The following is a 48,780-nucleotide window of genomic DNA, read 5'->3' on the forward strand; positions in this document are numbered from 1 at the left end:
ATGTCCATCGCTTCAAAATAGGCTTTGGCCTTTTGATGATCAATAGAAATAGGTGGAAACGTATCAAAGTGGCAGCCTACGACATGAGCACAATCCAATAGATTTTTTGCCGCATATGCTGCCTTCTTATAGTCCATGGTATAATGCCCACCCACTGGCAGAATGGAAATACTTATCGGTCCATAAAACTCCTTTAGAAGCTTCATTTCCATTGTTAGACCGGTGTCTCCAGCCAAATACAGGTTCCCTCCCTCGGACTGCAGCAAATATCCACAACTCAAACCACCATAACTTCCATCCGGAAACGAGCTGGTGTGCAGCGCAGGCACCATATCAATCGAAACCTTTCCTATGTCCAGTGTACCACCGAAGTTTAGATCGACCATCGAGGAGTGTGAAAAATAGCCACATACTTCGGGCTGAGCAATCAGCGTTGCTTGAGGATAGTGCTCCAAGACTTGCTTGACATCAGCCATATGATCTTGGTGCACGTGCGTAAGTAGTATATAGTCCACCTTGGTGCTTTCCAATAGAAATCCGGATTTATCTTTTTGGTAGGAGTAAAAGGGATCTGTAAGAATGTTGGTAGTTCCAGTGGTTATAAGGAAACAGTTCTGTCCTAAAAATCGTAATTTCATAGTCGTAGATTGTGTTCTGGTTGTTACGTTGTATACTATGTGCTTCAGTACATATTAAGTCCTGCTGCAAGCAGAATGCTTGTGGCAAAGGTGATAATTCCAATCTGCTTTAAGAATCCATCGAGCTCCTCACGGGATTTACTCTGGAGAATTCTTCTGCGCAGGGCCGCGGTTGGGAAAAGCATTACCATTACAATAAAGGCGTAGTACTGCCCTTTTTCATGCAGACCATTAAGCATCAGGAAGACCAATAGTAGAATGTGAGGCAACTGCAGTAGTACCATCTGGTAAATCATTGCATTTCTATACCCCAAACGCAGGGCTAGAGTCTTCTTACCCGTAATACGATCCGATTCCATATCCCGCATGTTATTTAGATTCAATACTGCCGCGCTGAAGAGCCCTATCGCCGAGGCAGGCAAAAGCATATCCCAATGAAATTCTCTGGTAAAGAGGTAATAACTGCCACACACAGAAAGAATCCCAAAGAACAGAAATACCATAATGTCCCCAAGCCCCATATATCCATAAGGTTTTCTACCGAGTGTATACCCTACAGCCGCCAATATACTCAGTATACCCAGTACCAGCAGCACCGTAAATCCTTTGTGAAATCCGTCCTGTAAGAATGCAACATAGAGTAAGGCCAGCGTCGCTATAAGAGAAAGCACTGCCACCAGAACGATAGCCATTCGCATGCTTTTCGAAGAAATCTTCCCCGAGGCTACGCTACGAGCCTCTGCAGAGGAGCTACGTAGCGAGTCGGTACCTTTCAAGGCATCTCCATAATCGTTAGCATAGTTAGAAAGCACCTGGTAAAGAAGAGTAACCAAAAGGGCCAGAACAAAGACCTCTATATTCCATTTGCCCTCTGCCTCACTCATCCGCCAACGTGCTATAAAGGAGCCTACAATAATTCCACTTAAGGACAAAGGAAGCGTCCTAAGGCGTGCCGCCTTAATCCATTCAGACATAGTTGTTATTTAAAATGATGTATGTAGTTTCGTAAGTTTTTCTTACGATATCCACTGGTTCTCACCAAAATCAGGTTTGCGTTTTTCAAGAAAAGCATTTCTACCCTCTTTAGCTTCTTCCGTCATATAGGCAAGACGGGTAGCCTCCCCTGCAAATACTTGCTGTCCAACCATACCGTCGTCGGTAAGGTTCATCGCAAATTTTAGCATCCGTATTGAAGTAGGTGATTTGGCCAGGATTTCCTGCGCCCATTGGTAGGCCGTCTGCTCCAGGTCCTGATGATCCACCACTTCATTGACCATTCCCATCTCAAAGGCTTCCTGGGCACTGTAATTTCGTCCTAAAAAGAATATTTCGCGCGCTTTTTTCTGTCCTACCATTTTTGCCAGATAGGCGGATCCGTATCCCCCGTCAAAGCTGGTAACGTCGGCATCCGTTTGCTTGAAGATTGCGTGTTCTTTACTGGCAAGGGTCAGATCGCACACCACATGGAGGGAGTGCCCTCCACCAACTGCCCAACCGTTTACCACTGCAATGACTGCCTTAGGCATAAATCGAATTAGGCGTTGTACCTCCAGTATGTTAAGCCTATGCCTGCCGTCGGTCCCTACATAGCCTTTCTCGCCCCGCGCTTTTTGATCACCACCACTGCAGAATGCATGGACCCCGTCCTTGGGACTAGGACCCTCTCCAGTTAATAGAACCACTCCAATGGAGGGATCTTCCGAAGCGTCATAAAAAGCATCATAAAGCTCTGAGGTAGTTTGTGGACGAAATGCATTACGTACCTCCGGACGGTTAAACGCAATTCGTGCTACACCTCCAGACTTTTTATAGGTAATATCTTGGTATTCTTTAACGGTTTTCCATTCGTTCATTGTGGTAATATTTTCGGTAAAAATAAGTAAAATAAACCCACAAAAAAAGCACGGAATAAGAGACAAATTGCTACAGATCTTGTTGGTCTTCCTCCAGTAGAGCCGATTGCTGCAAAATTTCCAAAGCACGTGCAAAATCCCTCTCTCCTACTTTCAGAAGGTAGTTTTCCGCCACAGGCATCACTGCCACATTATTGACATATTCATTATGTACGTAGGAAATAATTCCATGGGCTTCCAATAGGCCTTGTGCGATCTGTACTTGGTGCAGCATAAAAGTGCGGTATACGGTTTTCATACGGATAGAATCATTTACGTTCTTTGGCGGGAGACTTCTTTCTGTTTATAAAATAGTAAATGGGAAGCCCCAGCAAAATTAGAAGAAAGCCTGGCCAGGTGTAGCCCGGCTTATATACAATTAGCAGTACACAAAATAACGTACCAAGTACCAAATATAAGATAGGAGTAAATGGGTACATCCAAGCCCGGTAAGGGCGCTCTCTTTGTGGCTGGGAGATACGCATATAAAGAACACCTGCCACGGTGAGCATGTAAAATAGTACAATCACAAAAGAAATCATATCCAAGAGATCCCCATACTGCCCCGAAAGGGCCAGAGCACTTGCCCACCCCCCTTGCATCCAAAGAGATTTTTCAGGCACATCAAATCGGTTGTTCTCTAGCGCGCTCTTAAAGAAAAGACCGTCGTGGGCCATACTTTGGTATACCCTGGCCCCGGAAAGTACTAACCCGTTAATGCAGCCAAAGGTGGATACCATCACCAGAACGGCCATGATATACGTTCCCACCGTACCAAAGAGAACTTGTGATACAGCTACTGCAGGTCGGTTCTTATCTGCGAAGGCAAGGGCATCACGCCCTAATGCGTTTAAATACACTAGGTTAACCAGAAGGTACAGTAGCATTACCACCGTGGTACCTATCACCATGCTTCTAACTACCGTTTTCTCCGGCGATTTAATTTCTCCGCTCATAAAGGTAACATTCTCCCATGCAACAGAACTAAACACCGATCCTACCATCGCTGCAGCAATACCACCCATTAGGGCCATACCACTGATAGGAAGCCACGAGTCGGAAGTAAGGTCATTGCCGAGCTCTGTCCCCAGATTCTGGAATCCGTTCCATCCCAATCGCGCGTAGTCACTCCAGTGACTGTCTTTCACTAGAAGGAAACCAAACACAATAATTCCCAAAAGGGCTACAACTTTGGAGGCTGTAAATACGTTCTGTAATAACTTACCATTTTTTACCCCACGTGTATTGATGTACGTGAGAAAAAGCACAACGACAATAGCCAAAATCTGTACCCAGGTAATACGGAAGGAGCCCCTTACAAAAAGAGGCTCGGAATCATTAAGTACAGGAAATAGATACGCTGTGAATTTGCCGAAGGCCATGGCGACAGCAGCAATTGTTCCTGTTTGAATAACACTGAAAAGTCCCCATCCATAAAGAAACCCTGTTTTACGTCCAAAAATTTCCGAAAGATAAGTATACTGCCCTCCTGCCTTAGGAAACATAGAGGATAGTTCCCCATAGGAAATGGCACCTGCTACGGTAAGAACTCCAGTAATAATCCACACCGCAATAACCCAGTATCCGGACCCTAGATTCCGCATCATATCGGAACTAACAATAAAGATTCCGCTTCCTATCATCGATCCCATCACAAGCATGGTAGCGTCCCACAAATTCAGTTTTTTCTTCATAATGTAGAATAAGAAGTAAATATAAGAGAAATTAGAACTGCCAATACACAGAAAAATGTAAATTTGGATCTGAAATAGATTTACAATGAAAAAAATAGCATTTCTAGTCTTGCTTTTGACCTTTTCGATTTTCTCCGCACAGCAGACCGCTAAACCTTCTCCCCCTGAAGGAAAAGCTTTAGTAGGAGAACTCTACGGTGCGGGCGTGACTTCATCCAATGAGGTTCTTACGGTAGAAGCTCTGCAGACAACCTTGAAGTCCAAAGACAAAGTGGAGAATGTCACTGTTAGAGGTAAAGTAACTGAAGTGTGTCCGAAAAAAGGATGTTGGGTGAGCATTGAAACGGAAAATAACGAAAGATTTTGCGTAAAAATGAAGGACTATGCCTTCTTTGTACCCACTGCATTAGAGGGAAAAACAGTATTACTGGAAGGAGTAGCTGAAAACAAAATGCTTTCTGTAGAAGAAGCGCGCCATTATGCAGAAGATGCCAAACGCTCGGAAGCAGAGATTGATGCGATAACCTCTCCTCAGCGCGAAATTCGCTTTATGGCTGCAGGAATCAAAGTAGTAGAATAAGTGCCGCACCTAAGAAATGACAAGCTGGGATTCTTTGTTCCCAGCTTTTCTTTTTTATAGAATCTGAAAATTAACCGGGGCGTCAAGTTTGGGATACAGACTTTGGGACACAAACCGTTTGTCCGTGCAGTCTAGCTCTTCCCAGCCTTTTTTCTTCCCACAATCTCCTACTTCCACCACTATAGGAATAAATTCTATGTCCAGGGAGTCAGGTTTCTTTTCCTCTCGATACTGCACGGCAATATCCAAAACGCATGGAAAATCGGTATTGAGTTTCACATTCCTGTATATGATATCGTAATGACTCTCCCTGTTTTCGGGTAGTGCAAAATATTGTTCATAACCTAATGTATCACCCTGGTACTTCCCAATTGCCACCAGACAATAATATAAAGCTATAGTGTAGTATTTTCGAGTTTGCTGTCGTTGGTAATCCTTTTCATAGTGGCCACCTTCAAACAAAATGGTAGGCAGTCCTAAGCGCATAAAATTATCGCCCGTTGAGGTGGGATAATACTCGTCGCTATAACGGGCAATATTCTCAGGAATTAACTCTCGGAGATGATGCGCCGTATCAGAAATAATTTTCATCGCTCTTTTTCGTACGGGAGTAATGCTTCGTGAGCTATCTTGGGATGGCGCCAAGAAAGATAGCGTTGCAGGATGCATCCCGTCTGTGGAGAATATGGTTCGCTGCTCGTGCAGGTTCAATCCGAAATCATATGTCCCACCTAAGGCTAATTCTACCAAAAGAGGAAGTTCCTTACTGGAACGTTTTATAAAATCTCTATTCAAATCAATCTCCACGGCATTTCTGCGGGTCCAAAGCGCAGATCCGTCGGGATTAAGCATTACTATAAAATCCAAAGTGATTTCAGCAAACAAATTATCGTAAAGAGGCGAGTCCTTTAGACTGTAGAGCATATCAAGTAAAGCGTGTGTGGCATTACTCTCATTCCCGTGCATCTGGGACCACGCTAAGACCTTTTTGTTACCTCTTCCAACACGCAACATATATATCGGAACACCTAGAGTAGAAGTACCAATCTGCTTCACATAATCGCTGAGATTTTCGCAGAGGAATTTTTCAAGGGAACTGGGCGCTATATAACGGTATGGAAAATTAGGCTCTTGTTGGTAAATATTTTCAAATCGCATGGGATAAACACGTGTTACAAAAGCCAAAAATAAGCTTAATTGATCATGTACCGAAATTTACAAATGAAAACAGCCTTAAACAATAGTAAATGACAGAGTGTCTGTGGAAAATTTTGTGGATTGCCAATAATTTAACGTGATAAAAATAAATATCACTAAATGAGTTATTTATAACTTTCAATTAAAGCATTTTAATAATACTACTTTAAGTTGAATTAAAGAGTTAAAAAATGAATTACCAGTTACTAAATTAAACATTAGCTTCTTAATTTGCATACAATTGTAAAACATGTATACATTTGTAAAAAATATCAAAAATGCCCATTTTTGTTATATTTGCGCATAATTTATACTATGAGTAATGAACTTCTGTTTCTTGGAGGATTTTTAGTGTTCATCACTATAATTCTCGCCATTGACTTGAATATGGGTAAAAAGTCAGGTGGCATTGTAACTATGAAAAAAGCGGGAATAATGAGCTTTTTTGTGGTGGCACTATCCATGTGCTTCTATTTTGTCCTTATAACCTACGGCCACCTACTCCACGGCATTGACTCGATGGAAAAACTACAGGAGGTTATTACCAAGCACAAGCACCCTGTGCGCATTGTCCCGGATAACCTTGACTTATCCCTTCAGCTCTATAATCAGAATCTAGGACTGGAATACTTAACCGGGTATATTGTGGAATATGCACTTTCGGTAGATAATATCTTTGTAATGATACTTATTTTCGGTGCTTTTGGAGTGGCAGAGAAGAACTACCACCGTGTACTGTTCTGGGGAATTCTGGGCGCAATAGTCATGCGCTTCATTTTTATTTTTGTAGGTGCTGCCCTAATCGCCAAATTTGGGTGGATTATGTACGTTTTTGGGGCCTTTCTAGTGATTACAGGTATTAAGATGTTTCTCGATAAAGACAAGGAAGAGAAAATCGACACGCAAAACCATCCGGTAGTGCGCTTTGCCAACAAGTATTTTAAAGTGCACAACCACTTTGTAGGAGACAAATTCTGGGTGACTATCGACGGTGTTAAGAAAATGACCCCACTGTTTTTGGTTTTGTTAATCATAGAAGCTACGGATTTGATATTCGCGGTAGACAGTATCCCCGCGATCTTTTCAGTCACGCACGATCCCTATGTGGTGTTTTTTTCCAACATATTTGCTATCATTGGACTTAGAAGTATGTTCTTTTTGCTGGCGGGAATCATTGATAAATTTCGTTTTCTTAAGGTTGGACTCGCGCTGCTCCTGACCTTCATCGGAGTTAAAATGCTTTTACACGGACAGCTTAAAGAAATAGGTTTTGAAACCTCCCATTCCCTTCTTATCATAGTATCTATCTTAGGAGTAAGTATTCTGGCATCTCTGATATTTCCTGAAAAGAAAAAGGATAGGACGTTAAAATATGATCCTAAACACGATGATCAGTTTAGACACTAAAGTAAACAATTTAACTTTTAAATTATTGTAAGCCAGCGTATTTCGCTGGCTTTTACTTTTGTAAATAACAGTTGTTTAGTTTAGTTTACAGTTGTATTTTGTGAATTGGAAGGGGAATGTTACATTTGTAAATACAATTTACATGTTTATGAGTCTCAACACGCGCATTTCCCAGCTTATAGAATACACGCAACTTTCACTTTCCGAATTTGCCGATAAAGTTGACGTACAGCGTTCCTCCATTTCTCATATTACTTCGGGACGCAATAAACCCTCCTTAGATTTTTTAATCAAAGTAAAGGACACCTACCCCTTGCTTCGATGGGAATGGCTTATAGAAGGCGAAGGTCCCATGCTCGAGCAGGAAAGTTCTACTCCTACAAATCAAATTCCTACACCAACCTCCCCTGCCGACTTATTTGCTTTAATCAACGATGAGAACTTTGGCCGGACGGAAAGTGAGGATACTTTACAGGCAGTTACCTCCAGAATGAATTTTGAAACGCCACCAGAATCCACTGAGCTGCCACAGGATAGGGCTCAAGAAGCTACAGAGCATTCTCAGCGATTAGAGACCAATGCATCTGCAAACACATTAGTTTCCCCAAATTCTAAACCGCTGAAGAGAATCATCCTATTTTTTCAGGACGGCTCATTTGAAAGTTACGAGCAACAAAATATCCCCCACATAAGTGGAGGATAGTCTATAGTAATGTAGCAGCTAGACGCTCTATGATTCAAACTGCATTTCAGGAATGGTTCCTTCGATTAGAAGCGGCGCCTCAGTCAGCTCCACTATTTTTTCCACACTGACCCCTGGGGCGCGTTCCAGTAGCTTAAGCCCGTTCGGTGTAACTTCCATCACTGCCAGATTAGAGACTATCTTTCTCACGCACTGTACACCTGTTAAAGGTAGAGTACATTCACGTAGAACCTTGCTTTCCCCCTCCTTATTGGTATGCATCATGGCAACAATGATATTTTCGGCCGAGGCCACCAAATCCATCGCTCCCCCCATTCCCTTTACCATCTTTCCCGGAATTTTCCAGTTAGCTATATCTCCCTTCTCCGATACTTCCATAGCACCCAGTATGGTCAAATCCACTTTTTGACTACGGATCATTCCAAAGCTAAAAGCAGAATCAAAAAACGAAGCACCCGGTAGCGTAGTTATAGTCTGTTTACCTGCATTGATTATATCTGCATCTTCCTCACCTTCAAAGGGGAAAGGCCCCATACCAAGCACCCCATTCTCGCTTTGAAACTCTACATTTAGGTTTTCCGGAACGTAGTTGGCAACGAGCGTAGGTATACCAATACCTAGATTAACATAATACCCGTCTTTGACCTCCTTGGCAATGCGCTGGGCTATTTGTTCTTTATTTAACATCCGTATTTATTTTTTTCTCGTTGTGCGTTGTTCTATTCTTTTTTCGTACACCTCTCCTTGGAAAATGCGCTGTACCATAATTCCAGGAATGTGGATGGCATTGGGATCCAGTTCACCCACTGGCACCAAGTGTTCTACCTCTGCGATAGTGATCTTTGCAGCACCTGCCATAGGATGATTGAAATTTCTTGCAGATCCTCTAAAAATAAGATTTCCGGCATAATCACCTTTCCAGGCTTTTACAATTGCAAAATCTGCTTGGAAAGCATGTTCTAATATATGCATCTTACCATTGAACTCACGTTGTTCTTTACCCTGGGCAACTTCCGTTCCGTATCCAGCCGGAGTATAGAAGGCTGGAATCCCTGCCTGGGCTGCCCTGCATTTTTCTGCAAGAGTTCCTTGTGGGGTAAGTTCCACCTCGAGCTCACCGGAGAGCATTTGCCTCTCAAATTCTGCATTCTCACCCACATAAGAGGATATCATTTTCTTGATTTGCCTACCCTTAAGTAGTAACCCCAAGCCAAAATCATCTACACCTGCATTGTTGGAAATGCAAGTCAAATCAGTGACCTGGCTCTGGGACAGCGCTTTTATACAATTTTCAGGAATTCCACACAACCCAAAACCTCCCAGCATCAAGGTCATACCACTTTCAATTCCCGCAATTGCGGCCTGGGAATCCGCTACTCTTTTATCAATCATTTTAAGCTTAGTTTGAATTTACTGCATTAAAAGCAGGTTTCTAAAATACATACAAATTACCATTCCGTGCAAACTGGCTTTTCCTAGACTGTACTTTAACGCAAAGGCAGGGAACGAGCTGGCAGGGGCACATATTCATCCCCCTCACCTACTACTTTGGGAAATACCTCGTGGTTCTGATAGTACCAGTCTTCTCTTGCTTTAGCAATACGTGCCTTATCCGCACTTACAAAGTTCCAGTCGATATAGTGTTGTTCCTGTAAAGGTTCTCCACCAAATAAATACAACGTCGTGCCACTTTGCATTTGAAAACTGCAAAGCTTCGCATCCTTAGCTATAATTAGCTGCTTACCACCCATAAGCTGCCCTTCAAGCGTGACCTGTCCTTCGAGGATATACATAGCCACCTCACCATAAAGCTCTTCTCCAATATCAATAAAAGCATCTTGGGGGGTAAAAATTTCGAGAAAGTAAAATTTCGAATACGCTTTCACTGGGGAGATTTTATCCATAAGCGTACCGGCGATGAGCCTGTAGCGCACTGAATTTATATACCATAAGGGAATTTCCGTACTCTCCACATGTTGGAAAGTGGGACTCATTTGTTCTTTATCCAGAGGCAGGGCCACCCAGATCTGCAAGCCATGGAGAACTTTAGCCTTATCCCGTAAACGGTCTGGAGTCCGCTCGGAGTGCACTACCCCTTTTCCAGCACTCATCCAGTTCACCGCTCCAGGAGTGATTTCCATCTGATTACCAAGACTATCTCGGTGCATTAGAGCGCCTTCAAACAAAAAGGTGAGCGTGGAAAGACCAATATGTGGATGCGGTGCAATATCTAGATTTTCATCCGCCGAGAGATTTTTTGGTCCCATGTGGTCAATAAAAACAAACGGACCCACATTTTTCTTTTGCACAAATGGCAGCAATCTTCCAACCAGAAAATTGCCAATGTCGGCCGCTTTCTCCTCGATAATTAGACTGATATTGGACATAGTATTCTCTATAGTAGTACCATTCTAAGGTACACATTTTCTTTTACTGTACTAATTGATCTATAAAACCAGTACTCTATTTGTAAAACAAAATAATTATTGTATTTTTGCAAACCGTTAACCAACCTCTGACGAAGGACGTGCACGTTGCTTAGCGTAAAAATCTATTTTTAAAAATACAATGGATCTATTACAGTACGTACAAGACAAGTACATTTCAAAGAAAGAATTCCCAGAATTCAAGGCCGGTGACACCATCACTGTGTATTACGAAATTAAAGAAGGTAACAAGACTAGAACCCAGTTCTTCAAAGGAACTGTGATTCAACTTAGAGGTACCGGAGGCACTAAGACGTTTACAATCCGTAAAATGAGCGGAGATGTAGGTGTTGAAAGAGTATTCCCTATCAATATGCCGGCTTTACAGAAGATTGAAGTAGACAGAAGAGGAAAAGTAAGAAGAGCAAGAATCTATTACTTCAGAGATCTTAGAGGTAAGAAAGCTCGTATAAAGGACGCAGCTTACAAGAAAAACTAAGTCTTTGCTTCTACGCATTATAGTGAAACTGCCTCCGTTTGGAGGCAGTTTTTTTGTTTTTAGCGCAAGAAGAAGGACGGTTTAAGCCGTCCTTTTGTTAGTACTATATGCTATAGCATGTTCTCTGCATGTGTTTTCACCTTTTAGGGGCTAGAGATCTTAAATAGGTTCGGTCATTTTTAATAACCACTCTTTTTCCTCTCCTTGCAAACGATCCCCAAGCTTTTCTCTAACCCATTGGTGGTAGTTGTTAAGCCAATCAATTTCTTTAGGGGAAAGCAAGTCCTTCTCAATCACAGAGCTAAAAAACGGACAGATCGTTAAAGTCTCGAATTCCATAAAATCTCCGAACGCTGTACTTTCTGCTTTTCGTACTGCTATAAGATTCTCATGGCGAATACCGTATTGATTTTCTATGTAGAGCCCTGGTTCGTTGGACACTACCATGCCTTCCAACAGATCTTGGGGATTCATATCCTTTCGTATATTTTGCGGCCCTTCATGCACATTCATAAAGCTCCCCACCCCATGTCCCGTTCCATGGTTGTAGTCCTTACCTTCCGCCCATAGGGCTTCCCGTGCAAATGCATCTAAATGTACTCCCTTCGTTCCCTTAGGAAATTTAACCATAGAGAGTCTGATCATACCCTTTAAGACAAGTGTCGTATCGCGTTTATATTGTGTACTTACTTCTCCCAAAGGAAAAGTACGGGTAATATCTGTGGTGCCCTCAAGGTACTGACCTCCCGAGTCCACAAGGATACTTCCCTCCGCTCGAACCTCTTTACTACCTTCTTTTGGTGCAGAATAATGAGGTATGGCATCATTACCTTCATAGCCTACTATGCTTCCGAAACTTGGACCCACAAACCCTTCCTGTTCTGCGCGGAAACTCTCAAGCTGCTGCCCAATAGAAAATTCCGTCATGGGAACCTTTCCTACATTGGTCGTGATCCAGTAGAGAAACTTTACCATTGCCACACCATCCTTAACCATCACGGTGCGGAAACCTTCCAGCTCTGCAGGGTTTTTCATTGCTTTCATTAAGTTCCCAGGAACTGGAGATACGATAATAGAATTGCCACTTAGCGCTTCAAAAACGGCCTGGTTCGTCGAAGAAGATACCAAAACCTTCTCGCCCTCCAACTTTTCTAGCATAGGGTAAAAGGCGGAATACGACTCAATCTGCACACCGGCGGCCTCCATTTGCACTATAGCATCGGTAGACAATTGTTCTTTTTCTAAAAACACCCATGCATTGGAAAGACCTAGTACGACAAATCCCAAAAATACCGGATTGGCCTCAACATCGCTTCCTCTTAAATTTAAAGTCCAGGCTACATCGTCCAGGCTTGCAATAATATGCATGCTTGCTTCTTTACGTCGCATCTCCTTTCTAATGTCTTCCAACTTCTCCTGCACACTTTTCCCAGCACGTTCCACGGGATGGACGAAGATAGGCTTCGATTCATTTTGCTCCCGTGAGGTCCAGACATCTTTCAACAGATCGGAGGCAACCAACGTAATACCCGCTGGCGCAAGTCCACTGCGCATTTCTTCCCAGTTATGGTGTGACGTTGCAAGAGGATTGGCTCCCACCACAGCTCCTTCTTTAAGCCTGTTCTTTAAGTAGGAAATATAATCTTCAACTCCTTCCACGCCCATTTTCATCAACTCAAAATCCGAACCCGCAAGCTCTTTTGGAGCCTGTATAAAATACCTTCCGTCCGTCCACAGACCTGCGTTCTCTTGGGTAACCACAGCAAAACCAGCAGATCCGGTAAAACCTGTTAGCCATTGCCTTTCTTTCCACTGATTAGGAAGGTATTCACTCATATGAGGATCGGCCGAAAAGACTACAAATGCGTCTATACTCTCTTTTTCCATCTGCTCACGTAGCAGTTGTACTTTTTCTTTTGAGGTCATAAATCTATCTTTTAAACCCATAAAGTTACAATTTTAAGCGCTTTTGCGCACTTTGCGCATAATTATTTTTTGTAGATCAAGCCACGCGACACTAATAAAGGCAAGTGCGGTACACTGCAGAAGTTCCAGTACAGTTAGTTTGCCAAGTTCAAAGAAACTGCGGGCAGGTTCAAAATACAAGAGACTAAATAAAAGACCTAAGACCATTATTGAGATACCATACAGCAAGGGATTCTTGTAGGAAAAAGTCTCTACAATAGTATGGTAGGAGCTGCGATTAACAAAGCTTAGGAATACATTACTAAGCACCAAAGTGGAAAAGATCAGACTACGAAGTTTATCCTCCTCCATCTCTGCATTGATAGAATACTGGTAAAGCACTAGTAAGACACCCGCGATTACCGCTCCTTGTACGACACTTCTAAAAAGTTCCTTTCGAGAGAAAAAAGTCTCGCTAATGGGTCGGGGCGGCTCCTTCATTGCCCTTTTCTCCAGTGGTTCGTTTTCAAAAACTATAGAGCAAGTAGGCCCCATAACCAGCTCCAGAAAAATAACATGAAGGGGGGAAAATATATGGGGATACATCCAACCTAAAATTAGTGGGATGGAAACTACAACAACTATGGGGATATGGATTGAAATGATATATTGAATGGCCTTCTTTAGATTGGAATAGATTCGTCTTCCCGCTTTCACCCCTTCTGTAATTCCCTCAAGACTGTCGTTAGAGAGTACCATGGAGGCTGCCTGCTTGGCAATCTCCGTACCTTTATGACCCATAGCCACACCAATGTGCGCACTTCTAAGTGCTGGTGCATCGTTTACGCCATCCCCTATCATTGCTACAATTTCGCCCTGTTCTTTCAAGCTTTGAATAATCCGTAATTTAGCTTCGGGAAACATACGTGTAAAGAGCGTATGCTGCTTCGCCGCACGGGCAAGTTCCTGGGGATTAAGTTCCATTAATTCCGTTCCAGTTATGCACGAGTTTACCTCAGATATGCCCGCTTTTTGAGCAATTGCTTTGGTAGTAAGCTCATTATCCCCAGTAATTACTTTAACTACAATTCCTGCCTGCTTCAGCTCCTTAAATACATCGCTAATAAAAGCTTTTGGAGGATCTTCAAATGCAAGGAAACCAAGGAATTCGAAAGTAATATCCTGTTGTGTTACAGGAAGCGCGCCCTCCAGCACCCTGGTGGTGCCCACTCCCAGAACACGCAAACCTTGACTCGCCAGCTCCTCATACACCTGTTGGTACCTACTGCGCTCGCCTAATGCAAGATAGCTATGTTCTAAAAGTGCTTCGGGTGCTCCTTTGACTGCAGCTATAAGTTCTCCCGATGGAGTTTTCCAAACGTGCGTCATCATTGGAGGTTTTCCTTCCAAGGGATATTCATGAAAAAGGGCCCATGCACTTCTTTTCTCATAGAGGCCTTGTTGCTTTGAAATCGAATGAATATCCATCTCCATGGTATCGAAAGCCACAGGCTCACTGGCAAGCAGGGAATTCCAAATTATCTCATTTAATTCGGGGTCATCAAAGTCGCTTCGCTTGAAATGACGGCTACTTTTTGCCCGGAAAATTTTCTTTAACTCCATGCGATTCTGAGTGATGGTTCCGGTTTTATCCGTACACAAAATAGTGGTGCTCCCAAGCGTTTCCACAAGCGAGGCACGTTTAATTACTATACCCTGCCTTAGCAACTTCCATGCACCCAGAGCCATAAAAGTCGTAAATGCTACAGGAATCTCTTCAGGTAGTATTGACATAGCAAGTGTAAGACCAGCCAGCAGACTCTCCACTAAATCGTTGGTATTATAGTAACTCACTCCCCAGACCACAGCAAACACCGCAACACCTATCACCGCCATGGAGCGGACAAATTTTGAGATTTGAATTTGTAGAGGTGACTTTTCTTTCTCAATCGAGGTGATACTGGCTCCGATTTGTCCTAATTTGGTACCATCTCCCACGGAAGTAACCTCATACACTGCATAACCACTGAGCACTACAGTGCCACTCAGTACTCTATTATCTTCTGAGAAGGCATCCTTGCTAACCGAGAAGGACTCTCCTGTCAGCAAAGACTCATCTACGGTAAAATCGGTAGAGAAACGGAGCGTGCCATCGGCCGCAATACTTTCGCCTTCTCGTACAGTGCAAAAGTCACCTACCACTACCTCCTTTGCCGCAATTCCAAGCAGCTTTCCTTCTCTAATCACCTGTACCCTGGGTGCGGTTAACTGCTGTAATGCCTTGAGTGCAGACTTACTGCGATTGTCTTGATAGATCGAAATGGAAAGCACTATGAGTAATGCAAAACCCATAAAAAGGGCTTCGTTGTAATTACCCGTGCTGATATATATTACAACCACAGCTATCAGAAGCAGAATCATGGGCTCCTGTAAAATATCGAAGAGTTGATGAAAAAACCCTCCAGATTTTTCCAATTTGAGGACATTCTCGCCATTGGAGGTGCGGGAACGCTGCACCTGCTCTGGAGTCAAACCTTCAAATTCTTTTGGAAAATTTTCTTCCATGGCTCCTATTTTAATCTATTTAAAGGTAAAGAATAATTTCCCTTTAATCCCTAACAGCGGTTCCAATGGGAGTAAATGAGATAAAAATCAGTATCTTCATCGGCAAAAATTTTTAATCATGAGAAATTACAGAAAAATCATGCTGGTGACAGCATCACTATTTGTAGGTTTCACACAGGCCCAGACTCAGAAGCAGACCGTGGATGCCATTATGAAAGAGACCTATGAAAACTCTCAACTTGAAAAACTTGCCTTTCAGTTAGTGGACGGAATCGGACCGCGACTTGTAGGAAGTCCAAAAATGCAGCAAGCCCATGACTGGGCTGTAAACACGTTTAAATCGTGGGGCATTGATGCACGCAATGAAAAGTGGGGTGAATGGAAAAGTTGGGAGCGAGGTACTTCCAGTATTGAAATGGTTTATCCCTATGTAAAGTCTCTGGAAGGAATGCAGCTGGCATTCAGCCCCTCTACAGGTGCTAAGGGAGTAACCGGCGAAGTAATTATGATGCCAGTTTTTAAGACCAAAGAAGAATTCGAAAAATTCTTACCAAAAACGAAAGGAAAGTTGGTTATGGTGTCGCAGTACCAGCCTAGCGGCAGACCCGACTATAACTGGAAAGAATTTGCTACTGAGGAATCCTACGAGCGTTATAAAAAAGAAAGTGAAAAGCGGAATGCGGAGTGGAATAAATCACTTGAAACCATCGGGTATAGCTGGCGTACTATTGGAAAACCTTTTGAGAATGCGGGAGCTAAAGGTTTGATCTGGAGTAACTGGAGCAGAGGATTTGGTGTCAATAAAATTTTCTTTGCAGGAACAAGCAAAATACCTGTAGTGGATGTTTCCCTAGAAGACTACGGACAGCTCTACAGGATGCTTGAAAACGGCATTACTCCACGCTTAAAGCTGACCACCAATTCAAAGGATCACGGAATGGCTCCTACATTCAATACTGTAGCAGAAATTCGTGGAACGGAAAAACCGGACGAATATATAATCTTGTCGGCCCATATAGACAGCTGGGACGGAGGCACAGGGGCCACAGACAATGCTACTGGAACCATTACCATGATGGAAGTGGCACGTATACTGAAGAAGCTCTACCCTAACCCAAAGCGCACCATTCTTGTAGGGCTATGGGGAAGTGAAGAACAGGGGCTTAATGGAAGCCGTGCATTTGTTTCAGCACATCCAGAAAAAATGAAAGGTATACAGGCCGTCTTCAATCAGGACAATGGAACAGGACGCATCCAGAATGTTTCTGGACAAGGATTCCTGCATGCATACGATTATCTTGGAAGATGGTTTGCCGCCGCTCCTTCACAACTTACACGCGAGATTAAGTTTACGTTCCCTGGTTACCCAGGAGGAGGAGGAAGTGATCATGCTTCCTTTGTTGCCGCAGGAGCGCCAGCATTCATGCTAGGATCACTTAACTGGGCTTACGGCAATTACACCTGGCACACACAAAGAGACACTTACGATAAAATCGTTTTTGATGAAGTAAAGAATAATGTCGCACTAATCGCGATCCTTACGTATATGGCCAGTGAAGATCCCCAGAAATCATCTTCCGAACGAATCAACTTACCTATGAATCCAAGGACTGGTGAACAAATGCAATGGCCTACCGTCCAGGAACCTACCCGTAAAGGAGGATTGGATTAGACCACAGCAAACTTACAAGTAAATTCCACCGGTTGCAGTACACTACTGCAACCGGTATTTTTTTTTCGTTTCGCAAGATCCTCGGTTCACAGGGTTTTTCCATCGATGAGAATAGAATTTACATAGTTTTCATCTGTGTATATCTTGGCTGTAAATTTGTTGAAAAACTGTTACTATGAAAAAACAAAACTATACCAACCACCGCCGCTATTATCCGCCCCACCACTTTATTCTGCTTCCACTGCTATTTCTCTCCCTTATATACGGAATATACCGCAGTTTTGTAGAGCCAGAAAGTACTCCGTGGATTCTCTTTTCGGTTATCGTTTTCTTTCAACTCTACACTGTAATCATGCTTCGACAGCATTACGCTCTAGGTAATCAAAACCGAATTCTCCGCGCAGAATTTTCTCTGCGTTACTTCGAACTGTATGGAGAGCGCTCCGAACCCGTGCTGGAGAAACTTTCTTTCAATCAAGTGGCAGCATTGCGTTTTGCGCCGGACAATGAATTTAAAGAACTGTTGCATCATACACTACAAGATAATCTCTCGGGGGACCAAATCAAACGGAAGATTACCAACTGGAGAGCAGACCACCACCGCGTATAACCAACCCACAAATAAAATACTTATGAGACAATTTATTATTTTATTTATTGCAGTTTTCTCCCTGTTCATGCTTCAATCGTGCGAGGCCATAGGAACTATATTTGAAGCAGGAATGTATTGGGGAATTTTCTTAGTGGTAGCACTGGTCGCACTAGTGCTGTACTTTTTCACTAAAGGACGGAAATGACCGCCGCACAGAAACATTTAGTACACAAAATCAAACCAAGCAGACTAGTTAGGATTATGAACGATCCTGAAAAGTCTGCTTCTGCGGTATCACTGATATATACTAGCGATCAGCAAACCCCTGGCATCCGCAGAAAGCCTTATGGAAAGAAATTCCATTACTACGAAGAGGGTGTGCGTATAAAAGATTCGCAAAAGATAAAACGATTTGAGTCCCTTGCGATTCCTCCTGCCTGGGAAGACGTTTGGATCTGTGCATTGGAGAATGGACATTTACAAGCTACCGGTGTGGACGGTAAAAAACGCAAACAATACCGATATCATCCACTCTGGACTGCACTACGGAATCATACAAAATTTTACAGAATGATCTCTTTTGGTCATGCCCTTCCTAAATTAAGACTAGCGATGGAAAAGGATCTTTCACGACCCAAACATGATCAAAGGAAAGTACTTGCCCTGGTAGTAAGTCTTATGGAACGCACTGGTATTCGCATCGGGAATCAGGCGTACGAAAAACTCTACGGTTCTTTTGGGCTCACTACTTTAAAAGATAAACATGTGCAAATCGAAGGAGGAGAAATCCGCTTCAGTTTTAAAGGGAAGAAGGGAATATACCATGACATTGGAATTAGGCACCGCAAACTGGCCAATGCTGTCAAAAAATGCCGTGATATCCCAGGCAAAGAACTGTTCCAATACTATGATGCGGAGGGAAAGCGTCAATCCATAGACAGTGGCTTGGTAAACAGTTACATTAAAGAACACACTGGGGATGATTTTACCGCAAAGGATTTCCGCACGTGGTCGGGCACCGTCAGTGCCCTGATCGCAATTAAAGAAATCGAGCAGACGCAAAGTAACGAGACATACAAGAAAAAGGTCAACTTAGCTTTGGAGAAAGTTTCCCAGCACTTAGGCAATACCCCTACCGTTTGCCGCAAGTACTACGTGCACCCGTTAGTTATCAATCTTTATGAAAATGATTCCATTAAGAAGTATACCGATCGGCTTGATGCAATTGAAATAGACGATGGAAAATCAGGCCTTACCGTAGAGGAAAAGCTGGTCCTTGAAATATTGGAAAACGAATCGCCTGCTCTTTAATCCCAAGATTACTAATTGGTCTCTAAAACGGGTTCCACCGGCTGCGCTTCACCCGTTGGTAGCGTCTGAAAAAGCTCAGGGAATACGGCTTGCAGTACAAAATAAAATACAATCAGTAGTACAAGAATGGTTATCGCTATTACTACTCCACGCGGTGGGGTGTTTTTTTCTGAAGCCATATTTTTATTTGTTTATTTGGTTGGTAGGAACATAACAAAATACGTTCCAATTTTCTGTGGGATTTAAAGTAAAAAAACTCCTTCATACCTCAGAGCTCTACCGAATTGCTTAACTTTGCTTTACTATAATTATTATCTTAAAAAAATACTTATGTCCAAAGCTATTTCTCAAGTTCCAATGGCGGTCAATGAGCCTGTCAACTCGTACGCACCTGGATCGCACGAAGTGAAATCTTTAATTTCCACCTATAAGACCATGTGGAAAGAATCTATTGAAATACCAATGATTATCGGAGGCAAAGCTATTAAAACAGCCGAAGAAGTGAAGCTCTATTCACCACAAGATCATCAGCATTCAGTAGGTTTTTATCATAAAGGGGACATGTCCCATGTAGAGCAAGCTATAGAATCGGCTCTAAAAGCCAAAGAACAGTGGAATAAGCTAGGATGGGAACATCGTGCTGCTATTTTTCTTAAAGCAGCGGACCTTGTTGCCGGTCCTTATAGGGACCGTCTCAATGCAGCCACAATGATTGGGCAAAGTAAAAATGTACATCAAGCAGAAATTGATGCTGCATGCGAGTTTATAGATTTTTTACGATTCAACGTGGAGTTTATGACAGAGATGTACTCCGAACAACCAATATCAGACAATGGCATATGGAACCGTAGCGAATACAGACCGCTGGAAGGATTCTGTTTCGCCGTTACTCCATTCAATTTCACTGCTATCTCTGGTAATCTACCGTCCTGTATGGCTATGCTAGGTAATGTGGTAGTATGGAAACCTTCCGACAAACAAATTTATTCTGCGCACGTGATTATGGAAATATTCCGGGAAGCAGGACTACCCGACGGAGTAATAAATATGATATTTACTGACGGTAAGGAAACTGCTGAAAAAGTACTGGCTCATCCTGATTTTGCGGGACTTCATTTCACTGGTTCGACTGCTGTTTTCCAAGGAATGTGGAAAATGATCGGAAATAATATCCATACGTATAAAACGTATCCAAGAATCGTGGGAGAAACGGGTGGAAAAGACTTCATCATGGTTCATCCTTCTGCCAATGCGCAGGCAGTAGCCACCGCCATGGTACGTGGAGCATTTGAGTACCAGGGCCAAAAGTGTTCTGCTGCCTCTCGTGCCTATATTCCTCAATCTCTTTGGAATGAAGTAAAGGACATAGTGGGTCAGCAATTAAAAAGCATTAAAATTGGTTCTCCGGAAGACCCTTCAAATTTTGTAAATGCTGTTATTGATAAGAACTCTTTTGAAAAATGCAAAGGATATATTGAGCGTGCAGAAAAATCCGATGTAGCAGAAGTGGTATTCGGTGGTACGTGTGACGACTCGAAAGGTTGGTTTGTACATCCTACGGTGATTCTTACAAGCAATCCACAATACGAAAGTATGGTGGAAGAAATTTTCGGTCCAATTCTCACTGTTTTTGTGTATGAAGACAGTGAATGGACCAATACGCTGAAAATTGTAGACCAGACATCTCCTTATTCCCTTACTGGATCTATATTTGCTCAGGACCGCTACGCTGTATCAGAAGCATACAATGCACTGGAAAATGCGGCCGGCAATTTCTATATCAACGACAAGCCAACGGGAGCAGTAGTTGGCCAACAGCCATTCGGGGGCGCCAGAGCTTCAGGAACCAACGACAAAGCAGGAAGTAAAATGAATCTAATGCGCTGGGTATCGGTACGAAGCGTAAAGGAAACTTTTGTTTCTCCTAAAGACTACCGTTATCCATTCCTAGGATAATAAGGTACTTAAAAACACAGGGGGCGCTACGAAAGTAACGCCCCCTGTTTCATTCATAAGTAATTAACTCAATTAAGCGCCATTTTTTCCTCAATAGCCGCCTGTGCTGCAGCGAGCCGGGCAATAGGAACTCTAAATGGTGAGCAGCTTACATAATTCATTCCCAAGCGGTGACAAAACTTCACAGACTCTGCATCCCCACCATGTTCACCGCAAATACCCACTTTTAAAGAAGGTTTTACGGAACGACCGCGCTCCACTCCAATTTTTATCAGTTCTCCTACGCCGCTTTGATCTATGGTGACGAATGGGTCGTCTGGTAGCAACTTAAGGTCAAGGTATTTAGGCAGAAAACCGCCAATATCATCCCGGGAGAAGCCAAAGGACATCTGCGTCAAATCGTTGGTTCCAAAGCTGAAGAAATCCGCCTCTTCCGCCATAGAATTTGCCTTAAGGGCAGCTCTAGGGATTTCAATCATAGTACCGAATAAATAAGGAATTTTCTCTAGTTTAAGCTTTTTGCAAACTTGTTTGTATACACGATCCACAATCTCTCGCTGGTGGCGCAGTTCGTGTTTGCCCATGGTGACCGGTACCATTATTTCTGGATTAGCGCTCTTACCTTCCTTGATAAGTTCACCGGTAGCTTCCAGTATCGCACGTACCTGCATTTCAGTAATTTCAGGATAGGAAACACCAAGGCGTACCCCCCTATGACCAAGCATCGGGTTGTTCTCATGCAATGCAAGGACCCTACGGTTTAGTACACTAACTCTAACGCCTAGCTCCTTAGCTAGTTCCTGTAGTTTATTCTTATCGTGAGGGACAAATTCATGCAAAGGAGGATCTAAAAGTCTAATGGTTACTGGATAACCGTGCATAGCTTCCAGGGTAGCTTTGATGTCTTTTTTTACAAATACGGCCAGTTCATCCAGAGCTGCTACACGGTCTTTTTCGCAAGTAGCCATAATCATTTTGCGCAGCAAGAATAACGGAAACTCAGACCCTTCTCCATAAAACATATGCTCGGTTCGGAAAAGTCCGATGCCCTCTGCGCCAAAATAGGCAGCCTGTTGCGCATCTTTTGGTGTATCAGCATTGGTTCTCACACCAAGCCTCTTTTCCTTTTCCACCAACTTCATCAGTGTTTTATAAGATTCGTTTTTGCTGAGATCGGCTGCTTTTAACGGCAGTACCCCTTCGTAAACCAATCCTTTGGTTCCATTAAGAGAAATCCATTCTCCTTCATGGATCCGTTGGCCTTTGGAAGTTATAAGCACTTTATCTTTGGCCAAGATCTCTATTTCGCTACAGCCCACTATACAGCATTTTCCCCAACCTCTAGCTACCAGCGCTGCGTGTGATGTCATACCGCCTTTACTTGTAAGGATGGCTTGTGCCTTGTGCATCCCATCCACATCTTCAGGTGATGTTTCTTCCCTGACTAGGATAACTTTCTCGCCTCTTAACGCCCAATCTGCAGCTTCTTCACTGGTGAACACTACACGACCTATAGCCCCGCCCGGCCCTGCTGGAAGTCCTTTGGCAACCACTTTAGCAAGTTTTTCCGTCTCCGGGTCAATCATAGGCAGTAAAAGTTCAACCAATTGATGCGGTCCCACACGCATGATCGCGGTTTGGGCATCGATCAGTTTTTCCTTATACATATCGGTTGCCATCTTAACAGCCGCTACACCATTGCGTTTTCCTACCCGACATTGCAGCATATACAGATTTCCTTTCTCGATTGTAAACTCTATGTCCTGCATATCCATATAGTGTCTTTCCAGTTTGCGTTGAATAGCATCCAGCTCCTTGTACTGCTCAGGCATTAATTTCTCCAGAGTAGTTAGATGTTTGCTATGGTCGTTCTTGGAAAGGTTATTAATCGGCGCTGGCGTTCTGATACCTGCTACCACATCCTCGCCCTGTGCATTGACAAGATATTCACCATAAAAGTGGTTGTCTCCGTTACCAGGATTGCGCGTAAATGCAACACCAGTACAACTGTCCTCGCCCATATTGCCAAATACCATGGCTTGTACATTGACTGCGGTTCCCCATTGATCTGGAATTCTCTCTATTCTACGGTATTCTATAGCCCGTTTACCGTTCCAGGATGCGAATACAGCACCTACTCCTCCCATGAGCTGTTGCCAAGGGTCTTCCGGGAAGTCCACTTTGAGATGTTTCTTTATTAACGCCTTAAATTCCTTGACAAGTGTTTTCAAATCTGAAGCACTCAGTTCAGTATCCAGTTCAACTCCCCTATCCTTTTTCATCTTCTCCAGCTTCTCATCCATGAGTTTGCGGATTCCAACCCCTTTCACCGGTTCCAAACCGCCAGCCTTCTCAATTACAACATCAGCATACATCATAACCAGCCTGCGGTAGGCATCGTACGAAAAGCGCTCGTCGCCAGATTTTTCAATTAATCCTAGGACAGTCTGATCATTCAGACCTAAATTTAAAACCGTGTCCATCATGCCCGGCATAGATCTTCTAGCCCCTGAACGAACCGAAAGTAACAAAGGATCCTTCTTATCGCCGAATTTCTTGCCCATCAGCTTCTCAATAGATTCTACGGCATTTTGTATTTGTGAATCCAGTACACGAGGATAGGTACGGTCGTTATCATAATAGTATGTACATACTTCCGTAGTTATAGTAAAGCCTGGAGGTACGGGAAGTTTCAAATTCTTGTGTCCAGCCATTTCGGCCAAATTTGCGCCCTTACCTCCTAGGAGGTTTTTCATCGATTCATTACCGTCTGCTTTTCCTCCCCCGAAAAAGTAAACGTACTTTTCATTGCTTTTTGTTTTTGTTGCCATAACTAGGGTGTTTTTTACTGTTTACCAAGTAAAGTTACATACACCTTTCAGCTAAGTTGCTCGTTTTCATATGACTTTAATCACGCGTGACAAAAATCATGAAACAAAAATCCTGACCAAGGCCAGGATTTTAATCTATACGAATGTTAACCTTTAGTAGTTGAATAGCACACTTCCCCAGGTAAAACCACTTCCGAAAGCAGACAGAAGAACTAAATTACCTCGTTGTATCTTTCCTTGTTGTATCGCTTCACTTAACGCAATAGGAATAGACGCTGCTGTAGTGTTTCCGTATTTTTGGATGTTATTGAAAATTTTATCTTCCGGCAGACCTAGCTTTTGTTGCACAAACTGCGCTATTCGTAGATTGGCCTGGTGCGGGATGAACATATCGAGTTCTTGGATGGTTTTACCTGCTGTGTCCAAGGCCTCCGCTATCGTTTCCGGAAAACGTGTCACAGCATGTTTAAACACAAAATTACCATTCATAATCGGATATATCTCTCTGTCAGTTACCGCGTCTGGTTCCAAACGCATACGGTCACTCCAGCCGAATTTGGACCCCGGAAACATGGTACAAAGTTCTTCAGCATGCTTACCTTCCGAATGCATATTAACCGAAAGAATATCTCCTGCGCTTGCATCCTCTGAAGCTGTGAGCACCACTGCTCCTGCACCGTCTCCGAAGATCACACTAACACCCCTACCTTGATCGGAAAAATCCAAGCCAAAAGAATGCACTTCTGCGCCAACTACAAGTATGTTCTTGTAAAGCCCGGATTTAATAAAAGCATTGGCAACACTCATAGCATAAACAAAACCAGAGCACTGGTTTCTCACATCAAGGGCACCTATGGTATCGCAACCTAGCATATCTTGAAGCAGCACACCACAACCGGGAAAATAGTAGTCTGGGGAGAGCGTGGCAAACACTATATAATCGATATCCTCGGGCGTTTTCCCGGCCGATTTAAGTGCTCTGAGGGAAGCCTGATATCCTAAATATGCTGTGGTTTCTTTAGGATCATTTCGGTTTTTTCTATGGTGTCTTTCTTTTATTCCTGTTCGTTCAGTAATCCAGTCGTCGTTTGTCGTCATCAATTTTGCAAGGTCGCCATTGGTAACCACGTTTTCTGGTACGTAATGCCCTGCTCCGCAAATGATGCTTTTTATCATATGTTTTTATAATTTTGACAAAAATAGCCATTTATTTACAATTCCGTTAATATAGCCTTTACTGCCCATGCCTATCAAAAAACTTCTCGACGGACCTGATATTCAGTGGATAGATGTGCTCGATCCTCAACAGGAGGATCTAGACAGATTACATAGCGATTGGGGTATTGAAAAACTTCTTTTGGCCGATACGATAGATACCAACCATCTTCCAAAGTATGAAAAAAGTGGAGAGGTTCACTTTTTTCTCTACAGGCAGGTCTACGAAAGAAAAAAGAAAGAGCTCACCTACCTTAGTGATGTTAGCTCGAAACTAGGAATATTTCTAATGGGAAAAACCCTTATCACCATACACCGCTATGATTTATCCTGCATTGAAAAGAGTTTGGAGCTTCATCACAAACAAGCCTTTACATCCCCTGATGGTATCGTCTTGCATCTAGCAACAGAAATTCTCTTCTCCTACGATCAAGAATCCATCCGTTTAATGGAAATACGCGACCGACTTGAAAACCAGATCTTCTTAAAACACAGGGATTCCTCCAACAAACTCAAAGCACTCTACCAAATAAAAAGAAAGGCCGCGTTAAATACCCGCATACTTCTTTTGTTCTCCGAGATGGTAGAGGCCATGTCTAAGTTGAAGCTAAAAGAGGCAGAGGTTCGCGAACTAAAAGACCGCTACCACGATGCGATTTCCGATTTCGAGCACCTTAATTCAGAGATAATCAATCTTATATCGATGTTTTTGGCTCTTTCGGACCAAAAGGCCAACCAGGTGATGAAAATGTTAGCGATCTACAGTATGTATTTTCTTCCTATTACCTTTGTAGCAGGCGTCTACGGAATGAATTTCACACATATGCCTGAGCTAAGTCATCCGTGGGGCTATGCTGCGGTCTTAGGACTGATTGTACTTCTCGTACTAACTACTTATCTCTATGTTAGAAGTAAGAAATGGTAGATCCTTTATTTTTTTTTCTTATATTTTTCGTTCAGACTCTGCCCACAAAGTGCTAAATTCTTGACTTTTTCCACCCGACGCTGTTTGGTTTGTAATTGCTTTGCTTCAAGAATATAAGAATTGAACTCGTTACGCTTTGCTAGAGAAAATTTTTCAAAGGCCGTGGAAAAATTTATATCGTGACGCAGAACCTGTTCTAGTATTGAATCAAGATCCAGTTCTTTTGGTTCTTCAATCCAGCGCAGTCCCTGCTCTTCTATCTGGATGGCTTCTTGAATATAATTCGCTAATACTATCGGATCAATAGAGCTGTGGGGTAGGAAACGCCATTGCCGCAAAGATTTGGTTTTTTTCTTTTGTGCATTTTGAAGTACTTGCTCAGGATCTGAATGGAAAACGCCATTGTAGAACCATAAGGCAAAATGGTGCTTGAACCCTGCCAGTCCTACGATGTTCCGTCTCATATAAGTATACACAGGAATTCCCCATTTTATAGTTTTTTTTAAAGGAAACTTCTCCAGCACTATTTCAATATCTGCCATCAGTGTGCTCCACTGCTGCGGAGGATTCGTAATATTCTCTTCCATAAATTAAATCTCTTAAAATTAATACCGAAGCACTTTTTCCATCGATTTACCTTTTGAGCGCTCGTCTATGAGTTTATCCATGCAACGAGCCATTCGTACCACTGGATCCGACAGCTCCTCTATGCGGTATCCACAGATCATACCTCTTATCTCCTTGTATTTTTCCTGAGGGCAAGGGGCGTTACGGAAAAAATCTTTCAGGGTGCATTCACTTTGACTCAAGGCATCAATATCCTCTCGCCGGTACCCTGTGAGCCAATGAATGATCGTATAAAGGTCCTCTACCACACCTCCTTTCTTCTGAATTTTTACGACATAATGAGGAAACACCTGAGAGAACTTCAGGTTGTGCATTCGCTGCGTATGCTCCATTATCTGCTGTGGTGAATGGGAAGGCATCAATTGGTTCTACCTTTAAAATTATCCATAGTGCTGTACACTCCAAATACGGAGCGCATCACCCAGTCGAAAGTTGCCAAAGGCAGGATGCCTTGAGAGAGTCTGATAAACCAATAAGGCATAGGCATTGCCAGCATTTTAGTTTTAGCTTCAATTGCCCGCAGTATACGTTCAGAGACTTCTTCAGGTTTTAAGATAGGTAGTACCTTGGAGCGTACCCCCTCAAACATCCCAGTACTAATATAGAAGGGCATAATGGTAGTGACAGAAACATCGTAGTTTAGCTTTTGCATTTCCAGACGAAGTGAATCACTCCATCCAACAACTGCCCACTTACTGGCTGCATATACCGACATTTTAGGATTGGCTATAAGACCTGCTGACGATGCAATATTACAGATTGCTCCATGGTTGCGCTCCATCATTAAAGGGAGAAATTCTAGTGTGGTATGCATTAGTGCGCTGCTGTTTATACCCATACTGCGCTCAATGTCCAAGTGCGAATGCTCGTGAAACATTTTACCTACTACAATTCCTGCATTGTTTATAAGTACATCAATATAACCAAGTTCCCGCAGTATTTTTGCAGAACCTTCAAGGATACTGGAACTCTGCGCAAGGTCAATGGTATGACAGAGTATGGGAATCTGAAAATATGCAAACTCTTGGCGCACTGACTCTAAAGCTTCCCTATTTATATCCCATAAAACGAGCACGGCACACCCTCTTTCCAAAGATTTACGCGCCATTATTTTGCCTAGCCCCGAAGCGCCTCCAGTGATGAGCACATTTTTATTTCTTAGGTCCATTATTTGCTCTTTTCTTATTTTATCTAACTATTTCTCTACATTTACATAAAGCGTACTTAAAGATATGATATTTCAACAGATTCATAAGGAACAACAGGAATTCTTCCATTCACAAAAAACCAAAAGCATAAAATACCGCAAAATGCAACTTGAACTGCTGCGCGATGTTATTAAAAAGCGGGAGAAAGAATTCTACACAGCAATAGACAAAGACTTTGGAAAGTCTGAATTTGACACCTATACAACAGAGATTTCTTTTCTTTACAACGATATCGAATTCTATCTGAAGAATTTAAACAGACTGGCCAAGCCCAAACGGGTTAAAACCAACTTGGCTAATCAGCTGGGAAAAAGCTCTGTAATTAAGGAACCTTTAGGGAATGTACTGGTGATCGGAGCATGGAATTACCCCTATCAACTTACTTTATCCCCCGCGATTGCAGCTATTGCTGCTGGAAATACAGTGATAGTTAAACCCAGCGAAATTGCATCCCATACATCGCGTCTTATGGTGGAACTTATTAATTCTACCTTTTCCAGAGAATTTCTATATGCATTGGAAGGCGACGCCGAGATTACAAGTGCACTTTTAAAGTTAAAATTTGACAAAATATTTTTCACAGGAAGTACCAGAGTAGGGAAGATTATTTACGAGGCGGCGGCTAAACAACTCACTCCGGTAACTCTCGAACTGGGAGGTAAATCGCCGGTAATTGTAAGTGAATATGCCGATGTGGACTTGGCAGCTAAACGCATTGTATGGGGTAAATTCATTAATGGAGGACAGACCTGTGTGGCGCCCGACTATATTCTGGTAGACAAAAAGGTTCAAGGTAAATTTCTAGAGCATCTCCGGCGTTATATAGATACTTTTGCGTACAAAGTAGATAGTCCCCATTACTCACGGATAATCAACGATAAAAATTTTCAACGGTTAGTGGGGCTCATTGATTCAGAGAAAATTTACTGTGGGGGCGGGAGCAACCCCCTCACCCGATTCATAGAGCCTACCGTTCTGTTTCCCGTAGCCTGGGAGGACAAAGTAATGGAAGATGAAATATTCGGACCTATCTTACCTGTACTCTCCTTCCATACCTTTAGCGAGGCGCTCCATGCTATCAGTCAACGGGAAAAACCCTTAGCAGCATACTTATTCAGTAACAATAGTAAGGAAAAGAAGGCCTTTTCGGAACGAATTTCTTTTGGAGGAGGATGCATTAACGAGGTCGTAATGCATCTTAGCAACGAAAACCTACCCTTTGGAGGTGTCGGAAACTCAGGAATGGGTAACTACCATGGGGAATATGGATTTGATACCTTTTCCCATAAAAAGGCAATACTAGATAGGATGACGTGGGGCGAACCTCCACTTCGATATCCACCCTATACAGACAGCAAACTTAATTGGATCAAAAGATTACTCTAAATACCGCTTAGCTAGAAGGGATGTAGGATTGAAGAAATTCACGCACTTTTTCCTTGCTGTATCCCTTTCCTTCCTCCAGAACACTGCTTTCTTGTACACCCTTAAGGCTCCCGTCTGAATTGAGAATAATAAATACCGGATATCCGTATTTCACGCCGGGATTTCCGTAGGATGCAAATACCTCTGCATTTTTATTCTTTGGGGAATAGTTCAGGTGGTAATAAAGAAAGTTGGAGTCCACTATATTTTTAAGTTCCGTACTGCTGAACAGAAATTGATTGAAGCGCAAACACCAGATGCACCAATTGCCGCCAGCCTGCAAAATTATTCTTTTGTTTTCCTTCTGCGCCTGAAGAACTAACTGCTCGATTCGTTTTTTAGCATCCTCAGACTCATTATAGGGCTTCTCAAGGACTGATTTTTCTTTTTCCTGTTGCTCTTGTGCATTAAGTTCCGTTGCGGCAGCAGTACTGCCGCCGTTTGTCGAAACGGAATTTTGACTGTAGATAGCACCACTTACTAAAACAAACAGTAATACTTGTAATGACTTCTTCATTGTTTATATCTATTAGTAGCCAAAAATACGCAAAATCATAGAAAGCGCGTGCTCTTGACTATAAATGCGTAAATTTGCCACTACCAATGAAAGTTGTTGCCTTTTTCATCACCGCAATTTCCCGACTTCCTCTCAGTGTTCTCTACCTGTGTTCGGATATCTTGTTTCTGGTGAATTATTATCTTATTGGATACCGTCGCAAGGTTGTCCGAAGTAATTTAACAGCCGCGTTCCCAACCAAGACAAAATCAGAGATCCAAGATCTGGAGAAAGAGTTCTTTAGGAATTTCTCCGATTACCTAGTAGAAACCATAAAATCATTCACTATTTCTAAGGAAGAACTGAATGTACGCATGCAACATCTTAACCGACATCATTTCGATGAGGCCAAAAAAGAGGGAAAGAATGTTATCATTCTTGCTGGCCATGTATTTAACTGGGAATGGGTCAGTGCACTCGGGCTATTAATTAATCAGGAGCACAGCTATCCAGTATACCGACGGGTTAAAAATAGTTTTTGGAACACTCAGGTAGTAAAGATGCGTAACCGTTTTGCCAATCAATCGGTAGAGGCACAGGACGTTGTTCGGCATATTCTGAGTAATCCCAACGATGGCAATTCCATCTATATGTTTGTTGCCGACCAGTCGCCACATTTTACCCAGGTGATTTCAGGCCTCACATTTTTGAATCAGCCTACCCCTGTCTTTATGGGTTACGATAAGCTTGCCAGTAGGATGGATTTAGCCTTCATCTATTGCGATATGAAGAAGGTCAAGAGAGGATTTTACCAGGTCAATTATACCAGGATTGAACCAGAGCAGACGCGTTTTGTACCTGGTGAGATTGTCGTGAAGTTTCACCAATTACTACAGCATACCATAACGCAGCGCCCGGCCAATTACTTATGGTCACACCGGCGTTGGAAATATTCAGCGCACATAAAAACAATGCTATGATTGGCACCTCCTCCCACCCCCTTACTCTAGCGGTAGTTATCTTAAATTATAATGGAAGGAATTTTCTGGAAAAGTTCCTCCCTGCCGTACTGAAGTACAGTCCAAAAGACTCTGTAGTTGTGGTGGATAACGCAAGCACCGATTCGTCGGTTGCCTTTTTGCATGAATCTTTCCCCGACATTAGAATCGTTCAGAATAAATCCAATAAAGGCTTTGCAGCAGGTTATAACGAAGGTCTTGCGTGTATCTCAGCAGATGTGTACTGTCTTTTAAATTCGGATGTTGAGGTTACACCACACTGGACAGTTGCTCCATTACAGGCACTAGAGAATGATGCGCAAATTGCAGCAGTGCAGCCTAAGATTCGTTCCTACCATGATAAGGACTACTTCGAATTCGCGGGCGCAGCAGGGGGACTTTTAGACCACTTAGGGTATCCCTATTGTAGAGGACGCATATTTGACCAGCTGGAGAAAGATCGAGGACAGTACAATCACAGGGCTGAAATTTTTTGGGCAAGCGGTTGTGCGATGTTTATACGAAGTAAGGATTTTTGGAACGTAGGAGGCTTTGATGAACGTTTCTTTGCACATCAAGAAGAAATTGATTTGTGCTGGAGATTACGTCACAACAATCGACTAGTCATGTATGTGCCAGAATCAATGGTATTTCATGTGGGTGGAGGTACATTAAATAAGCAGAGTCCTTTCAAGACCTATCTCAACTTTAGAAATAACCTTACCATGCTGGTAAAGAACCTTCCCAGTAACAAGGTGCTTCCTATAGTATTTATGCGTTTGTTGTTAGACGGGCTAGCTGCAGTTTATATGGGTTTCAAGGACGGACCTGCCCATTTTCTGGCAGTGCTACGCGCCCATTTTTCCTTTTATCGAATGCTTCCCAAAACACTCAAATTACGTCCTACGTCTGCCTCAAAAGATTATTTTCAGCGTAAATGGGTAGTAAAAGAAATTCTTGCGTCTCGTTCACGAAGAAGACCAAGGAAATAACACTCTATTTATTATCTTTGAAAGCAATCCTATTGCTTAATGGAATTGCGCCCTTTATGCACTATTACTTTTAATCTTATGGAAATACTTATAATTATAGCTCTTGTACTACTCAACGGCATTTTTGCTATGTCGGAAATGGCTCTAGTTTCTTCCCGTAAATTCAAACTAGAGAATATGGGTAAAAAAGGGAGCGCGGGAGCAAAGAAAGCTCTTGAACTCTCAGAGCATCCTACCAAGTTTCTTTCGACTGTTCAGATTGGCATAACCCTAATTGGAATATTGCTTGGGGTATATTCTGGCGAGAACCTAACGAGTGATTTCCAAACCTTTCTAGAGGGATTTGATCTTATTAAACCTTACGCACCAGCATTATCTACCGCCGGAATCGTAATATTTATCACCTACCTTTCCATAGTCCTGGGTGAGCTTCTGCCCAAAAGGATTGGCATAAGTTTTCCGGAAAGTATTATAACAGTGTTATCCAAACCTATGGATATTCTCTCCAAGATAACTTCTCCTTTTGTATGGTTGCTTACCTCTACCAATAATTTACTCTTGAAGTTGATGGGACTCTCAGGAAGGTCAGAGAGCATCATATCGGAAGAAGAAATAAAATCCATTGTTAAGGAGAGTGCTCAGGAGGGTGCCATTGACCATATAGAGCAAAACATTGTTGAAAGGGTCTTTGAACTGGGTGATAGAAAAATAAACACACTCCTTACCCACCGTACCGATATGGCTTTTTTTGACGCAAGCGACTCGTTGGAAAAAATAATTGAAACTATCCGAACGGATAAACACGAGGCATATCCTGTTACAATTAAAAACAATTTAGACCACATCCAAGGCATCGTACTTTTAAAGGATCTTTTCCCTTTGGATGAAAGTAAATCGTTCCGACTAGAAGAGTATATACGACAGCCTGTGTTTTTAAATGAGAACTACTTCGCCTACAGAGCTCTTGAAATCTTTAAGAAAGAAAAAAACCACATCGGTATTGTCATTGACGAATACGGTAATACGGTCGGAATGGTCACGATGGATGATGTCTTGGACGCGATTGTGGGGGATACTGTGAGCCAGGATAACTTTGACTACCGCATTACCCAAAGGGCTGAAAATTCATGGTTAGCGGACGGACAGTATCCCATTGTCGAATTCGTCCGCTATTTTGATTTGGACTATGAATTTGAGAACAGGGAGAATTACACTACGTTGGTGGGACTCTTTATCTCGCATCTGAATCGTGTCCCTGAGGTAGGCGATAAGATTAAAATTGAGAATTTCGAGCTGGAAATCATCGATAAGGACGGTCAGCGGGTGGACAAGATATTAATCACAGCACTCTAATCGGTATGGTGGATTTTTGCGCCATTGACTTCGAAACTGCTACCCATGAACCGAATTCTGCGTGTGAGTTGGGGATCTGTATTGTGGAAAACGGCACAATCACACGCTCTAAGTCTTGGCTTATTAAACCTCCCAGCTTCCCTTATTTTAATCCCCGTATGGTGGAGGTCCATGGAATCACTCCTAATGATGTGCAACATGCACCCTACTTTGATCAGGTCTGGGAAGAAATAAATTCAGAACTGTATGGACACCTTCTCATCGCCCATAACGCCTCCTTTGACATGCGTATCCTAAAAGGAACTTTGGAATACTACGGTCTTTTTGCACCAAGAAATTCCTATCTATGTTCAGTAGGACTTTCAAAGAAATCATGGAGAGGGATGGCTAGCTATGGACTGAAAAATTTATGCACAGTGCATGGTATTAAATTTAACCACCACAGGGCTGAAGACGACGCATACGCCTGCGCGCAGGTAGCATTGTTGGCCTTTGAAAGACTCCTGCTAACTTGTAATGAGGAAGTGTACTCATACTGCAAAAATCAAATCAAGAAATTGTAAGGATTAATTGGCTAGGACGGCAGTCACCAAATCAAAACGTGGCACTTCAACCTGAAACAATTCACCAGACAATAGATTTTTAAAGGTATAGGAACCACTCATATGACCTATGCCGCTACGGAGAACCACATTGGAAAAGTATCCAAAATCTTTAGTAGGAAAAATCTCTGGAGTAAGTCCAATGACTCCGTCTCCCTCAACATGAGAAAAACCATATCCTATATCGTACACAAGCCAACTGCGCTTTATCAACTGCACGGGGGCACCTCCTAGGTTTTCTAGAAAAATATTGTAGCGAAAGACATAGCGATTATCCGATGGATAACTGTTCTTGATATCGTACGAAGGCACAACAGTGACACGAATATTGGAAGTGATTTTGGATTCCATAGCCGGGATTTTAAAAGTCCTATACAAATATGCTGCCTAAAACTACTTTTTGTTTAATTTAAAGTTAAAAATTATAATTTAATCTTAAAGCAATATAAAAAATGGGAATGCATTTGCATTCCCATTCACCTATGGAGTATTCTATTTTTAGAGTTCCAATGCTTTACGCTCATCGCCAGCCATTAGAAATTCTACTGGATTATCAATCGCTTCCTTCACTGCCACAAGGAAACCAACCGACTCTCTGCCGTCAATGATGCGGTGGTCGTAGGATAATGCCACATACATCATAGGACGAATAACAACCTGACCGTCGACTGCAACAGGGCGCTGGATTATATTGTGCATACCTAATATAGCGGATTGCGGAGGGTTAATTATTGGAGTGGATAACATAGAGCCAAATACCCCACCATTAGTAATGGTAAAAGTTCCTCCTGTCATCTCATCTACACTGATATCTCCTTCGCGCACTTTGTCTGCCAATTGCTTTATGCTCGCTTCAACCCCTCTGAAGCTCATCGTTTCTGCATTACGAAGCACAGGCACCATAAGACCTTTCGGACCGGACACCGCCACCGAGATATCACAAAATTCGTAATTCACTTTAAAGTCCCCATCAATGGAAGCATTTACATCAGGGTACATTTGTAAAGCTCTTGTGACCGCCTTGGTGAAGAAAGACATGAATCCTAGTCCAATTCCGTGCTTTGCACTGAATTCTTCCTTGTACTGCTTTCTGATTCTAAATATTTCGGACATGTCCACTTCATTAAAGGTAGTAAGCATGGCCGTCTCGTTCTTTACAGAAACTAAACGAGAAGCCAGTTTTCTACGTAGCATAGAAAGTTTCGTGGTGCTCATTGCACGGGAGCCATTGGCTGCTGCTGTGGCACCAAACGACGGCTGCGCTTTTACTGCGTCCTCCTTTGTGATGCGACCGTCACGTCCTGAACCCTTAACTTGGGCAGAGTCGATACCCTTTTCATCCAACACTTTCTTGGCCGCAGGTGAAGGTGATCCGGTGGCATAACTCGCAGACTGTGCAGGTTCTTCTTTCTTAACTGCTTCTTGTTTTTCAGCACTAGTCTTTTCTGCGACTGGAGGAGTTACTTTTGCTTCGCTGGCTGTAGAAGCTGCAGGCTTTTGCGCATCCAAATCAATCAGACACACCACCTGTCCCACCTGCACCACCTCGCCTTCTTCGGCCTTTAGTGTGATGACACCGCTTTGCTCAGCGGGTAATTCAAGAGTAGCTTTGTCGGAATCCACCTCTGCAATAGGTTGGTCCTTTTCTACATAGTCTCCGTCTTTCACTAACCAGGTTGCGATTTCAACTTCGGTAATAGACTCGCCCGGCGAAGGGACTTTCATTTCTAGAACTGACATATAATATTCTTTAATTTACAGGTTGATTATAATTTAACTAATTACGCCGTGACTGGTCTGGATTCAGGTTCGTCATTGCAGTCGAAAACGCGGTTTATTACAGCCGTTTGGTTTCTTTCAAACATCTTATGGCTTCCAGGAGCCGGAGATCCACTAGGTACCGGTGCTATAACCTCAATCCCTTCATGGCGGAAAGTACGCAGTATGTACGTCCATGCACCCATATTTTCCGGTTCTTCCTGAACCCAAAGAAGCTGGGACCGGTTAGTATACTTAGTAAGAATATGATCCATGGTATCTTGCTGTATTGGATACAGTTGTTCAAGTCGCACCAAGGCTACATCTTCACATCCAAGCAGTTCCTTTTTAGCAAGTAGTTCATAGTAGATTTTTCCGGAACAAAGCACCAGTTTCTCAACTTTGGAAGGATCGGCGCTTGCATCATCTATAATTGGTTGGAACGTACCTTCTGCCAAATCTTCCAGGGTTGAAATGACTTTCGGATGACGTAAAAGGGACTTAGGTGACATTACAATCAAAGGTTTACGGAAACCAAATTTGAGTTGCCTACGTAATATATGGAAAAAGTTCGCCGGAGAAGTGAGATTTGCTATGATCATATTCTCGTTCGCAGCTAATGTTAAGAAGCGTTCCAATCGTGCAGACGAATGTTCGGCACCCTGTCCTTCAAATCCATGCGGAAGTAGCATTACTAGGCCGTCCTGTATTTTCCACTTCTCCTCAGCTGCCACAAGGTACTGATCGATAATAATCTGGGCACCATTGACAAAATCACCAAACTGTGCTTCCCAGACCGTGAGAACATTAGGAGCTGCCATGGCATATCCGTAATCAAACCCTAGAACACCGTACTCGGAGAGGTGCGAATTATAAATATCAAAACGCGAATCACTTACATGACGTAGCGGAATGTACTCTTCTTCATTATCCTCCGTCTTGACCACTGCATGGCGGTGGGAGAAAGTTCCACGTTCTACATCTTCACCTGATATTCTTACGCCGCGTCCTTCCGCAAGGAGGCTGGCATAGGCCAAAAGCTCCCCCATAGCCCAATCCAGAGTGTTGTTGTCCAACATCTTTAGTCGCTGGTCGAAAAGTCTTGTGATCTTATTAATAAATTTCTTCTCCTTAGGCAGACTCGAAATTGCTTTTCCTAGTTCTAAAAGTTTTTGCTTGTCAAAGGAGGTATCTACCGGATCTTGTAGTACACCCCGCTTAGCAAGGGGATAATCTTTCCAATCCTCCTCCATGAAAATATCGAGGGTATTCTTCTCAATTTGTTTGGCTGCATCGAAATCCTCGTCAAGTAAGGCTTTGAATTCCGTTTCCATTTTCTTCAGAATTTCCTCAGAAACGATATTCTCCTGCATTAATTTTTTCTTATATATCTCCCTAGGGTTAGGATGTTTGGAAATTGCCTTATAAAGATTCGGTTGAGTAAAACGAGGCTCATCCCCTTCATTATGCCCGTATTTACGATATCCTAGCAAATCAATGTAAACATCCTTGTGAAATCTTGCTCTGTATTCTGCAGCAAAGCGTATAGCGTGCACTACTGCCTCCACATCATCTGCGTTGACATGCATTACTGGAGAATTAGTGACTTTGGCAATATCGGTGCAGTATATAGAGGATCTAGCATCAAGATAGTTGGTGGTAAAAGATACCTGATTATTTACCACAATATGCACGCTTCCTCCGGTACGGTAACCTTCTAGGCTCATCATCTGCGCCACTTCATAGACAATTCCCTGTCCTGCTATCGCACCGTCGCCGTGAATAACAATAGGAAGCACTTTGGAATAATCACCACTATATCGGTTATCGATTTTTGCCCGGCAGATCCCCATCACCAGAGACGCTACGGTTTCCAGATGCGACGGATTGGGTGTAAGGTTGATAGCTACTTTTTCACCACTGGCCATAGTCACTTTCTTAGAGGAGCCCAAATGGTATTTTACATCGCCAGAAAACACATCTTCCTCAAACTCTTTCCCCTCAAACTCAGAGAATATCTGCTTGTAAGATTTGCCAAATATATTGGTAAGGACATTAAGTCTTCCTCTATGGGCCATACCAAGTACTACTTCATCTACGCCAAGTTGCGACGAACGGGTAATTAATTGGTCAAGTGCCGGGATAAGAGATTCTCCTCCTTCCAGTGAGAACCTTTTCTGTCCTACAAACTTTGTATGCAGGTAATTTTCAAATGCAACAGCCTGATTTAGCTTGTGCAGTATTTCTGTCTTTTCTTCTGAAGAAAGCTTAGCCTGATTTTCATTAACCTGTAGCCACTCACGAATAAATTCTTTTTCCTCCACGCTCTCCATGTGCATATATTCCACACCAATGGAATCGCAATAAATACTTTGAAGATGTGTGATTATTTGCTCCAGTGTAGCAGGACCAGGCATACCGGTCTCAGTAGCACACGAAAAAGTAACTTTAAGATCCGATTGGGATAAGCCAAAATTCTCTACTGCTAAAGTAGGTTCATAGAGTCTACGCTCACGCACTGGGTTGGTCTTTGTGAACAAATGGCCACGAGTACGGTACGCATGTATGAGATCTAAAACTTTAAATTCTTTCTTAATATCCTCTGGAATTTCACCAGTGTACGATTTTTCATCCGCTTTAGGCGCCACTAAGGCGCCAGAATTCTCTGAGTCTCCATAATTTTCTAATGCAAAATCAAATCCCTGAAAAAAAGCCTTCCATGAAGGTTCAAGGGAATCGGGATATTTCAGATACTTCTGATAAAGATCCTCAATAAGCTGAGAATGGGCTGCGTTCAAAAATGAAAATCGATCCATTATTTACAATTTCAATTCGATAAAAATGTTAATCCGCAAATTTACTAAAATTACTTGAGGATATTGAAGGAAAAGCGCTCAAAAAAAGCAATGGTTCAAATAGGTAGTACCCATCATTTGACGTAGGGCAGTGATAGCTTTACCCTAAGTGTCTGACCGTTCACGGGAGGGTCCAAAAATTCCTGCTGGAGGTCCCCTATACGAACTGAATCCGCTTTCGCTTTTTTTACTAGTTTTTCCACTGCACCTTCAATACTTCGTGCATTCCCGCGGTGGAACATGGAATAGACAGAAGAGGACGGCACAGTGCGGTAGGAAAAACTCTGGTCCTTTAATCCTTCACGTTTGCTAACCTCTACGCCATAGTAGTACGAAAGATGGGTTTCGCCTTTACCACCTACGGTATAAAGCATGGTAGGAAACCCTAATTCATCTTCCCGTTTAGCCAAATCCATTGTCGCGTACGCCCAGACTTTATTGTGCTGCACCACAGTACTTTCCATTAAAGTCTCTGGACGGTTTGCACTCGTTGCGCTGACCCCTACAAGCAAGGCTCCTTTCCGCGTTTGGGTAAAAATGGAATCGTAGATGATATTTTGTAATAGAAGATCCTTGTCCACTTTATTTCCTAAGGTGATCGAAAGTCTTTGGGTACTCCGAGTAATTAATGGTTTCATGGAGTCTTCTTCCCACTCTGATGTCATTGTTGAAAAAACCGACTGCTCAGGAATAGTAATGTGCCATTCCAGGTTGGTGTGGGCCGAACCTTTGGGACGCATAATAACGTCCACAACCACAGGTCTTTCCCAACCGTTCTCTAAGAAATGGTACCGTACACTACGGTTCAGATTCTCGTATTTAAGGAGAACTTCCCGAAACATTCCATTTTTTTCATTATAGAATTTTGCATTAGCTCCCATTCCCGTGTACGGTTCAAAGTATGCAGCACTCCAGTCTTTGTCATTCCCTAGTGCCGTGAAATATCCATTCCAGGAGGCAAACTCACGAACATCCCGAAACTGCTGAAAAACTTTATCTACAGAATAGGGTACAGATTGGCTAAAAGTATAGGTTTTTGGCCTGGTGGTAAGCAGTCCTGTTACTACATAAACACCCACTCCAATTACCGAAAGAATTACCAGAAATTTAATCCATCGCATGGAGGCAAAAATACATAAAAAGACGCCCTCTATACAAAGGACGTCCTAATTTTATATTTAAGCAGCACTTACGAAATTTGTGTATTCTCACGGATTACTGCATTTTTTTTAACCACAACAATTCCGTCCTTGATGGAATGGGTTTCAAAATCCCCATCCTGGAGATGCTTCCCTCCTATTATACTTACATGATTTCCGATGCGTGCATTTTTATCGATAATTGCTTTGTCTATATAACAGTATTTTCCTATTCCTAGATTCGGAATTCCTTGACTTTCATTCTCGACCATCTCTTCCGCCTCTTGATAGAAATCCGCTCCCATTATATAGGAATTGATCACCGTGCTTCCTTTGTCTACACGAGTCCTGTTTCCAATCACACTATTTTCTATTTTATCTGCCATAATAATACATCCATCCGCGAATACCGCACGTTGTACATAACTACCCATAATTTTTGAAGGGGGAAGCATCCTTGCCCTTGAGTAGATTGGATTAGAACTGAAGAGATTGAATTTGGGTAAATCCTGTGCTAGATCGATATTTGCTTCGTAAAAGGACTCAATAGTTCCGATATCGGTCCAATACCCGTCGTACTGGAAACTCAAAGTCTTATATCCACGTGCAATTGCATTAGGAATCAGGTCTTTACCAAAGTCATCCCCGGGATCTTCGTCAAAGATGCGCTTTAGGACCTTTTTATTAAACACATAAATGCCCATGGAAGCAAGATATTCCTTGCCTTCTTTTTTACTTTTTTCGGAAACTTCAGATTTCCAGCTCTCCAGCACATCACTGGAAGGTTTTTCAACAAATGATTCAATTTCGCCTTCAGGACTGGCCTTGAGTATTCCAAATCCTGTCGCGTCCTTAGAATTTACCGGAATGGTAGCTATGGTAACATCGCCCTTGTTTGCAATATGGCATTCTATCATTTCACGAAAATCCATCTGGTACAACTGGTCTCCCGATAGAATTAAAACATAGTCGTACTGGTACTTATCCAGATGTTTCATACTTTGGCGTACTGCATCTGCAGTACCCTGATACCATTGGTCACTGTCTACATTCTGTTCTGCCGCAAGTATATCCACAAATCCTTTACTGAAAATATCGAAATGGTAAGAATTTTTAATGTGGGAATTTAAGGAGGCAGAATTAAACTGGGTAAGAACTAAAATTTTATTGTATCCAGAGTTTAGACAATTTGAGATCGGTATATCTACCAAACGGTATTTACCAGCAATCGGAACAGCCGGTTTGGATCTGGAATGTGTCAGGGGAAAGAGACGGCTACCGCGTCCTCCTCCTAGAACAATGGAAATTACGTTGGGTTTCATATTTTGTGTATTTGTTATAGTTTATTTTTCATTCTAATGACTCTCCTTTATATAAATTTAAATATTTATTGGCCGATGCCTGCCAGGAGAAATCAAAGGACATATTGGCTTGTATAAGGGCACCCATCAAATCGGGCTGGTGGTAGATATGCAGTGCACGATGGAGTGCACCCACCGCAGCATCCGCCGTGGCGTATGCAAAATTAATGCCCGCACCTCCTGTGCTTATATCCTCTACAGTATCCTTAAGACCACCCGTATAGCGAACGACTGGAATTGTTCCGTAGCGCATCGCATACATTTGGTTTAGCCCACAAGGTTCCACCCTGGAAGGCATTAGCAGAAAGTCGCTGGAAGCATAGATGTGATGAGATAACTCTTCCTTATACCCCCTATCGAAAGCAAAGTTGGAAAATCGCTGGTTGACTTGTTCTAATTCAAACTCCATTGCGGGATCGCCTGAACCAAGAACAATGACATTCACTCCACCGTAGGTTTGCTGAATGATCTGACTTATAATATCAGGTAACAGGTCTGCACCTTTTTCCAAAGCAAAGCGGCCAATAAATCCTACCAACGGCAACGACTCATTCAATCCATACTGTTTACAGAGCTTGCTTTTATTAAAAGCTTTACCATCGATAACGGACTCACTAGTATAATTGAATGAAAGATAATGATCGGTAGCTGGATCCCACAGAGATGTATCTATACCATTAATAATACCAAAAGCTTTTTGGTGCTCGTGTTGGACGAGCCTTTCAAGCCCCCTGAAATTATGAAAGAGTTCTTCGAGATAACCTTTGGATACCGCATTGAAAGCATGAGTACATTTTAACATTGCTGCGAGCGGATTAATTTTGCCATTCCAATCCAGGAGCCCTAGTACCTGCTGGTTGTCAATCCATGGGAAATAACTGAGCATAGACCATTCCATAGCGCCTTGATATTCGCCATTATGTATGGTCCCAATGGTTCTGACGCCTTTCAAGAAGCGAAATTCATAACAATGCTCCACCATAAAAGGAACTAAACCTGTATGGTAGTCGTGGCAATGCAACACGTCGGGACGGATCTGCATAGCACTTAGCCAGTGTAGAACTCCATGCTGAAACGCCAGGAACTGCTGGCTTTCGTCCCAATATCCGTAAGGATTTTCCCTGTCAAGCAACCCAGGTATCTTTACCAAATAGAGGGGAAACCCTAGTACATGCTGCCTTTCTTTTAGTACCAGGACTTGAAGCATTTGGGCATCCTGGTGTATCCAACCGTCAAAGACCGTTTCGAATTGGTGTTCATGCACAAAACTACGATCGTACCAAGGCATAACAACACTCGACTCTACTCCTTTAATCTGATTTAAATATTTTGGCAGTGCCCCTACCACATCTGCAAGTCCACCCACCTTAGCCACCGGAAAACACTCTGTAGATAAATGTATTATCTTCATATTTAATTTATAGCTGTTGTTTATTATACCTACGCTTGGCGTTGGAGAAGTACCCCACAAAGGGGTGGAAGTTGTAGTATAATGGAATTTTTTCGAAACATCCATTCCTCGTCCTGCTCATCAAGCACTACTGCAGTCATCCCGCTTCCACCGTATTTACTTTCATCGGAATTCAGAAGTACCTTCCACGACGAGCCTTCCTCTACACCTATCTTATACTCTAATGGATATGGTCTTAAATTCAAAACACACATGATCTGCTCTGTGGACTTTTTTCCCTTTCTTAGGTACACGAACAAAGAGTGTTCCGCATCGTTGGCTTCCACCCATTCGAATCCTTCGCTTTCAAACTGTAGTTCATAAAGAGAAGGAGAGTCTTTATACAAACGGTTTAAATCCGCTACGTAATCTTGCATACCCCGATGCACAGGATACTCCAGTAATGACCAGTTCAGGGATGCCGCAAAGTCCCATTCGTTTGTTTGAGCAAACTCACAACCCATAAAAAGCAGTTTCGCACCAGGAAACGTATACATGTAAGTATACAAAGCTCTGAGGTTCGCAAACTTATTCCATTCATCCCCAGGCATTTTATAAATCATACTGCTCTTGCCGTGAACCACCTCGTCATGAGACAAGGGCATCATGTAGTTGGCATTGTACATGTACATGGAAGTAAATGTCACCTTACTATGGTGGTACTTACGTTCGGAAGGATCTAATTTAAAATATGCCAAAGTATCGTGCATCCAACCCATCATCCATTTCATACCAAATCCCACTCCTCCAGCATACACAGGAGTAGTTAGCATAGGAAAGTCGGAGCTTTCCTCTGCAATGGTGATAGTATCGGGATAGTATTTGTAAACTGCGGAATTAAATTCCTGAAGAAAATTCTTTGCCTCGAGATTCACATTGCCGCCGAAAACATTGGGTTCCCAGGCACCCGGGTCTCTGGCGTAATCCAGATACAGCATAGAAGTTACCGCATCCACCCGTAAACCGTCTGCATGGTAACGGTCCAACCAAAACAATGCATTAGAAATTAGAAAGGAGCGCACCTCATTCTTACCGTAATCAAAAATATGGGAATTCCATTGTGGGTGGTACCCTCTGCGCGGGTCTGGATGCTCATACAAATAGGATCCGTCAAAATAATGCAGACCGTTGGCATCTCCCGGAAAATGGGACGGCACCCAATCGAGCAGCACTCCTATTCCACTATTATGTAAATCATTGATCAACTGCATTAAATCCTGAGGTGCCCCAAATCTAGAATTGGCCGCAAAATAACCTGTAACTTGATACCCCCAACTTGGTTCGAAAGGATGTTCCATAACAGGCATGAATTCCACATGAGTGAAACCCATATTCTGAAGATAAGGAATAAGTTGTTTGGAAATTTCACCATAACTTAAAAACCGTTCCGGATCGTTCGGATCCCTCATCCACGATCCTAGATGCATCTCATAAACAGAAATAGGCGAAGAGAGACTATTTCGTAAATGCCGTTGACTCATCCATTCTTTGTCGCTCCATTCAAACCATGTAGTGGATACCAAAGAGGCTGCTTGTCGGTTTTGTTCCCAACTTACCGCATAAGGATCACTCTTTTCAAGTAGTTCTCCGGATAGAGTTCTAACCGCATATTTATACAGTGTCCCCCAATCGAGGTCTTCAATAAATCCCTCCCAAATACCTGAGCTGTCCCATCTGGGAAAAAGTTTGTGCGCCTCACTATGCCATCCGTTAAATTCACCTATAACGGAAACTTCTTTGGCATGAGGAGCCCATACAGAAAACTGTACGCCCTTTTTACCATCTATGGTTAGCGCATGGCTTCCAAACTTATCGTAAAGTCTGTAGTGCCTACCTTCTCTGAAGAGATATATGTCTTCTGGAGTAAATAGGGAATGGGGAGAAATAGAATGCATAGTTAAAGAACGTGTGATAACCAGCCTAAATTACAAATATTAATCGGCTTAAGAATTACAAACATTAAGAAAATTATCTAAGTATTTAGCGCAATTACCACCTCACACTTCCACAAATTATAAGTTAAAAAAATCCATCATTTATAAGAGGAAATAAATATACCGCCTTGAGTAATTCTCTTTTTTGTACGTACTTTGCAGCATGAATCCTTACGGACAGGAAATCAAGAAATTTATAAGCAGTCAGTACCTCTATGCAGGAACTCGAATTGCCCTGTCTATTGTATTGCCGAGTATTCTCTTAGCCTATTTTGGTCTTTTGAAAGAGTACTTCCTTTTTCCGCTTGCAACCAGCTTTGTGGGATTGACTGACCAAGTCGGCCCTTTCATTCGTAGAAGGAACGCTCTACTTCTTGCGGTACTCTCTCTCACCTTTGTCGCTTGGATTGGGATGTTGCTTGCTCCTTATCCCGTTGCCGCACTCTTGACTCTAATCGTTTTTGGGTTATTCTTTTCCATGATAGGAGTTTACGGACAAAGGCTAATGGCTGTGGGAGGCCTAACTCTAGTGGTTTATTCTATATTTATTGACGGGCACCTTACTCAGGGTCCTGTAGCCAAGAACATACTTGTGTATGCACTGGGGAGTTTATGGTATTTACTTGTTTTTCTCGTTTTCAGTAAACTGCAACCCTACAAATTGGCTTCACAGATGATTGGTGAGAACTATCTTGAACTAGGCGAATATTTAAAACTCAAGGCTGAGTTCTACGAACTGTCAGTAGATTACGAAAGTACCTACTCTCTGGTCATCGCTAAGCAAATAAATATTAAAAACCTTCAGCAGGACACGCGTGAAGTAGTCTTTAAGACCCGTACACTAGTTAGTGAGTCCACTACCACCTCTCGACTTCTCATGCTACTGTTTTTAAATTCCATCGATCTCTATGAAAAGCTTTTCACCTCCGATCAAAATTACAGAAAACTTCATAGTGCATTCGACAAGCACCATATCTTAGAAGAAATCTCCTCGTACCTCCAGCTACTCTCCACAGAACTTATTGGCATAGGAATATCATTGCAAGCAAGTGCAAAACCACGCCCGCAAAAAGACTATAAAGAAGCCCATCGAAAACTCTACCATACATTTTTTGAACTTCGGAAGAACCATTTATCGGCGCAAACACTAGAAGATTTTATGGCACTGCGACTAGTTCTCAGCAGAATTTCGAGCGTCACGGAAGACATTTCCACCATTTATAAGATTGGCACACAAGACATCCGGATGGCAAAAAGTCTCTCCTCGGGATTAGATCTGAATTTATTTGTACCCAAAGAAGAAAAACTCAGCACAAAAGTTTTCCGCGACAACCTGTCCTTGAAAAGTTACCATTTCCGCCATGCAGTGCGGATCGTAACTGCCTTGAGCATAGGGTATCTTTTAAGTCTTGTCCCCTATTACAGCATTGGTCATTCCTACTGGATCCTTATAACTATTCTGGCCATTATGCGACCTGCGTATTCGACCACCAAGCACCGTAATCTCCTTCGACTCTATGGTACTTTGGGGGGCGCCGTGGTAGCTTATTGGATCTTAAAGAGCACCAGCCATCCCACTGTGTTACTGAGCATACTGCTGGGCAGTATGATTTTTTGCTTCACCCTTCTAAAAGGAAAGTACGCTTGGGCAGTTTTTTTTATGACCATTTACATTTTCATTGGTTTTAACTTCCTTAATCCTGGCAACATAAATGCGTTGTTTCGGGACCGACTTATTGACACTGCCATTGCGGGTGTGATCGTCTATGCGGTTTCTTACTTTGTCCTGCCCGTATGGGAGCACTCCCAGAATCCACTATTAATGCGTAAAAGCCTGCAAGCCAATACAGACTACCTCATGCTCGTATGCAAGCGCTTGCAGGGAGAAAATATAGACAATCAGAATTACAAGTTAGCACGTAAGGAAGCGGTCATCGCCCTTGCAAATCTCTCGGACAATTTCCAACGAATGCTTTCCGATCCAAAGAATCAACAACGACGCCTGGAAATTGTACACCAATTTGTAAACACTTCGCACCTGGTCACAGCCTATTCGGCCTCGCTCGCTCAGTATGCCTCCGATGGTAAATATCCTGAACTTTCTGTCGCTAACTGGCAAAAAAAGATCCTATCTCAGCTTGAAACATCCAAAGCCCTGCTGGAAAATAGACCAACTACAAGTATGCACAACGACACTGATAATTTTATATCCAGTGCAGTAGAAGAACTTCTGGAAGAACGAAAAGAGCAATTGACGGAGGAGAAGTTTTTAGATCACCGCGATCCTACTTTAGTGCCACGGCTCACCGAGTTAAAGAACATCTATGATATCATGGAACTGCTTCTTGATGTAGTCCGGGAGCAACGAAAAGTTTTGGAAACATTTCACAAAGAGATCTAGAACAGACTGCCACTAGATATTTTGAAGTTTAGGACATGATGTTCCTCGACGAGAGCAAAATAATACTCACCCATCCGAACCACTTTTGCATTGTAGCTATCGGTAAACTGCTCATCAAATACACTGCAGCAAATTGCAGAAGTATCTTCCAGGGAAAAAGGCTCTACTCTATAGTGCTTCTTTAGTGACCAGTATTTGCTAGGGTGCAGTTTATACAGTGCTTCTTTGATCACCCAAATGACGGTGAGCCACTCCACTTCATTTTCATTCTGGGTCCACTGGTGCTCAGAATCATGAAGAAATTTCTCCTTTATCTTTAGGATCTTGGGCATTATTTTCTCAATATCTATTCCCACGCGCTTATTGGACACTGCAAGAGCAGCGAAGGGAAAGGAATGTGTTATAGAGATGAAAGCATCCTTGGGATGGAGGTAGGGCTGTCCAATGGTCTTATACAGTATTTTATGATTGGGAAGTACCATTTTGAGCAATCTCCTTACCATCAGATACTCTGAGAGTTTTTTGGGATGGTAGTGTTCTATGCGCTGAAAATTCTCTGGTTCTATAAGAGCATTATGATCAAACTCATCACTTTTATCGTCATACTTCCAAAATAGAACGGTAGAGTGCGGTGTACTGAAATCCAGGTGAAAAGGCATATTTTGCAGGCAGGGATATAGTTCGTAAATTTGCAAAAATTATTTGATTTAAATGGAAGTTACTACACAATACGTACCTTATAAGGTAAAAGACATTACTCTAGCGGACTGGGGCCGTAAAGAAATACAATTGGCTGAGGCAGAAATGCCTGGGTTGATGGCACTTAGAAAAGAATATGGACCCTCGCAGCCTTTAAAGGGAGCCCGCATCGCAGGATGCCTTCACATGACGATTCAAACAGCGGTACTCATTGAAACACTGGTAGCTCTGGGTGCAGAGGTAACTTGGTCTTCATGTAACATTTTCTCTACGCAGGACCATGCTGCCGCTGCAATTGCCGCCGCAGGGATTCCTGTGTATGCTTGGAAAGGGATGAACGAAGAGGAATTTGACTGGTGTATTGAGCAGACTCTGTTCTTTGGTCAGGAGCGTACACCTCTAAACATGATTTTGGATGACGGAGGCGATTTGACCAACATGGTTTTTGACCGATATCCAGAATTGACCGATGGAATAAAAGGTCTCTCCGAAGAGACTACGACTGGGGTTCACCGGTTGTACGAAAGAATGAAGAACGGCACCTTAGTTATGCCTGCAATCAATGTTAATGATTCGGTAACAAAGAGTAAGTTTGACAATAAGTACGGATGTCGTGAATCGGCGGTAGATGCTATCCGCCGTGCCACCGATGTAATGCTGGCGGGTAAGAGAGTCGTAGTGTGTGGTTATGGTGATGTAGGAAAAGGTACTGCAGCATCGTTCCGGGGCGCTGGATCCATTGTGACCGTTACAGAGATTGATCCAATTTGTGCGCTGCAAGCAGCCATGGACGGTTTTGAAGTAAAGAGATTGGAAACAGTGGTAGGTAATGCGGATATTGTAATCACTACCACCGGTAATTTTAATATCGTGCGCCAAGAGCATTTCTTAAATATGAAAGATAAAACCATTGTTTGCAACATTGGTCATTTTGATAACGAGATTGATATGAAATGGTTGAACTTGAACTACGGAAGCACAAAGGTACAGATAAAGCCACAGGTGGATCTCTACAATGTAGAGGGCAAAGAAATACTGATTTTAGCAGAAGGCAGACTTGTTAATCTGGGTTGTGCAACCGGACATCCGAGCTTTGTAATGAGTAATTCCTTTACCAACCAAACTCTTGCTCAAATAGAACTTTGGACAAACGGAGAAAACTACCAGAACGAGGTATATATGCTTCCTAAACATCTGGATGAGAAGGTGGCAGCGCTACACTTAGAAAAGTTGGGAGTGGAACTGGAGACTTTAAGTCAGGATCAAGCCAATTATATAGGCGTAGAGGTTCAAGGACCATTTAAACCGGAATACTACCGCTACTAGAAGAAAAAAAGTAAAAAGTAATTAATAAGAGGCTGTCCCCATAACTAAAATGAGGACAGTCTTTTGTTTTTAGCCAATTGGGGTTAAAAAAGTAGATTTTGGGTTTTTAGCCCAAGCAGAAGGACGGTTTATGCCGTCCTTTTCTTGA

Annotated in this window: 43 protein-coding genes (1 of these 43 cut by a window edge); 17 read left to right on the plus strand and 26 right to left on the minus strand. The window is 42.6% G+C overall.

Translation table 11 applies throughout. The features are described from left to right. The 5 genes from IC612_RS06245 to IC612_RS06265 all read right to left on the minus strand — a co-directional run. A protein-coding gene (locus IC612_RS06245) for a metal-dependent hydrolase (RefSeq protein ID WP_194739325.1) crosses the window boundary here: on the minus strand, positions 1–638 show its 5' portion. It extends 43 nt beyond the left edge of the window; 638 of the gene's 681 nt are visible here — the first part of the coding sequence; its start codon is at positions 636–638; its stop codon lies beyond the left edge, outside the window. Positions 639–682: 44 nt separating this feature from the next. Continuing rightward, positions 683–1,612: a 1,4-dihydroxy-2-naphthoate octaprenyltransferase gene (menA, locus tag IC612_RS06250; RefSeq protein WP_194739326.1), complete on the minus strand. Its 930-nt coding sequence runs from the start codon at positions 1,610–1,612 to the stop codon at positions 683–685. A gap of 42 nt (positions 1,613–1,654) precedes the next feature. After that, positions 1,655–2,500 carry a 1,4-dihydroxy-2-naphthoyl-CoA synthase gene (locus IC612_RS06255; RefSeq protein ID WP_317173996.1) on the minus strand — a complete coding sequence of 282 codons (846 nt, stop codon included), beginning with the start codon at positions 2,498–2,500 and terminating at the stop codon, positions 1,655–1,657. Positions 2,501–2,561: 61 nt separating this feature from the next. Next, entirely contained in the window at positions 2,562–2,789 is a 228-nt protein-coding gene (locus IC612_RS06260; RefSeq protein ID WP_194739328.1) for a putative signal transducing protein, read from the minus strand. 10 nt (positions 2,790–2,799) lie between these two features. Continuing rightward, positions 2,800–4,224, minus strand: coding sequence for an APC family permease (locus tag IC612_RS06265; protein WP_194739329.1), 1,425 nt, complete (start codon positions 4,222–4,224; stop codon positions 2,800–2,802). An 85-nt stretch (positions 4,225–4,309) separates the two neighbouring features. On the opposite strand from IC612_RS06265, the gene IC612_RS06270 reads away from it, so the two are divergent. Continuing rightward, a complete protein-coding gene (locus IC612_RS06270) occupies positions 4,310–4,804 on the plus strand; it encodes a DUF4920 domain-containing protein (RefSeq protein WP_194739330.1) in 495 nt (164 codons plus the stop codon). Positions 4,805–4,858: 54 nt separating this feature from the next. Here the strand turns inward: IC612_RS06270 and IC612_RS06275 are convergent, their stop codons facing one another. Beyond that, positions 4,859–5,962 (minus strand): M14 family zinc carboxypeptidase, encoded by a 1,104-nt coding sequence (locus IC612_RS06275; protein ID WP_194739331.1) that lies wholly within the window; start codon positions 5,960–5,962, stop codon positions 4,859–4,861. A 354-nt stretch (positions 5,963–6,316) separates the two neighbouring features. On the opposite strand from IC612_RS06275, the gene IC612_RS06280 reads away from it, so the two are divergent. Both IC612_RS06280 and IC612_RS06285 read left to right on the plus strand, forming a co-directional pair. Continuing rightward, entirely contained in the window at positions 6,317–7,408 is a 1,092-nt protein-coding gene (locus tag IC612_RS06280) for a TerC/Alx family metal homeostasis membrane protein (protein WP_194739332.1), read from the plus strand. A gap of 148 nt (positions 7,409–7,556) precedes the next feature. Further along, complete coding sequence (locus tag IC612_RS06285; protein ID WP_194739333.1) at positions 7,557–8,111, plus strand: helix-turn-helix domain-containing protein; 555 nt, start codon at positions 7,557–7,559, stop codon at positions 8,109–8,111. A 27-nt stretch (positions 8,112–8,138) separates the two neighbouring features. Here the strand turns inward: IC612_RS06285 and IC612_RS06290 are convergent, their stop codons facing one another. From IC612_RS06290 to IC612_RS06300, 3 genes are all read right to left on the minus strand, one after another. Further along, positions 8,139–8,798 carry a CoA transferase subunit B gene (locus tag IC612_RS06290; RefSeq protein WP_194739334.1) on the minus strand — a complete coding sequence of 220 codons (660 nt, stop codon included), beginning with the start codon at positions 8,796–8,798 and terminating at the stop codon, positions 8,139–8,141. Positions 8,799–8,804: 6 nt separating this feature from the next. Further along, complete coding sequence (locus tag IC612_RS06295; protein WP_194739335.1) at positions 8,805–9,503, minus strand: CoA transferase subunit A; 699 nt, start codon at positions 9,501–9,503, stop codon at positions 8,805–8,807. Positions 9,504–9,598: 95 nt separating this feature from the next. Beyond that, positions 9,599–10,498, minus strand: a complete 900-nt coding sequence (locus IC612_RS06300; RefSeq protein ID WP_194739336.1) for a pirin family protein — start codon at positions 10,496–10,498, stop codon at positions 9,599–9,601. 181 nt (positions 10,499–10,679) lie between these two features. Here IC612_RS06300 and rplS point away from each other — a divergent pair, with 181 nt between their 5' ends. Beyond that, on the plus strand, positions 10,680–11,036 hold the full coding sequence (rplS, locus tag IC612_RS06305; protein WP_194739337.1) for a 50S ribosomal protein L19: 357 nt from the start codon (positions 10,680–10,682) through the stop codon (positions 11,034–11,036). Positions 11,037–11,195: 159 nt separating this feature from the next. On the opposite strand, the gene IC612_RS06310 is transcribed toward rplS, so the two are convergent. Both IC612_RS06310 and IC612_RS06315 read right to left on the minus strand, forming a co-directional pair. Continuing rightward, on the minus strand, positions 11,196–12,962 hold the full coding sequence (locus tag IC612_RS06310; RefSeq protein WP_194739338.1) for an aminopeptidase P family protein: 1,767 nt from the start codon (positions 12,960–12,962) through the stop codon (positions 11,196–11,198). Between the two features lie 33 nt (positions 12,963–12,995). Continuing rightward, positions 12,996–15,506, minus strand: a complete 2,511-nt coding sequence (locus IC612_RS06315) for a cation-translocating P-type ATPase (protein WP_194739339.1) — start codon at positions 15,504–15,506, stop codon at positions 12,996–12,998. Positions 15,507–15,624: 118 nt separating this feature from the next. Here IC612_RS06315 and IC612_RS06320 point away from each other — a divergent pair, with 118 nt between their 5' ends. The 4 genes from IC612_RS06320 (at position 15,625) to IC612_RS06335 (ending at position 19,081) form a co-directional block, all read left to right on the plus strand. Beyond that, positions 15,625–17,178, plus strand: a complete 1,554-nt coding sequence (locus IC612_RS06320) for a M20/M25/M40 family metallo-hydrolase (RefSeq protein WP_194739340.1) — start codon at positions 15,625–15,627, stop codon at positions 17,176–17,178. Positions 17,179–17,353: 175 nt separating this feature from the next. Beyond that, positions 17,354–17,788, plus strand: coding sequence for a DUF6526 family protein (locus IC612_RS06325; RefSeq protein WP_194739341.1), 435 nt, complete (start codon positions 17,354–17,356; stop codon positions 17,786–17,788). Positions 17,789–17,810: 22 nt separating this feature from the next. Next, complete coding sequence (locus IC612_RS06330; protein ID WP_194739342.1) at positions 17,811–17,975, plus strand: phosphatidate cytidylyltransferase; 165 nt, start codon at positions 17,811–17,813, stop codon at positions 17,973–17,975. Positions 17,976–18,031: 56 nt separating this feature from the next. Further along, positions 18,032–19,081, plus strand: coding sequence for a DNA topoisomerase IB (locus tag IC612_RS06335; protein ID WP_228512895.1), 1,050 nt, complete (start codon positions 18,032–18,034; stop codon positions 19,079–19,081). Between the two features lie 11 nt (positions 19,082–19,092). Here the strand turns inward: IC612_RS06335 and IC612_RS06340 are convergent, their stop codons facing one another. Then, positions 19,093–19,260, minus strand: a complete 168-nt coding sequence (locus IC612_RS06340; protein ID WP_194739344.1) for a hypothetical protein — start codon at positions 19,258–19,260, stop codon at positions 19,093–19,095. Between the two features lie 151 nt (positions 19,261–19,411). On the opposite strand from IC612_RS06340, the gene pruA reads away from it, so the two are divergent. Next, the gene (gene pruA, locus IC612_RS06345; RefSeq protein WP_194739345.1) at positions 19,412–21,037 is read left to right on the plus strand and encodes an L-glutamate gamma-semialdehyde dehydrogenase; all 1,626 of its coding nucleotides are present in this window, start codon (positions 19,412–19,414) and stop codon (positions 21,035–21,037) included. A 68-nt stretch (positions 21,038–21,105) separates the two neighbouring features. Here pruA and ppdK read toward each other — a convergent pair whose 3' ends face one another. Together ppdK and IC612_RS06355 are read right to left on the minus strand one after the other, a co-directional pair. Next, entirely contained in the window at positions 21,106–23,868 is a 2,763-nt protein-coding gene (gene ppdK / locus IC612_RS06350; protein ID WP_194739346.1) for a pyruvate, phosphate dikinase, read from the minus strand. 153 nt (positions 23,869–24,021) lie between these two features. Further along, positions 24,022–25,044, minus strand: a complete 1,023-nt coding sequence (locus IC612_RS06355; RefSeq protein ID WP_194739347.1) for a beta-ketoacyl-ACP synthase III — start codon at positions 25,042–25,044, stop codon at positions 24,022–24,024. Between the two features lie 67 nt (positions 25,045–25,111). On the opposite strand from IC612_RS06355, the gene IC612_RS06360 reads away from it, so the two are divergent. Continuing rightward, complete coding sequence (locus IC612_RS06360) at positions 25,112–26,008, plus strand: CorA family divalent cation transporter (RefSeq protein ID WP_194739348.1); 897 nt, start codon at positions 25,112–25,114, stop codon at positions 26,006–26,008. A 5-nt stretch (positions 26,009–26,013) separates the two neighbouring features. Here IC612_RS06360 and IC612_RS06365 read toward each other — a convergent pair whose 3' ends face one another. From IC612_RS06365 to IC612_RS06375, 3 genes are read right to left on the minus strand one after another with little or no spacing between them, the layout of a single operon-like run. Continuing rightward, entirely contained in the window at positions 26,014–26,595 is a 582-nt protein-coding gene (locus IC612_RS06365) for a YdeI/OmpD-associated family protein (protein WP_194739349.1), read from the minus strand. 18 nt (positions 26,596–26,613) lie between these two features. Then, positions 26,614–26,994, minus strand: a complete 381-nt coding sequence (locus IC612_RS06370) for a DUF2200 family protein (RefSeq protein ID WP_194739350.1) — start codon at positions 26,992–26,994, stop codon at positions 26,614–26,616. Then, the gene (locus IC612_RS06375; protein ID WP_194739351.1) at positions 26,994–27,803 is read right to left on the minus strand and encodes an SDR family NAD(P)-dependent oxidoreductase; all 810 of its coding nucleotides are present in this window, start codon (positions 27,801–27,803) and stop codon (positions 26,994–26,996) included. The genes IC612_RS06370 and IC612_RS06375 overlap by 1 nt, the downstream gene beginning before the upstream one ends. A gap of 64 nt (positions 27,804–27,867) precedes the next feature. On the opposite strand from IC612_RS06375, the gene IC612_RS06380 reads away from it, so the two are divergent. Beyond that, positions 27,868–29,229, plus strand: a complete 1,362-nt coding sequence (locus IC612_RS06380) for an aldehyde dehydrogenase (protein ID WP_194739352.1) — start codon at positions 27,868–27,870, stop codon at positions 29,227–29,229. 7 nt (positions 29,230–29,236) lie between these two features. Here the strand turns inward: IC612_RS06380 and IC612_RS06385 are convergent, their stop codons facing one another. Beyond that, positions 29,237–29,785 (minus strand): thioredoxin family protein, encoded by a 549-nt coding sequence (locus IC612_RS06385; RefSeq protein WP_194739353.1) that lies wholly within the window; start codon positions 29,783–29,785, stop codon positions 29,237–29,239. A gap of 86 nt (positions 29,786–29,871) precedes the next feature. On the opposite strand from IC612_RS06385, the gene IC612_RS06390 reads away from it, so the two are divergent. From IC612_RS06390 to IC612_RS06405, 4 genes are all read left to right on the plus strand, one after another. Beyond that, entirely contained in the window at positions 29,872–30,744 is an 873-nt protein-coding gene (locus IC612_RS06390) for a lysophospholipid acyltransferase family protein (RefSeq protein ID WP_194739354.1), read from the plus strand. Next, positions 30,741–31,754 carry a glycosyltransferase family 2 protein gene (locus tag IC612_RS06395; RefSeq protein WP_194739355.1) on the plus strand — a complete coding sequence of 338 codons (1,014 nt, stop codon included), beginning with the start codon at positions 30,741–30,743 and terminating at the stop codon, positions 31,752–31,754. Before IC612_RS06390 ends, IC612_RS06395 begins: the two co-directional genes overlap by 4 nt. 78 nt (positions 31,755–31,832) lie before the next feature. Then, complete coding sequence (locus IC612_RS06400) at positions 31,833–33,107, plus strand: hemolysin family protein (RefSeq protein WP_194739356.1); 1,275 nt, start codon at positions 31,833–31,835, stop codon at positions 33,105–33,107. A 5-nt stretch (positions 33,108–33,112) separates the two neighbouring features. Further along, a complete protein-coding gene (locus IC612_RS06405) occupies positions 33,113–33,670 on the plus strand; it encodes a 3'-5' exonuclease (protein WP_228512897.1) in 558 nt (185 codons plus the stop codon). A gap of 3 nt (positions 33,671–33,673) precedes the next feature. Here the strand turns inward: IC612_RS06405 and apaG are convergent, their stop codons facing one another. From apaG to glgB, 7 genes are all read right to left on the minus strand, one after another. Further along, positions 33,674–34,060, minus strand: a complete 387-nt coding sequence (gene apaG, locus IC612_RS06410; RefSeq protein ID WP_194739357.1) for a Co2+/Mg2+ efflux protein ApaG — start codon at positions 34,058–34,060, stop codon at positions 33,674–33,676. Between the two features lie 147 nt (positions 34,061–34,207). Continuing rightward, positions 34,208–35,449 (minus strand): 2-oxoglutarate dehydrogenase complex dihydrolipoyllysine-residue succinyltransferase, encoded by a 1,242-nt coding sequence (odhB, locus tag IC612_RS06415; protein WP_194739358.1) that lies wholly within the window; start codon positions 35,447–35,449, stop codon positions 34,208–34,210. Between the two features lie 41 nt (positions 35,450–35,490). Further along, complete coding sequence (locus IC612_RS06420; RefSeq protein ID WP_194739359.1) at positions 35,491–38,283, minus strand: 2-oxoglutarate dehydrogenase E1 component; 2,793 nt, start codon at positions 38,281–38,283, stop codon at positions 35,491–35,493. Positions 38,284–38,396: 113 nt separating this feature from the next. Continuing rightward, on the minus strand, positions 38,397–39,443 hold the full coding sequence (locus tag IC612_RS06425; protein WP_194739360.1) for an SRPBCC family protein: 1,047 nt from the start codon (positions 39,441–39,443) through the stop codon (positions 38,397–38,399). A 68-nt stretch (positions 39,444–39,511) separates the two neighbouring features. Then, on the minus strand, positions 39,512–40,783 hold the full coding sequence (locus tag IC612_RS06430; protein WP_194739361.1) for a glucose-1-phosphate adenylyltransferase: 1,272 nt from the start codon (positions 40,781–40,783) through the stop codon (positions 39,512–39,514). A gap of 28 nt (positions 40,784–40,811) precedes the next feature. Beyond that, the gene (locus IC612_RS06435) at positions 40,812–42,233 is read right to left on the minus strand and encodes a glycogen synthase (RefSeq protein WP_194739362.1); all 1,422 of its coding nucleotides are present in this window, start codon (positions 42,231–42,233) and stop codon (positions 40,812–40,814) included. Positions 42,234–42,262: 29 nt separating this feature from the next. Beyond that, positions 42,263–44,167, minus strand: coding sequence for a 1,4-alpha-glucan branching protein GlgB (gene glgB / locus IC612_RS06440; protein WP_194739363.1), 1,905 nt, complete (start codon positions 44,165–44,167; stop codon positions 42,263–42,265). A gap of 202 nt (positions 44,168–44,369) precedes the next feature. Between glgB and IC612_RS06445 the strand changes: the two genes are divergently transcribed. Next, the gene (locus IC612_RS06445) at positions 44,370–46,607 is read left to right on the plus strand and encodes an FUSC family protein (RefSeq protein WP_194739364.1); all 2,238 of its coding nucleotides are present in this window, start codon (positions 44,370–44,372) and stop codon (positions 46,605–46,607) included. Here IC612_RS06445 and IC612_RS06450 read toward each other — a convergent pair. Next, on the minus strand, positions 46,604–47,266 hold the full coding sequence (locus tag IC612_RS06450; RefSeq protein ID WP_194739365.1) for a 4'-phosphopantetheinyl transferase family protein: 663 nt from the start codon (positions 47,264–47,266) through the stop codon (positions 46,604–46,606). The genes IC612_RS06445 and IC612_RS06450 overlap by 4 nt on opposite strands. A gap of 52 nt (positions 47,267–47,318) precedes the next feature. Here IC612_RS06450 and ahcY point away from each other — a divergent pair, with 52 nt between their 5' ends. Further along, positions 47,319–48,632, plus strand: coding sequence for an adenosylhomocysteinase (gene ahcY, locus IC612_RS06455; protein ID WP_194739366.1), 1,314 nt, complete (start codon positions 47,319–47,321; stop codon positions 48,630–48,632). Positions 48,633–48,780: the final 148 nt, after the last annotated feature.

The sequence above is a fragment of the Planobacterium oryzisoli genome (assembly GCF_015354315.1).
Taxonomy (GTDB): Bacteria; Bacteroidota; Bacteroidia; order Flavobacteriales; family Weeksellaceae; genus Planobacterium_A; species Planobacterium_A oryzisoli.

What these genes read in the sequence shown, in the direction of transcription:
- apaG (WP_194739357.1), bottom strand. Translation starts at nt 34,060, where the DNA reads ATGGAATCCAAAATCACTTCCAATATTCGTGTCACTGTTGTGCCTTCG.
- IC612_RS06325 (WP_194739341.1), top strand. Translation starts at nt 17,354, where the DNA reads ATGAAAAAACAAAACTATACCAACCACCGCCGCTATTATCCGCCCCAC.
- IC612_RS06280 (WP_194739332.1), top strand. Translation starts at nt 6,317, where the DNA reads ATGAGTAATGAACTTCTGTTTCTTGGAGGATTTTTAGTGTTCATCACT.
- IC612_RS06435 (WP_194739362.1), bottom strand. Translation starts at nt 42,233, where the DNA reads ATGAAGATAATACATTTATCTACAGAGTGTTTTCCGGTGGCTAAGGTG.
- IC612_RS06405 (WP_228512897.1), top strand. Translation starts at nt 33,113, where the DNA reads ATGGTGGATTTTTGCGCCATTGACTTCGAAACTGCTACCCATGAACCG.
- IC612_RS06375 (WP_194739351.1), bottom strand. Translation starts at nt 27,803, where the DNA reads ATGGACCTAAGAAATAAAAATGTGCTCATCACTGGAGGCGCTTCGGGG.
- IC612_RS06260 (WP_194739328.1), bottom strand. Translation starts at nt 2,789, where the DNA reads ATGAAAACCGTATACCGCACTTTTATGCTGCACCAAGTACAGATCGCA.
- IC612_RS06360 (WP_194739348.1), top strand. Translation starts at nt 25,112, where the DNA reads ATGCCTATCAAAAAACTTCTCGACGGACCTGATATTCAGTGGATAGAT.
- IC612_RS06425 (WP_194739360.1), bottom strand. Translation starts at nt 39,443, where the DNA reads ATGCGATGGATTAAATTTCTGGTAATTCTTTCGGTAATTGGAGTGGGT.
- IC612_RS06275 (WP_194739331.1), bottom strand. Translation starts at nt 5,962, where the DNA reads ATGCGATTTGAAAATATTTACCAACAAGAGCCTAATTTTCCATACCGT.
- IC612_RS06320 (WP_194739340.1), top strand. Translation starts at nt 15,625, where the DNA reads ATGAGAAATTACAGAAAAATCATGCTGGTGACAGCATCACTATTTGTA.
- ppdK (WP_194739346.1), bottom strand. Translation starts at nt 23,868, where the DNA reads ATGGCAACAAAAACAAAAAGCAATGAAAAGTACGTTTACTTTTTCGGG.
- IC612_RS06330 (WP_194739342.1), top strand. Translation starts at nt 17,811, where the DNA reads ATGAGACAATTTATTATTTTATTTATTGCAGTTTTCTCCCTGTTCATG.
- IC612_RS06265 (WP_194739329.1), bottom strand. Translation starts at nt 4,224, where the DNA reads ATGAAGAAAAAACTGAATTTGTGGGACGCTACCATGCTTGTGATGGGA.
- IC612_RS06430 (WP_194739361.1), bottom strand. Translation starts at nt 40,783, where the DNA reads ATGAAACCCAACGTAATTTCCATTGTTCTAGGAGGAGGACGCGGTAGC.
- menA (WP_194739326.1), bottom strand. Translation starts at nt 1,612, where the DNA reads ATGTCTGAATGGATTAAGGCGGCACGCCTTAGGACGCTTCCTTTGTCC.
- IC612_RS06355 (WP_194739347.1), bottom strand. Translation starts at nt 25,044, where the DNA reads ATGATAAAAAGCATCATTTGCGGAGCAGGGCATTACGTACCAGAAAAC.
- IC612_RS06395 (WP_194739355.1), top strand. Translation starts at nt 30,741, where the DNA reads ATGATTGGCACCTCCTCCCACCCCCTTACTCTAGCGGTAGTTATCTTA.
- IC612_RS06285 (WP_194739333.1), top strand. Translation starts at nt 7,557, where the DNA reads ATGAGTCTCAACACGCGCATTTCCCAGCTTATAGAATACACGCAACTT.
- IC612_RS06335 (WP_228512895.1), top strand. Translation starts at nt 18,032, where the DNA reads ATGAACGATCCTGAAAAGTCTGCTTCTGCGGTATCACTGATATATACT.
- IC612_RS06445 (WP_194739364.1), top strand. Translation starts at nt 44,370, where the DNA reads ATGAATCCTTACGGACAGGAAATCAAGAAATTTATAAGCAGTCAGTAC.
- IC612_RS06300 (WP_194739336.1), bottom strand. Translation starts at nt 10,498, where the DNA reads ATGTCCAATATCAGTCTAATTATCGAGGAGAAAGCGGCCGACATTGGC.
- IC612_RS06370 (WP_194739350.1), bottom strand. Translation starts at nt 26,994, where the DNA reads ATGCCTTCCCATTCACCACAGCAGATAATGGAGCATACGCAGCGAATG.
- IC612_RS06290 (WP_194739334.1), bottom strand. Translation starts at nt 8,798, where the DNA reads ATGTTAAATAAAGAACAAATAGCCCAGCGCATTGCCAAGGAGGTCAAA.
- IC612_RS06315 (WP_194739339.1), bottom strand. Translation starts at nt 15,506, where the DNA reads ATGGAAGAAAATTTTCCAAAAGAATTTGAAGGTTTGACTCCAGAGCAG.
- IC612_RS06310 (WP_194739338.1), bottom strand. Translation starts at nt 12,962, where the DNA reads ATGACCTCAAAAGAAAAAGTACAACTGCTACGTGAGCAGATGGAAAAA.
- pruA (WP_194739345.1), top strand. Translation starts at nt 19,412, where the DNA reads ATGTCCAAAGCTATTTCTCAAGTTCCAATGGCGGTCAATGAGCCTGTC.
- IC612_RS06450 (WP_194739365.1), bottom strand. Translation starts at nt 47,266, where the DNA reads ATGCCTTTTCACCTGGATTTCAGTACACCGCACTCTACCGTTCTATTT.
- ahcY (WP_194739366.1), top strand. Translation starts at nt 47,319, where the DNA reads ATGGAAGTTACTACACAATACGTACCTTATAAGGTAAAAGACATTACT.
- glgB (WP_194739363.1), bottom strand. Translation starts at nt 44,167, where the DNA reads ATGCATTCTATTTCTCCCCATTCCCTATTTACTCCAGAAGACATATAT.
- odhB (WP_194739358.1), bottom strand. Translation starts at nt 35,449, where the DNA reads ATGTCAGTTCTAGAAATGAAAGTCCCTTCGCCGGGCGAGTCTATTACC.
- IC612_RS06390 (WP_194739354.1), top strand. Translation starts at nt 29,872, where the DNA reads ATGAAAGTTGTTGCCTTTTTCATCACCGCAATTTCCCGACTTCCTCTC.
- IC612_RS06385 (WP_194739353.1), bottom strand. Translation starts at nt 29,785, where the DNA reads ATGAAGAAGTCATTACAAGTATTACTGTTTGTTTTAGTAAGTGGTGCT.
- IC612_RS06420 (WP_194739359.1), bottom strand. Translation starts at nt 38,283, where the DNA reads ATGGATCGATTTTCATTTTTGAACGCAGCCCATTCTCAGCTTATTGAG.
- IC612_RS06365 (WP_194739349.1), bottom strand. Translation starts at nt 26,595, where the DNA reads ATGGAAGAGAATATTACGAATCCTCCGCAGCAGTGGAGCACACTGATG.
- rplS (WP_194739337.1), top strand. Translation starts at nt 10,680, where the DNA reads ATGGATCTATTACAGTACGTACAAGACAAGTACATTTCAAAGAAAGAA.
- IC612_RS06295 (WP_194739335.1), bottom strand. Translation starts at nt 9,503, where the DNA reads ATGATTGATAAAAGAGTAGCGGATTCCCAGGCCGCAATTGCGGGAATT.
- IC612_RS06400 (WP_194739356.1), top strand. Translation starts at nt 31,833, where the DNA reads ATGGAAATACTTATAATTATAGCTCTTGTACTACTCAACGGCATTTTT.
- IC612_RS06380 (WP_194739352.1), top strand. Translation starts at nt 27,868, where the DNA reads ATGATATTTCAACAGATTCATAAGGAACAACAGGAATTCTTCCATTCA.
- IC612_RS06270 (WP_194739330.1), top strand. Translation starts at nt 4,310, where the DNA reads ATGAAAAAAATAGCATTTCTAGTCTTGCTTTTGACCTTTTCGATTTTC.
- IC612_RS06340 (WP_194739344.1), bottom strand. Translation starts at nt 19,260, where the DNA reads ATGGCTTCAGAAAAAAACACCCCACCGCGTGGAGTAGTAATAGCGATA.